Below are 56,850 nucleotides of genomic sequence, written 5' to 3'. Positions count from 1 at the left end.
CGTCGCGCGCACGATCGACTCCGACCGCAAGCACCTCACCGGGGTGCTGCGCGCCGCGGCCGACCACGAGGGCGCGTCGTTCGTCGAGATCTACCAGAACTGCCCGATCTTCAACGACGACGCCTTCGAGCCGCTGAAGGACCCGGCCGAACGCGACAACCGGCTGCTGCGGCTGGAGCACGGCGAACCGCTCCGTATCGGTCCCGACCGCGGTGTCGTGCTCGGCGACTACGGCGAGCTGGTCGTCGCCGATATCGCGGAGGTCGGCGAGGAGCGCCTGGTCCGCCATGACGCCCACCGCGCGGACCCCGGGTACGCCTTCGCGCTGTCCCGGCTGGACCAGCCGGCCTTCGCGCACGTGCCGATCGGCGTGTTCCGCGACGTCGAGCGGCCCAGCTACGACCGGTTGATGGCCGACCAGATCAGCGAGGCCCAGACCACGCAGGGACGGGGGGACCTGGCCTCGTTGCTGGCCGGGGGCGACACCTGGACGGTCGGCTGAGCTCCTCGCCGTCCCCTCCGGCGCGCGCCCGGTCCCGCCCCGGCGCGCGCCCGGTCCCGCCCCGGCGCGCGCCGGGGCCGTCCCTGGCCCCGTGACACCCCCACCGGCTAGGTTCGGGGTGAGGCGGGTCACAGCGCGCGGTGGCCCACGGTGGACGGGGAGGGCGCATGGGTGTCGGCGGAGCGGCGACGACGGCGAGCACGGTGGACGGGGTCGTGCGGAGAACGGCCACGAGGCTGCCGCGCCGCGTCGGGTTGCGTTTCCAGGACCGCGAGTGGACCTACGCCGAACTGGACGCCGGCGTGGACCGGGTGGCCGCCTGGCTGCTGGGGCTCGGCCTGTCCCGGGGCGACCGGGTGGCCACCTACGGGCACAACTCCGACGCCTACCTGCTGGCCTTCCTCGGCTGTGCCCGGGCCGGGCTGGTGCACGTGCCGGTCAATCAGGGCCTGACCGGCGACGAACTCGCCTACCTGCTCACCCAGTCCGGCAGCAGCGTGGTCCTGACCGATCCGAACCTCGCCGGCGAACTCGAGGAGATCCGCGCGCGGGTCCCCGTCCGCGACGTCCTCGCGCTGCGGGGCGCGCCGGAGTCGGTGCTGGAGGTCGCCCGCGACCCCGCCCTGCCGCGCACGGTGGACGTCGAGGTCGACGACACCGACCTCGTGCAGCTGCTGTACACCTCGGGGACCACCGCGCGCCCCAAGGGGGCGATGATGTCCCATCGCGCGTTGGTCCACGAGTACGCCTCAGCCGTCCAGGCGCTCGACATCGATCCGGACGACCGGCTGTTGCACGCCCTCCCGCTCTACCACTCCGCCCAGATGCACGTGTTCCTGCTGCCGGGGCTGGCCGTCGGCGCGGTCAACGAACTGGTCGAGGTGCCCGAGCCCGAGGACCTGCTGCGTCGGATCGAGGAGGACGGGATCACCTCCTTCTTCGCCGCTCCGACGGTGTGGGTCGCCCTGGCCAACGCCTCCGGTTTCGCCCACCGTGACCTGTCGGGGTTGCGCAAGGCCTACTACGGCGCGGCGATCATGCCGGTGCCGGTGCTGAGCCGGATTCGGGAGCGGTGGCCGGACATCGGCTTCTACAACTGCTTCGGGCAGAGCGAGATCGGTCCGCTGGCGACCGTCCTGCGGCCCGAGGAGCACGTGGAGGGGCGCCTGGAGTCGTGCGGCCGCCCGGTGCTGTTCGTCGAGGCGCGGATCGTGGACGAGGAGGGCCGCGACGTCCCCGAGGGGGAACCCGGCGAGATCGTGTACCGGTCGCCGCAGTTGTGCGACGGCTACTGGGACAAGCCCGAGGAGACGGCCGCGGCGTTTCGCGACGGCTGGTTCCGTTCCGGGGACATGGCCCGGCGCGACTCGGAGGGGTACTTCACGATCGTGGACCGGATCAAGGACGTCATCAACACCGGTGGGGTGCTCGTGGCCTCCCGGGAGGTCGAGGACGTCTTGTACCGGCATCCCGCGGTGAACGAGGTGGCGGTGATCGCGCTTCCCGACGACACCTGGGGCGAGGCGGTCACGGCGGTCGTGGTGGCGGGGCGGGCCGTGAGTGAGGAGGAGCTCATCGGGTTCGCGCGTGAGCGGCTCGCGGGTTTCAAAACGCCCAAGCGCGTCTATCTCGTCTCTGACCTGCCGCGCAACGCCAGCGGAAAGCTGCTCAAGCGGGTCCTGCGCGAGAGGTTCACCGCCACCTCCTAAAGCCCCTCTGTCCGGTCCAGGGTCCCCCTCGGTGGTCGCCGAGGGGGACCTTCGTTACTCCGGGATATGTCCTGGCCGACTTTTTTCGGCCGACTGAAAATAAAACAGCTGGTGACCTTATATCCCCTACAGGGCAAGTGTTCGCTTTAACCTTCTCTTAGGTTTTTCGAACGGTAACCTGCTGCGACTATGACCGCCTACGCCTCCCCCCATCCCCCGGAGACCCGGCCCCGTAGCGCACGGCGGGCCCAGCGCAGGTCCGAGCCGGCCCCCGCGGGCATCCTCCCCTCCCGCCGCCCGATGCTGGCCGCGGTCGCGGCGGCCGCCCTGGCCCCCTTCCTGACGCTGCTGGTGCTCGTCTCCACCCAGTGGGAGCCCCTGCTCTCGCTCGACCGCTCCCTCGCCACGGCGCTGTACGAACGCGTCCACCCCGATCCCCAGTTCGCGCACGCGCTGGAGATCTGGACCGAGATGTTCGGCACCTGGGCCATGCGCATCGTGTCGCTGCTGACCGCCCTGTGGCTGTTCGTCCGACGCGAGTTCAGCACCGCGGTGTGGGCCGGTACAGCGGTCTTCCTGGCCAACCTGTTCGGGTTGATCACCAAGCTCGGCGTGGACCGCGCCCGGCCGGAGTTCGCCGACCCCATCACCGTCGGGGTGGGCCCGTCCTTTCCGTCCGGTCACTCCCTGATGGCCGCCACGGGCATGGGCATCCTGCTGTTCGCCGCGCTGCCGCTGCTGCGCGGCGTCTGGCGGCACGTCGCCTGGACCATCGCGATCGGCATCGCGCTGAGCACCGCGCTGAGCCGGCCCATGCTCGGCGTCCACTGGTTCAGCGACATCTTCGCCGGTGTGAGCCTCGGCGTGTTCACCCTCGCCGCCACCATGCTGCTGTGGACCTTCCTCCCACCGGTGGCGCGCAGGTGGGACCGTTCATCCCGATCCCCGCGTTGAGGCAATAGCCTGCTGGCATGCGTATCGTCATCGCCGGAGGACACGGGAAGATCGCACTGCGCCTGGAGCGGCTGCTCGCCGCGCGCGGTGACACCCCCGTGGGCCTCATCCGCAACCCCGACCACGCCACCGACCTCCGCGAGGCCGGTGCCGAGCCCGTGGTGATCGACCTGGAGAAGGCCACCGTCACCGAACTGACCGAGAAGGTGATGGGGGCCGACGCGGTGGTCTTCGCGGCCGGCGCCGGACCGGGCAGCGGCGCCGCGCGCAAGGACACCGTCGACCGGGCCGCCGCCCGGCTGCTCGCCGACGCCGCCTCCCTGGCGGGGGTGCGCCGCTACCTCATGGTCTCGGCCATCGGCGTGGACGACGGCCCGGCCCCGGGCACCGACGAGGTGTGGGCCGCCTATGTCGAGGCCAAGCGCGCCGCAGACGCCGACCTGCGCGAGCGCAGCCTCGAACTGGACTGGACGATCCTGCGCCCGGGTCGCCTCACCGACGACCCGGGAACCGGACGGGTCCGGCTCGCGCCCAAGGTGGAGCGCGGGGACGTCACCCGGGACGATGTCGCGGCGGTGCTGGTGGCCCTCCTGGACGAGCCGGCCTCGATCGGCCGGACGCTGGAGCTGGTCGGCGGGGACACCCCCGTCGCCGAGGCCGTCGCGGCGGCCACGGCCTGAGCCGTCCTCGCCTTCCCGGTGGTCCACTGGGACCACAGAGGGCATCATGGAGGGCGACGGCCCGGCGGGTTCCTCCCCGGCGAGCGCCGGGGAGCGTAGCGCTCCACGGGTACGAGCCGCCGCACAGGGCAGATGGGTACGGTTACAGATGAGCGTCACGCAGGTCGTGAGAGACAGCACCGTCGTCGAGCACGCCAAGGTCGCCGCGCAGCAGAAGCGCAGAATGTTCGTCGTGCAACTGCGCGTCAACACCTATGACGACGCGGCCAGCAGTGTCCGGCCGGGTCTGACCCGCATCCTCGAAGGCATCGAGGAGGCCGGCTGGCGGTTGGAGCAGACCTCCTACAGCCAGGGGGAGAACGGCGAGCCCGCCCAGTTGTTCATCTTCCGGCCCGAGCCGCCCGAGCCCGAGCAGCCCAAGGAACCCGAAGCGGCCCAGGAGCAGCACTCGGGACAGCAGCAGGCCTACCAGCAGCCGACCGGGGCCCACCAGCAGGACCACTACGGCTACCAGTACCCGGCCGGCCAGTACGGCCAGCCGGGTTATGGCCAGCAGTACCCCGGATACGGCCAGCAAGGCTACGGCCAGCAGTACCCGGGTTACGGACAGCAGTATCCCCCGGGATACGGCCAGCAGCAGTGGTGACATCGCCCAACGCCGCTGGTCCCCGCCCCCGGGCGGGGACCAGCGGCGTCTCCGGGCCGGAAAATCCCTGGCCGCGGCGGAGGATCGCGCGTTAGGCTCCGCGAGGCCACCACAGCACCCGCAGCCTCGGAGGAGACGATCACCCCCACCGGTCCCGCCCCCGTCACCATCCGCCCCGCCGTCCTCGACGACGGCCCGGCACTGGCCCTTCTCGACCACCGAACCTGGTCGTGGACGGTCTCGCCGGTATCGCGCTGGCCCGCCGACGCGGAGTTCTTCACCGACCCCGGCGAGACGCGCGACGTCACGGTCGCCGAGGCGGACGGCCAGGTCGTCGGGTACGTGCGCGTCCGCCCGGCGATGCGCCTCGACTCGGCCGCGCACGTCCAGGAGGTCGCGGGTCTGGCCGTGGCGCCCGAGGCCCAGGGGCGGGGAGTCGGCCGCAGGCTCCTCGACGCGGCCCGGAGCGTCGCGGTCGAACGGGGCGCCCGCCGCCTCACCCTGCGCGTCCTGTCCACCAACGTCCGGGCCCGGGCGTTGTACGCGGCCGCCGGCTACCAGGTCGAGGGCGTCCTCAAAGAGCACTTCCTCCTCGACGGCCGCTACGTCGACGACGTCCTGATGGCCCTGGACCTGACCTGACCCCTAACCGGCGGCGGCCTCGGACGGCCCGCCACCGGCCCGTAGGAAGCGGCGCAGCAGCGCACCGAGCTCGGCGGGGCGTTCCACGTAGACCATGTGGCCGCAGTCCAGCACGGTCTCCTCCAGGTGCCCGCCCGAGCGCGCGCGGCAGTCGGCGAGAAACCCCGGCCGGACCAGGTCGGCGCGGCCCGCGACCACCAGGAGCGTGCGCAGCCCCGCCGGCGGTGTGACGTGCGGACGGACCATCTCCGCCCGCGCTGCCGCGACCGCCTCGGGGGCGAACCGCCAGCGCCAACGCCCGTCGTCCCCCTGGACGAGATGGTCGTCGACCTCGTCGTCGACGGCACCGGGCGTGGCATCGGGCCAGCTCGCCGCGCGGACCGCGCGCGCCTCGTCGGGATCGGCGAAGGAGGGCGCCGGTCCGGTCTCCCGCGTCGCCGTGGCCGCGGGCAGGCCGATGGCGGGGTCCAGCAGGACGAGAGCGCGGAGGCGGTCCGGCACGGCGTTGGCCACGTGCAGCGCCACCGCCGCGCCGAAGGAGTGGCCCACCAGGTCGACCGGTCCCGCGGGGAGCCCGTCCAGCAGCGCCGTGACGTCGGCGGCGTGCCGCTCCAGCGTCCACGGCCGCCGCCAGGTCGACCGGCCGTGACCGCGCAGGTCGGGCGCGTACACCCGGGCCTCGGGCAGCTGTTCGGCGGCGAAGCGCCGCCACCGGCCGCCATGGCCCTGGATCCCGTGCAGCATCACGGTGGGCGCGCCCGTCGGGGGCCCGAAGACGTGCACGTGGAGGGGGCTCTCGCTCATGCGGGAAGCATAGTCGGCCCGCTCTCGGGCGCCCCGCGCCGCCCGGGGTCGTGGCCGGCACCGCCGGGCCGCCCGTGCCGGGACCGTCGTGGCCGTGCGGGACGGCGCGCCCCGAGGCCCCGCGCTCCGTCCCTTCGCGTCCCCCGCGAAACCGCACAGGGCGCCCTTTCCCCGAGGCGGGACCCCGCCACCGCCCATGTCGCGGGGCGGCCGGCCCCCTCCGCCGCCCTCCCCACGACCGGCACGGAGGGGGAACGAATTCAGGGGAAGGTGACGAGGAGCTTGCCCGCGGCGGAAGGGGCCTCGGCGATCAGCCGGCGGATCTCCCGGAGGGGGCGGGCGCCCGACACGGCCGTGCGCAGTGATCCCGCGGCGATACCCCGGTAGGAACGGTCGAGCAGGGCCTGGATCTGCTCCCGGGAGGACGCGTGCACGATGTCGCGCAGCCGGAAGAGGTGGATCCGCCGCCCCGGGTGTTCCCGGAGGCTTCCCGCCGGAATCGGCCGGCCCGACAGCAGACCGTAGTGGACGAGTGCCCCCCCCGGCCGGATCGCTCCCAGCAGCGTCGCCGCGTGCTCGCCGCCCACGCAGTCGAACGCGACGTCGACACCGGCCCCTCCGCTCAGCCGCCTGACCTCCTCCCCCCAGCCGGGAACGGCGGTGGACACCACCGCCGACCAGTCGGCGGGGGAGGGGACCCGGCGCCCGGTGGCCCCGCTGGTCAACCCGATGACCTCGATTCCCCGGGCGTCCAAGAGGGCGCGCAGCTGCCCTCCGATCGCCGACGTGGCCCCGTTCACCGCCGCGACGCGGACCCCGGCGTGCGCGTGCTCGTCGACCATGAGCAGGGCCGAGAGCGGGTTGACGTAGGCGAAGCAGGCGTCCTCCGTGGTGACGTCGTCCGGCACCGCGAAGCACCAGCGCGCGGGGGCCACCTTGTACTCCTGCCAGTTCCCCGCCGTCCCCAGGGGCAGCACGCGCCGGCCCAGAAGCTCCCGGGGGGCGTCCTCCCCCACCTCGACCACCTCTCCCACCCCCTCGAACCCCGGCACGAAGGGGTAGCGGGTACGCGAGGCGTAGGCGCCCGAGATCGTGACGAGGTCGGAGGGGTTGACGGTCGACGCCAGCATGCGCAGGCGCACCGAGCCCCCTTCGTCCAACGCGCCGGGTTCGACCTCCACCACGTCGACGACGGACGGTGGGGGTCCGGGTTCACGCGCCAACGCTGCCAGCATCCTCGATCCCCTCGTTCACCGGATCCCGCGCGGACCCTCCGCGCGCCCCGGACAGCAGGTCATGATGCATCATCCACGACGGTGAAGAGGGTCGATACGCCAAGCCCGCCCGCGGTGGCCATCATGGCCACGGCCGTTCCCCCCTCCCCGGCGCTCCGCTGCCGCACCAGCTGGCTGTAGACCCGGGTGACCAGGACCGCCCCGCTCGCCCCGTAGGGGTGGCCGAGCGCGATCGCGCCGCCGTTCCGGTTGACGCGATCGGGGTCGATCCCCAGCAGGTCCAGGCAGGCCAGGGTCTGCGAGGCGAACGCCTCGTTGAACTCCACCACGTCCACCCGGTCCAGTTCCACTCCTGGCTGGCGCGCCAGCAGCCTGCGGGTGGAGGCGACCGCGCCCACCCCGAGCAGGTTCGGATCCACCCCCGCCGCGGCGCCGTCGACGAAGGCCAGCACGCGCCGGTGGCCGAGGGCCCGGGCCCGCTCCATGCTCGTGACCAGCACCATGGCGGCACCGTCGTTGAGCGGGCACGAGTTGCCCGCCGTGACCGTTCCCCCCTCCACGAAGGCGGGACGCAGGCGGGCGAGCCGTTCCGGGCTGGAGCGCGGACGCGGGCACTCGTCCCGCTCCACCCGGGGGCCGAACTCTCCGAGGGTGGTGATCTCGTCGGCGAAGAGCCCCTCCTCTTGTGCCTGGACGGCGAGCCTGTGGCTCCTGGCGGCGAAGGCGTCCTGCCGTTCACGGCTGACGCCGTAGACCCGGGCGACGTTCTCGGCGGCCTCCCCCATGCCCGGGTCGCCCACGGAGTCGGGCGAGAACCTGGCCTTGTCGTAGAAGACGGGCATCCCCGTCCGGCCCGATGGCCGCCGGACCCGCCAGGGCGCCGTACTGACGCTCTCCACGCCGCCGGCGAGCACCACCTCGGCCGCCCCCGCCTGCACCAGGCGGCACGCCTGGTTGATCGCCTCCAGCCCGGCCCCGCACTGCCGGTCGACGGTCACCGCGGGCACAGAGAAGGGGAGGCCGGCGGTGAGCGCTGCCACCCGGGCGACGTTTCCGCCCGGCCCCGCGGCGTTGCCGGCGACCACCTCGTCCACCTGGTCCGCGGCGACGCCACCGTCGCGCAGAACCGCCGCGATCACCCCGGCGAGCAGGAACTCGGCGCCGACGTCCCGGAAGCAGCCGCCCGCCCGGCCGATCGCGGTCCTCCTGGCCGCCACGATGACGGGGGTTGTGGCGGGGTCACGGGATCCGTTGGACTCGATCATCCCTACCGGCCTCGATCCACTCGGTGAGCGTTCTCTTGCTGATCTTTCCGCTGGAGGTCAACGGCCACTGGTCGACGCTGTAGAACTCCCTCGGCACCTTGTGCCGGGGCAGGTGCCGCTCGACGTGTCGTCGCAGCTCCTCCTCTGCGAGGTGCCCGGCCTCGGACCGGCGCAGGACCGCGACCAGCCGGGTGCCCAGGTGGGGGTCTGGCAGGCCCAGCACCTGGACCTCGGACAGGGGGCGCGCCTCGCGGAGGGCGCCCTCGACCTCGGCGGGGTAGACGTTGTGCCCTCCGGAGATGAGCATCTCGCCCTCGCGGCCGATGATGTGCAGTGCCCCGCCCCGGAGGTAGCCCTGGTCGCCGACCGTGCACCAGGCGCCGTCCCGCCGAAACCCCGTCCCGTCGCCGGGGCCGAGATACCCCTCGGAGACGAGGTCGCTGCGCACGAACACCGTTCCGCGCTCTCCCTCGCCCAGCTCCGCCCCGTCGGGGGAGCGGACGCTCACCTCGACGCCGGGAAACGGTTCCCCGACGTAGGAGGCGAAGTCGTGGAGGTCCGGGAGGGGGGCGGACAGATCGGTCGTCGCGGTGGAGACGAAGTTGAGTTCCGACGCGCCGTAGTACTCGACCAGGAGGGCGCGGGGGGCGACGCGCGCCAGCGACGCCATCACGGAGCGGTCGAGTTTGGCGCCGCTGCTCACCAGGGTGCGCAAGCCCTCCAACGCCCCCGGGGAGCCGGCCGCCACGGCGAGGGCGCGCAGCATGGTCGGAACCCCCAGGAACCTGGTCGCCCCCCGATCGGTGACACCGCTGACGCAGTCGCGGGCGCGGAACCTGCGGGCCGAGACCAGGGTGCCGCCCGAGTACAGCGACTCGGCCAGGCCATAAAGGCTCAGCCCGTGGGCGAGCGGTCCGGGGGCCAGTGTCGTCTCGCCCGGCCCGGCGCGGAGCAACCGGGCGCTCGCCGACAGGCTCCCCCGCCATGAGCGCCGAGTGCGGGCGAACGCCTTGGGCGCGCTGGTGGTCCCCGATGTGAAGCCGATGAGGAGGATCTGGTCGTCGTCGCGGTCCGCCAGTACCCGGCTCGCCGACGCCGCGTCCGTCCGCGAGGTCCACACGTCGAGGCGGTCGGTGCCCGGCGCCTCGACGCCCGCGGTCACGACCACGCGGCAGCGTCGGGCCTCGGCCAGGCCGGCCACGTCGGCCGAGTCGGTGACGAGGACGTCCGGCCCGAGCGTCGCCAGTACCGCGGCCGTCCGCCGCGACGGCCACGACGGGTCGAGTACGGCCGTCGCGCAGGTGGAGGCGGTGGCGCCGACGAAGGCCCGGACGAAGGACGTCGAGTTGCGCAGGGACAGCGCGACCACCCCTTGGGGCGGGCGGCCGGGCAGCAGCGCCCGCGTCCCTACGGAGAGGGCGTTGAGGCGGTGGGCGAACCCCAGCGCGCTGTCGGCGAGCTCGGCGAAGCCGACCGTCTCCCCGTCGATCTCGAAGGCGGGCCGCCCGGGCTGAGAGCGGGCGTGTCCGAGGATCTCCTCGATGATCGGCACGGCGCCTCAGGCCCCCAGGAGCCGGCGGTAACTGCGGTGGACGTTCACCGCGATCAGGGTCGCCACGACGACCTTGACGAGGTCGCCCGGCAGGAAGGCGAGCGAGCCGATCGCGGAGGTGGCGAGGGGCAGACCGGTGACCACGGCGGTCCAGGGAACACCGAAGAGGTAGATCACCAGCACACCACCGGTGAACACGCTGGCGCCGACCGCGAGGTAGCGCACCGCCTGGCGCTCGAACCTGATCGCCCAGTACTTCACCAGCAGGCCGATGACGATCGCCGCGGGGATCCAGCCGATCAGGTAGCCGCCGGTGGGGCCGAGCAGGACCCCCATGCCGCCCCGGCCGCCCGCCAGGATCGGCATCCCCGCGATGGACAGCACCACGACGACCGTGGCCGCCAGCCCGCCGCGCAGCGGGCCGAGCAGCGCGCCGGCGAGCATCACCCCGAGGGTCTGCACGGTGATCGGCACGGGAAGGATCCCGATGGCGATGGCGGGCACGAGGCCGAGGGCGGCGATCAGCGCCGCGAAGACCGCGGTGAGGACCGTGCTCTGCGTGGTGTCCGTTCTCTGCTGGGACATGGGAACCTCAGATCGGGTCGGAGCCGTTGGGAGCACGGAGGGCCCGCCGGGGGCCGTCCCGTTCTGTTCCTCGTTCGGCGGAGTCGTAGCATCGGGCGTCGATCGCCGAGGCGACCTCCGAGGCCGACTCCAGCGTCCTGACGATCAGGGGTACGAGCACGGCCATGGGGCTGTTGCCCAGGCCCCTGGCGTGCTGCGCCTCCCTGATCTCGAAGTACTTCGTGCGGATCTCGGGGATGAACCGCAGCGTCATCGACAGCGCGAGACTGACCTGCGCGGGGTTGAGTCCGACGTGGCGGAAGGGGCGCAGCAGGCGCTCGAACAGGTCCAGGGTCTCGCTGAAACCGGTGGTCAGGGTGACCGTGTAGGCCAGCACGCACAGGGTCAGCAGGCGCAGGGTCGCGGTGACCGCCTCGGAGGGCGACATGGCCAGGGCCATGGTCACGAAGACGACCGCGGCGATGATGAGCAGGCCGCTCATCGCACGCAGCAGCCGTGCCGCGCCCACCCGGGCGAATCCGGCGATCACCAGTGCGGCGGCGAGCGCGGCGAGCTGCGCTCCCGTGTCCCGCAGCAGGTAGACGCCGATGCCGGCCACGAAGAGGAAGGCGAACTTGTACCCGGCGGGGACGCGGGCGAGGGGGCCGTTCTTCGTGGAGCCGCCGATCATCGGCACAGGTCCTCGTAGAAGGAGATGGCCGAGGGCGGGTCGCCGTCGAAGACGAGCGCGCCCTCGTGCAAGACGATGGCCCTGTCGTAGCCGGTGATCAGGTCCAGGTCGTGGGTGACGACGATGGCCCGCTGGGTCAGCGCGTCGATCCGCTGCTGGAGCCGGCGCTTGTTCCTGAGGTCCAGCATCGTGGACGGTTCGTCGAAGACGATCGTCTCCGGTTCCATGACGAGCACGGAGGCCAGCGCGACCATCTGCTTCTCCCCGCCGCTGAGCGCGTAGGACTCGCGGTCGGCCAGGTGGGACAGTTCCAGCTCGGCGAGGGCCTTCTCGACCGCCACCGCGGTCTCGGCCCTGCCCAGCCCCAGGTTCTTCAGGCCGAACGCGATGTCCTCCGAGACCACCGGCATGACGATCTGGTTCTCGGGGTTCTGGAAGACGAAGCCGACCTTGCGCCGCACCTTCTTGGCGTGCTTGTCGGTCGGGTAGCCGTCCACGGTGACGGTTCCCCGGGTCGGCAGGACCAGGGCGTTGAGCAGGCGTACCAGGGTGCTCTTGCCCGAACCGTTGAGCCCGATCACCGCGATCCGGTGTTCGTCGAGGCTCAGGTCGACGTCCTTGAGGACCGTCTTGCCGTCACGCTCGACGGTGACCTCGGAAAGGCGGATCCGCGCGTTCGCGTCGCTCATCAGGCGTCCACGCGCAGGGAGTCGGCGACGTCCGGGGGCACCCTCAGGGCCGTCCTGTCCGGCGACACCCGCACCCAGGTGATGGTGATCTTGGCGGCGACGGCGGGCTCGCCGTCCCCTTCCGGTTCCCGCAGGACGGTGACGTCGAAGGTGAGCCGGGGACCGGCGACCCGGACGTCGCGGACGCGGCAGGCGACGGTGTCGCCGAATCTCAACGGCCGCCGGTATTCGACCGACAATTCCTTGACGAGGAATATCAGGTCGCCGACTCCCGGCCGGGTCCGCTCGGCCAGTCCCCGTTCGGCGAGGAAGTCGTTCACCGCGTTCTCGGCGTAGACGGCATAACGCGAATTGTGCACGTTGCCGTGCATGTCGACGTCGGAGAAAGGGACCCGCATCAGACGGCACACCACCGGGGAACGCGGTGGCGTCCGTTCCCCTCGGACAGGCGCCCCCTGGAGTCGGGACGTTCTCGGCACGGAACTTTCATACAGGGGAGACCTTCACCAAAGAGGGGCGGCGTTGTGATCGGATGTCCGGGAAGGCGTTCCCCGCACACCCCGGGAGGCGTGGACGTGTGACGGCTCGACAGGCAACGAGAGCATAATTCATCCGCCTGGATACCACCATGGCCCGTGGCCTGGGAATTCCGAAATGGATCTCTATCCGTTCGGATACCGCACCGCTGGATAATCCACCGGACGCGACCGGTTCCCTTTCCGCCGCCGACGGCGACGGGACCGTGAGCGGAAAAGGGCGGCATCCCCGCGCCAGGCGGACGGTTCCGGCCTCGCGCGTCCGGCCCGCTCGATCGCGGCGGACATCGACGTCAGGTCCTCGCCGACCGCGCACCCCGCGGTCCCCGCATTCGCGGCCGGCTCATCCCGCCCGGCCACTCCCCGCGGCCCGCCCCCTCACCGGGCCGCCGTACTCCCGCGGCTCATCACGCCGGTCACACGAGTGACACCATGACGCGGTTGCCGCAACCGGACCTCCCCGACCTCCGGCAACAAGACCTTCGCGTTCCCCACCGGGAACACGACGGCGTGGGCGGGAGACGAGCGGACGGCGACCCGTCACGGCCGTGGATGACACGAGAACGGCTCTTCCAGACCGCCATGGCCGATCGACCGCCGAAGCCACTCCCATCAACCGGGCGGAGCTGGATCACCTTGGGGAAACGGTCGGAGGCCGACGCAGTTCACGGGACGGTCTCACCCTCGTCCTACGGCCCACCGCCTCGCGCGCCCGGACCGTGGCCCTCGCCATGGAGATGAAGCGCGGTATCAGAGGATGTCCGCCGCGCTTGGGATAGACCAGATTAAGCGGGACACGCGGAGCGTCCGGAATCTCAAGGAAAGAAACGCAGGAGTTGATGTGCTGTTGCCCGACGAGTTCCGGGGCCACTCCCACCCCTTTGCCGGACGCTACCGCGACCAGCCATTCGTCGAAATTCCGGCAGGTAACGTCACCACAGTCGATACCGGCGAACGGGGGTCCCCGTCGCTCCGGTGCACACGCGCGCCGCGATCCCACCGCGAAGCGGCCGCTCCAGGTCCCCGGCACCGACCGCCCCTGCCAGGCTCCCCCGGTCTCAGGAACGGCTGCGGTCCGGCTCGATCCGGGCCGATGGACGCACCGCCTGGACGCGCGCGACGATCAGGGCCAGCACCAGCGTCGCGAACGCGACCCCAAGCGCCCAGCCGGGAAGCGCACCGGCGGCTGTCCCATGGTCCAGCAGCAGCCCTCCCAGGGCCGCGCCGGCCGCCGATCCCAGGTACATGGCGGCCATCTGGAACGCGATGATCGCCATGGCCTGCTGCTGACGGCCCTGGACGAGCAGATGTTGGAGGACGGGCACACTCGCCCACCCCGCGGCCCCCCACAAGGCGACCGCGACGATCCAGACGAGGACGTGGTCCAGGAACGCCAGGGCGCCCAGGGCCACGGTCAGGGCCACAACGACGACGGGGAACAGTCGCCGGGACCCCAGGGCGTCCACGGGACGGCCGATCAGGGCCGAGCCGGCCACACCTCCGATGCCCCACACCCACACCAGGGTGAACGCCATCGAGGCCAGACCGCGGTCGTCGGCCATGGGGACCAGGTAGGTGTACAGGCCCAGGCTCGCCACCCCGAGGAGGAAGGCCAGGATCACTCCCGCGGTGATCACGGGAGCCGTGAGCAGCCGCAGGTTCTCACCGACCTTCGCCACCAGAATGGTCGGGTAGGGTCCTCGCCGGGCCAGGACCGCGGCCATGCTGATGATCCCGATCGCCACGACCAGGCCCATCGTCCAACGCCACCCGGCCCACTGGCCGATGAGCATGCCGAGGGGCACCCCCGCCACGGTGCCCGTTGAAAGTCCGAAGGTCACCAGGGCCATGGCCCGGCCGCGCTCGTGTTCGGCCACCATGGCGGCGGCCGTGGCGGTCGCCACCGCGGTCAGGATCCCGGCGCCGACGCCGGCCAGCACCCGCGACCCGAGGAACACCATGATCTCGGGGGCCAGCGCGGTGATGAGGTTGCCGAGGTTGAACAGTCCCAGCGAGACGATCAGGGCGCGCTTGGTGGAGCCCGCGACGAGCGGGCCCGACAGCAGCGGGCCGGCAAAGGCGTAGGCCCCGGTGAAGGCGGTGACGCCCAGGCCGATGGCGGCCACCGACACCGCGAGCGAGTCCGCGACCTGGGGAAGGACACCGGCCAGTACGTAGGCGTCGATACCGAGCGAGATGGCCGCGGCGACCAGCGGCCAGAGTCGCAGGATCACTGCTCCACTCCCGATCCGCGCGTCTCGTCGTCGGACTCCTCGGCCCGTGCGGACTTGTAGCCGGACAGGACGGTGTCGATCAGCCCGGGAAAGCGGAGGTCCAGGTCCTCGGCCCGCAGGCTGATCATGCATTTACGTCCCTCGGCCCGCACGAAGGCGACGCCGGACTCACGCAGCAGGCTGGTGTGGTGGGTCAGGGTCGATCTGGGCAGATCGGGGCCGAGTTCGATGCTGTCCAGCTCTCCTTCCTCGGCGAGTTTGCGGACCATCTCCAAACGCAACGGCTCGCTCAGCGCGAACAGGACACGCGGCAGCGAGATCTCCCCGGTCTCAGGATGGACGTACGTGCGTACAGCGGCCATAGTCACCCCTCTCTCACAATTGTGCGACTATTGCCGCACGATCATAGTGCGAAAATATTCGCACAATCAATGGTTCCGCTCCCTGACGCGCCGGGCTGTGACCGGAGAAAGGCCGCGAGGGAGCCGAAGGAGGGGGAAGGGCCGGCCGGCGACCTGTCCACGGCCATGGCCGCGTTGCCCGTTGTGGACACATCAACCGAGGTCAGCGCTTCTTCGCCCACCCGAGCGGGCGCCCCTCCCGCCATCCGTCCTCCGCGGTCCGGATCGCTTCGGCCCGGACTGACCGACTTCGGCCACGGCCCCGTGGGCCAGGCACCGGGTCGTGGGGCGGACGTGGGGCTCCCCGGATCGAGGACCGCTCCCGGGCCGGTGGCCCATGAGGGAAGCGGGGCCCCGGCGCGTTGCGCGTCGAGGCCCCGGGAGGCCCGATCACCACGGCCGGCCTGATGGGACTGCGCCACCCCATCGGGCTGAGGCGCCAGCTCCGCCTTCCCCGGGACGACGCGGCCCCTCCTCACAGTTGGCGGCCCACACCCCGTGGAGTCACAGATCGAGCGTGATGTCGTAGGCGGCCAGCCAGGAGTTGAGCCCCAAGGCCATCTCCAGACCGGAACGGTCGTACTGGGCGCTCACCTCGCCGAGCGGGCTCGCCAGGAGGTTCTTCACCGCCACTTGGTCGAGCAGGGGCAGAACCGGCGACGAGGAATCGTCGAGCACCTCGGCGAGAGCCGTACGCAACCCCCGCTCGTAAGCCGGATCCTGGGTGGTGGGATAGGGGCTTTTGACCCGCTGCACGATCGACTCCGGCAACAGGTCCTTTGTGGCCGCGCGCAGGAGGCTCTTCTCCCGCCCGTCGAAGGACTTCATCTCCCAGGGCGCGTTGAACACGTACTCGACCAGGCGATGGTCGCAGAAGGGCACGCGCACTTCGAGCCCGACGGCCATGCTCATCCGGTCCTTGCGATCGAGCAACGTCTGCACGAACCGCGTCAGGTTGACATAGCTCATCTGCCGCATGCGGCGGTTGGTGCCGTCCTCCCCCGCGAGCACCGGCGTCTCGGAGATGGCCTGTGCGTAACTGTCCCTCAGGAACTCCGGCATCTCCAGCTTCCGTAGCAAGGCGGGATCGAAAAGCGACTTGCCGTCGAAGTACTTCCCCGTGGCGGACGTCAGCCAGGGGAAGGTCTCGGCCTCGACCGCCTCGGGGTCGAAGAACCAGCGGTACCCGCCAAAGACCTCGTCCGCCGACTCGCCGGACAGGGCCACCGTCGATTGTTCACGTACGGACTGGAACAGACGGTAGAGGGAGGGCCACATATCCCCCCAGTAGGCGGGCGGCAGGTCGAGGGCGCGGAGCACCCTGTCACGCAGGGAGGGGTCCGCCAGTTCGGCGCTGTCCATCACGATCTCGCTGTGGTCAGCGCCGATCCGGTCGACGAGATCACGGACGAACGGGGCGTCCGAGGAGCCTCTGACCGGGTCGGCGACGAACTCCACGCCGTGGTCGGCGAAGTCGACGGAGAAGGAGCGCACCGCCCCTTCGCCTCTCGCGCTCAGCTTCTGGGAGGCCAAAGCGGTGATGACGGAGGAATCGAGACCGCCCGAGAGCAGAGAGCACAGGGGGACGTCGGAAACGGTCTGACGCTCGACGATGTCGTCGAGCAGCGCTCGTACGGTCTCGATCGTCGTCTTCAGGTCGTCGGGGTGCTCCCGCGCTTCGAGGGCCCAGTATGTACGCCTGCTCAAGCCCTCTCGACGCACGCGCACCAACTGTCCCGGACGCACCTCGTACATCCCGGCGAAGACACCGCTCCCCGGCGTCTTCACCATTTCCAGGACCTCCCGGAGCCCTTCGGGGCCGACCCTGCGGGGCACAGCGGGGTGCGCGAGTATCGCCTTGGGTTCGGAGCCGAAGACGACGCCGTTCGCGGTCGGGAAGTAGTACAGCGGTTTGACGCCCATACGGTCGCGGATCAGCACGAGAGTCTGGGCCCGTTCGTCCCACACCGCGAAGGCGTACATGCCGTTGAGGTGGTCGACGACCCCTTCTCCCCATTCGAGGTAACCGCGCAGAACGACTTCCGTGTCACTGTGCGTTCTGAAGGTGTGTCCGCGTCCCTTGAGTTCGCGGCGCAGCTCCTGGAAGTTGTACACCTCTCCGCTGTAGGTGAGGCAGGCCAGGACCCTGCCCCCCTCCTCGGCCACCATGGGCTGCCGGCCGCCCTCCAAGTCGATGATGGAGAGCCTGCGGTGGCCGAGAGCGACGTGCTCACCCGTCCACATGCCCTCTGCATCGGGGCCTCGGCAGGCCATGGTCCTGGTGACGGCCTCAAGCGTGGCTGTGTCCCGGCGGACGTCACAGTTGAAATCCACCCATCCGGCGATTCCGCACATGGTCGGCTCCTTGGTCCGGTGTCATCGGAGTTCTGGGTCTGTGAAAGAGCGGAACGCAGGCGAGATATTCACCCGAGACGCTCCCAATCGACTTCTTCCAGGACGGTCCTGCCATTGGGAAAATAGCTGACGGGACCTGTCACATAGGCGCGGGCCTCCATTTCGTTCAGGAGGCGCTGCAGGGCGAAGGCGTCGCTTAATCCGGCGAAAGGAATGTTGGGATCTCGGCCACTGGCGACATATCGTGTGACGTCATCGACCATCCTGCCGAGCTTGACGACCGTCTCGGACCCCTTGGGGACGGCACGCAGTCCGGTATCCAGTTCGTGGACGACCACGTCTCCCGCACCGGTGCGCCGCCAGACTCGCAACCGGTCGGCATCCCACACAGGGGTGTCGTATACGGCGTTCGCGTAGAGCAGATCACCTGAGCGATCACGGAACACGAAATCGATCTCGCGCTTACGGGTGATGTTGACAAAACTGCTGTAGCCACTTACCACGCCGCTGCCGAGTCGGGCGGAAATCGCCACACTATCGAGCACGTCGTGACCCGATACAGAGAAATCCGACCGTACCCCGAGAACGGTTTCCAGGGACATCGGTGTCCCTGCTCCACAGATCCATTGGAGCAGATCGAGCGGATGTATGATCTCGCTCGACACCCCACTGGTGGGACGGTGATCGTTAATACGGTCCTTGCCCCAGGTGAAGTGGGCGCGGACAAGTGTCAATCCGTCCTCGCGGACGAGATCGCGGAGGAGCATGGTCGTTTCCGCGTAACGTTCCACCAGGTCCATACAGAACCCTGAGACCTTCCTGAGAGCGGACTCCACAGGAGTGAGGTCATCACCGGAGGTGACCAGCGGCTTCTCCGCCAACACGAAACCGTCGAATCCCGAGAGCGCCCGCAATACTTCCGCGTGCGCCAGATCGGGCACCGTGACCACGGCGACGTCCGGGCGGAAGTCCTCAAGCGCTTCGTCGATGAATCGGTAGTACGGGATGGGCACGTCCTGGCGGGTACGTCCGACGTAGGAGAACTCCACCGGAGTTCCCGTGTTCTCGAAAGCCTTTTTGAATCGCCGGCCCGCGTATCCGAGGCCGATGATGAGAACCTTTGCCACTCAACAACCTCTCACGTCCAGATAGAGCAGATCCTCACCGGTCGGCGCGAACCCCAGGGATCGGTACAGCGGAGCACCATCTCGCGTGGTCTGGAGGACGACGCTCTCGGCTCCGGCCTCGCGGAGCCAGCACAGCGCGTCGTCCATCACTCTTCTGCCGAGCCCCTGGCGGCGGGCCGACGGATCGACCACGACCGTCTGCACCCAGCCCACCCGCCCACTGGGGCAACGGGCGGTGGGAGCCCGATGGTCGACAACAGCGATCGCGCAGGCGAGGAGGCTCCCAGGGGAGCCGATGACGCTCACCCGCACCGTGGGCACGCTGCCGGCCGTCACCGGTTCAAGCCACTTCCGGTAGGCCTGCCTCCACACTTCTTCGTCTTCTGGAGTGCGCGCCGTGTACGGACCTTCGCCCGTACTGAGCAGATACGCGCGCAGCCGCACGAGTTCGTCGATGTCATCTGCTGTCGCATGCCGCGGCAGCGGGTATCCATTGCCCCTCACGGCGGTCACTTTAGGCATTACCGAGCAGAAGCAGAAATGCCACACGAAGCGCATCTATGCATGCGATAAATAAATGCAGTTCAAGCTTCGCCGCTTCTTCCCAGAGTTACGTTTCCCCACTTCCGGCAACGGCGCCGAGATCGCCGGGCCGTACGGACCCTCATGGACGCACACGCCACCTCATGGTTTCTCATCTTCAATCTTCGGCGCCCGATGGGGTTACAACAGAATCCGCGGAACCGCCGGAGAAGCAGGCACAGGGAAATGGCAGGTCCTCGTTGACCTGGATTCTTCGCCCGGCCTTCCGATGTTCATCGGAACTTACCCTCTCCCCTCCCGGGCCTCTGGGACCGTTCTCGACTCCCGTCGGCCGCCCACATCGGCGACCTCCAAGCTCCTCTCACCCCGCCTGCACGCACCAGAGAAATCCTCTCTTTCACCAGGAGTCGGTTCCGGCCACCGGAACACAGACCGGTTGCGTCTCACCGTCGGGACGGAAAAACGATCCGCACGCCCCCTTCGGAGGCATACGTTTTCCGCTCACTCACGCTGATTCACCCTCGGGTAAACCAACAGACCCGCACTGTTCGCACGCCTCCCCCAGCTCCTAAGAAAGACCTGCATGCCGTCGACCCGCTACAGCTGGAGTTATGCGGATAGTCCATGACCGCTCTCGGTTTGCATTTCCCAGGAGTCAACAGCTCACCTACATTCATTCCGGCAGAACGCGCGACGGAGATTGGAGTTACCGTGTTCGGCTATGTAGATTTCTTTTCCGAGGAGATAGCCAAGCTCAAGCGACAGGGCGGATACCGCACTTTCCTGGAGATCGAGCGCCAGGCGGGCCGCTTCCCCTCCGCCCGAACCTCTGACCTGGGCCGGGAACGGCACATCAGCGTGTGGTGCAGTAATGACTACCTGGGCATGGGACAGCACCCCGCGGTCCTGACTGCGATGAAACAGGCCATCGACGAGGCCGGCGCCGGCAGTGGTGGATCACGCAACATATCGGGCAACAACCGTTACCACGTGGAGCTGGAACGGGAACTGGCCGACCTCCACGGGATGGAGTCGGCCCTGGTCTTCCCTTCCGGCTATGCCGCGAACGACGCCGCGTTGACCGTCCTCGCGGGCCGACTGCCGAAGTGCGTGGTCTTCTCGGATGAGCTCAACCACGCTTCGATGATCGCCGGTATCCGGCACAGCAAGGCGGAGAAACATGTCTTCCGGCACAATGACGTCGACCACCTGGAAGAACTGCTCGCCGGAACCGATCCCGCGCTTCCCAAGCTGATAGCGCTGGAGAGCATCTACTCCATGGAAAGCGACGTCGCTCCGCTGGCGCGGGTGGCCGAACTCGCGGAACGGTACGGCGCCTTCACCTATCTCGACGAGGTGCACGCCGTGGGGATGTACGGTCCACGGGGAGCGGGCAAGGCCGCCGAGCAGGGACTCGCCGGGCGTTTCGACGTCATCCAGGGAACCCTGGCGAAGGCGTTCGGCACCGCCGGTGGATACATCGCGGGACCCGATTCCGTCATCGACGCCGTTCGCAGTTTCGCCTCCGCCTTCATCTTCACCACCTCTCTCCCGCCGGCCGTCGCCGCGGGGGCACTGGCCGCGGTCCGGCATCTCAAGCGCTCCGACCACGAACGCAGATCGCTCCAGGAGCGCGCGGCCCTCCTACAGGGGTTGCTGCGGGAGCGGGCGATCCCGGTCGTGTCGGAGGCCGCGCACATCATCCCCGTCCTGGTGGGGGATTCGCTCAAGTGCCGCCAGGTGGCCGCCGAGTTGCTGGACCGACACGGGTTCTACGTCCAGCCGATCAACGCACCGAGTGTTCCCGTCGGAACCGAACGACTGCGGGTGACCCCCACGCCCCTGCACAGCGACCGTGAGGTGCTCGCGTTCGCCGACGCCTTGGACTCTGCCTGGGAGAACGCGGGCCTTCCGCGCGCCCTCGCCCAGGCCGCGCTTTAAGCACTGGCCCGGCCCTGTCTTCCCCAAGGGAGGTATCCCACCATGAGCAAGGACGTCGTCGTTGTAGCGGACCCGCTGCCCGAATCCGTGTTGGAGCCGTTGGGCGACTTCGAGGTTCGGTTCTGTGAGGGCAGTAACCCCTCCGCGCTGAAAAACGCGCTCCCCGACGCCAGCGCCCTCCTCGTCCGGAGCGGAACGCAGGTGGACCGCGGTGTTCTCGCCGCCGCCCCGAATCTGCGGATCATCGCCCGGGCGGGAGTCGGAGTGGACAACATCGACGTGGAGGCGGCGACGCGGGCGGGGGTCCTCGTCGCCAACGCGCCTCGGTCCAATGTGCTGAGCGTCGCCGAGCTCACCATCGGACTGATCCTCACCGGGCTGCGTCACGTTGTTCCCCGCGAACGCGGCCCTGCGGGCCGGCCAGTGGAACCGGAGCCGGTATCAGGGACGGGAGCTCGCCGGAAGCACGGTGGGGCTCATCGGGCTCGGACATGTCGGCACGCTCGTCGCGGAGCGCCTGCAGCCCTTCAATGTCAGCCTTCTCGCCTACGACCCCTTCGTATCGTCCGCGCACGCCGCCAGCGTTGGGGCGCACCTGACCGATCTGGACAGCCTCATGGCGCGCAGTGACATCGTCTCGGTCCACGTTCCCAGAACCCCGGAGACGAGAGGTCTGATCGGAGGACGCGAACTCCAGTTGGCGAAGCCCTCCCTGTTGCTGGTGAACACCGCGAGGGGCGGAATCATCGATGAGGGCGCCCTGAACACCGCTTTGAAGGAAGGCAGTATCGCGGGCGCCGCACTCGACGTGTTCGAGATCGAACCAGCCGTCGGCAACCCGCTGCTCAACCACGAGTCCGTCCTGGCGACGCCTCATTTGGGGGCCAGCACCCGTGAGGCGCAAGAGAGGGCGGGCCGAGAAGCCGTGGCCGCCGTCGTCCAGGCGCTGACGAACCAGCCGGTGCCCTCCGCGATCAATCCGTCCCTACGCCCCGGGTAGCCGTCCGGGGGCGGCGCGCCAGATCGAGGGGGCCGTGGCGGGCCGCGTCGACCGGGTACGTCCCCACGCTTGCCCGATCGCTCCACCGGTGCTCGACCCGGGTGGCCCCCAGCAGAAGGGCGTGAACCCGAGGGGCTGTGGTCGGGCTCCGTGAAACCCGCGGGGCCTCGCCCCCGTCACCGCCCGCAAGATCTCGCGGGCACGGTCCGGACCGGCCGGACGTGTCCCTCCTGGGCTGCTCCCCGACAGTGGGAGCGGTTCCGGCGAGCACGGTTCCCGCCGCCGGGGCGCCCGCCTCGCAGAGCCCACTGACGGGGACGGCCGAGTGATCACTCGGCCGTCCCCGTGCGCACCCGTCGACCGTCCTACTCGGCCGCGCGCCGCGAAGCGGCGTCGCCGGTGGCCGCGACCCCGATGGGGCAGCTCTGTCCCGTGCCGCCGACCCCGCAGTAGCCGTTGGGGTTCTTGGCGTCGGACAGGTACTGCTGGTGGTAGTCCTCGGCGAAGTAGAACGGGCCCGCCGCGGTGATCTCGGTGGTGATGGATCCGTACCCGGCGCGGGTCAGGACCGGCTGGAAGGCGTCACGGCTGGATTCGGCCGCCTCGCGCTGCTCCTCGGAGTGGTAGAAGATCGCCGACCGGTACTGGGTGCCCACATCGTTGCCCTGGCGCATGCCCTGGGTGGGGTCGTGGCCCTCCCAGAAGACCTTGAGCAGGTCGGCGTAGGAGATACGGGCCGGGTCGAACACGACGCGCACCGCCTCGGTGTGGCCGGTCAGCCCGCTGCACACCTCCTCGTAGGTGGGGTTGGGCGTGAAACCGCCCTGGTAGCCCACCGCCGTGGTGATGATGCCGTGGTCGGCACCGATCCGCCAGAAGGTGCGCTCGACCCCCCAGAAGCAGCCCATGCCGAACTCGGCGATCTGCGCGCCGGGCGGGTAGGGCGGGGCGAGCGGGGTGCCGAGCACCTCGTGACGGCCGGGGACCGGCATCGGGGTGTCCCGTCCGGGGAGCGCGTCCGCGGCGGTGACCATCGTCGTCTTCCTGAAGCCGAACATGTCTCCAGGCTATCCACGGCGCACCGGGGTTCCCAGTCCGTCCCCCGGGGGTGGGGACAGGTCCACCCCCGATCCGGTGGCTGGCCGTCGTGTCCTCCGCCCGCCTCCCGTCTACCTTCGTGACCAGGGGGAATCCGTGGAGACGGCCCAGGGCCGGGAAGGGGGAGACATGGGATGGCGCGTGCGGAGCACGATGCCGGCCGTCCTCGTCACGGCCGTCGTCCTCGCGTCGGTCACCGCGGGCCCCGCCGCGGCACTCGCCGACCTGCCGCAACGGCCGCGACCGCTCACGGCCGCGGAGGTGGGCGGGTTCCTGGACACCCGCGTGCCGCGCCTGCTCGCCGAGCACGACGTTCCGGGGGCCGCCGTCGTGGTGGTCACCCGCGAGGGCCAGCTCCTCACCCGCGGCTACGGTCAGGCGGACGTCTCGGCGGGTACGCCGGTCGATCCGGAACGGACCGCGTTCCCCCTGGACTCGGTGGTCAAATCGGTCACCGCGACGGCCGTCATGCAGCTGGTGGAACGCGGGCGGCTCGACCTGGACGCCGACGTCAACGACGTCCTCACCGAACTCCACGTCCCCGACACCCATCCCGGCCGGCCGGTGACGCCGCACCACCTGCTCACCCACACCGCGGGTTTCGAGGACACGCTCACGGGGGCGATGCCCGCGGACCCCTCCGGCGAGGTCCCGCTCCCCGACTACCTGCGCTCGCGTCTGCCCGCTCGAACCCACCCGCCCGGCGAGGTCGCGGCCTACTCCAACTACGGTTACGCGCTGGCCGGCCACCTCGTCGAGGCGGCGTCGGGGCTGTCCTACGAGGACTACGTCGCCCGGCACGTGTTCGCCCCGCTGGGGATGGCGCAGGCGGAGGTCGGCCGCCCCGCCGAGGTGGCGGACCGGCTCGACCTGGCCCGCTCCTACGCCCCCGGCCCCGGCGGCTGGGTGGAGGTCGGCCGCGGGGGCGACAACGTGGTGCCGGCCGGTGGCGGTTACGCGACCGTGGAGGCGGTGGGCCGGCTGTTGCGGGCCCACCTGGGCGACGGGGAGCTCGACGGTCGGCGCGTCCTGTCCGAGACGAGCGCGCGGGCGATGCGGGAGGCCCGGTTCACCCACCATCCCGCCCTCCCCGGCGTCGGATACGGGTTCGAGCAGCTGCGCGGCGGCACCGAGCCGATGGTCGGGCACCGCGGCGACGGGCCGGGGTCGCACGGGCTGTTCGCCCTGTTCCCCGAGAGCGGCGTGGGCCTCTACGCGGTGCAGAACGGGGACGGTGCCGCGGAGGGGGACCGTACCGTCCGCGACGTCGTGGTCGCGGAGTTCGCCGAACGCTTCCTGCCCGGACGGCCGCCGGGAGACGCCCCCGGGCCCGCCGGCGACACGACCGGCGTGGCCGGGGTCTATGTGACCGCGCGGATCGGCGAGGGCAGGGTGGCGCGGGCGGCCGGCCTGCTGGACCACCGCGTGGTGGCCGCCGGGACGGGCGGAGGGCTCGTGGTGGACGGCGTGGCCTGGCGTCCGGCCGGCGGGGACGTCTTCCGTTCCCGGGAGAGCGGTGAGCTGCTGACCCTGGTGCGTGACGGCTCCGGCGCGGTGATCGGTCTGGGGTACGGGGCGGCCCCCTCGACCACCTACCTGAGGGTGCCCTGGCAGGTGGCTCCGCCGACGCTTCTCGTCGCGGCGGCCGCCGGGCTGCTGGCGCTCGCCAGCGTGGCGCTGTGGCCCCTCCACGCCCTGCGGGGAAGGGGGCGCGACCGTCGTGGGAGCGGGGACGGCCGGGCGGCGACGCTCACCGCGGTGTCCGCGGCCCTCACGGCGCTGGCGGGGGTGCTGTCCGTCGCCCTCCTGGGCGCCTTTCCCGCGGGTTGGAGCCTGGTGACGCGGCTGGTCATGTCGGGCTCGCCGCTGCCCGCGCTCCCGTTGACGGCGGTGGCGGTGCTGGGGTGGGTGATGGCCGCGTTCGCGGTCACGGCCTGGTGGCGGAGGCGGTGGTCGCGGCTCCAGCGGTTCCACTACGCCCTTATGGCCGTGGGAGCCCTGCTGGTGGCGCTGGTGGGCTGGGAGGCCGGACTGGTGTGGCGTCCTCTGGGCTGATCCGGATGGGGCGGCCGCATCCTGCCCCGCTAAACAGAACAGTTAAGTTTTTTTCATTATTCACTTGTGAATAATTCCAATACTCTGAAACACGTGTCCGAGATAAACCGTGGTGCCCTGTTTGGTGTTGGCGCCTACCTCCTGTGGGGGCTTGTCCCCCTCTACTGGCAGTTACTCGTCCCGTCCTCCTCGCTGGAGATCCTCGCCCACCGGATGGTGTGGTCATTGGCGGTGGTCCTGGCGATCCTGTTGGTACGGCGGCACTGGAGGTGGATGGCCGAGGTCGTCCGCAGCCCGCGACGGTTGGCGCTGATCGCCTGCGCCGCGTTCATGATCTCCATCAACTGGGGTCTGTTCATCTTCACCGTGAACTCCGGGCACACCCTTCAGGCCGCACTCGGCTACTTCATCAACCCCCTGGTCAGCATCGCCCTGGGGGTCCTGGTGTTCTCCGAACGGCTCCGCCGCGCCCAATGGGCCGCCGTGGCCCTGGGAGTGGTCGCCGTCGTCGTGCTCGCCTTCGATTACGGGCAGCCGCCCTGGCTGGCCCTGGGGATGGCGTTCTCCTTCGCCGCCTACGGCCTGGTGAAGAAGTTCGTGCGGCTGGACGGTCTGGAGAGCCTCACGATGGAGACGCTGGTGCTCTTCCTGCCCGCGCTGGGCTACGTCCTGGCCCTCCAGTTCACCGGCGACGCCGCGTTCGGCCACGTCTCCGTCGCGCACACCGCGCTGATGGTGGGGTCGGGCCTGGTCACCGCGGTCCCGCTGCTGCTGTTCGGGTTCGCCGCCTTCCGCATCCCCTTGAGCATGGTCGGTCTGCTCCAGTTCATCGCCCCGGTGCTGCAGTTCCTGTTGGGCTGGCTGGTGTTCGGGGAGGAGATGCCCGCCGGACGCTGGATCGGGTTCGCGATCGTGTGGGCCGCGCTGGTGGTGTTCGCGGTCGACATGGTGCGGACCACACGGCGCGCCTCCCGCGGGCGCGCGGCCGTCGCGGCTGAGGGACGGCCCGAGCGTGCCGCGACGGGGCGGGGCTGAACGCGGCGGTCACGAGGGGGGCGGGGGGACATCGCCGCGCCGGGGGTCGCCTCGGTCGAGGTCTCCCGGCCCCAGGTCGTCCCAGCCCCGGTCGGTGCGGGGCCCCGGCTTCCCGGTGGCCTGCTCCCGCTCCTCGCCGTGCAGCCCCTCCGTGCCGCTGGCCCCACCCCGAGGCTCGTCGTCCTCCATGTCGACCAGTGTGTCCCCCTGGAACTCCCCCTCGTGGGTCCCGGCGACGGTGTACTCCTCGTAGATGAGGATTCCGTCCTCGCCGACGTCGACCTCCTCGGCGCCCTGGGCGACGTCGACGCGCGCGTCCTCGGGGATCATGTACCCCTCGGGCACCTCGTCGGGGTCCCCGTCGGGCGCGGGGTCGAGCGTGTCCCGCTCGTCCGGGCGCTGACCGGGGACGGCGGGACGGATTCCGTAGTGCCGGTAGACGAGGTGCTCCTGCTCGGCGGAGATGTGCCGATCGGCACCGAACTCGGGGGCGGTCGTGATGGTCTCCCTGTCGAAGGGGACCTGGACGTCCTCCCCCGCCATGCGGGCGACGCCGATGGGGACCAGGGACTCGTGCCGGCCGAGCGGCCCCGTGCGCACGGCCGCCCAGACGGGCGTGTCGGTCTCGTCGTCGAAGTAGACCTGGCCGATCCGGCCCACGCTGTCACCGTTCTCGTCCAGCAGCCTGTGGCCGGTCAGGTGCTGTGTCCGCGGTCTCGCTGTCACGGTGCTTTCCTCTCCCAGGGGCGGGGTGTCGGTCGGCGGTCCCAGGGCCCGTGACCTTCTTCCAGAACCGCACGAGACTGGCAGTACCCGACCTTTCTCCGCGAAATAGCCCTTATTAGGGGAGCGATACCGAGAAAGGGGCACGGCGTGACCCCCACACCGCCGAGAACACGGAACGCGGCCGGAGGAGCACGCTCCGCCGGCCGCGTCCACGGGAAGGACGGTGATCAGCCGCTGCGCTCCACGACGTAGTCGCACAGCGCCTCGAACGCCCTGCGCGCCGGGACATCCGGCAACGTCGCCAGCTCGGCGCGGGCCTTGTCCGCCCACGCCCGAAGGTCCGCGTAGGCCATCTCCATCGCCGGGTGGGCCCGCAGGAGCTCCAGCGCCTCGGCGGTCTCCGCGTCGTCGAGCGGGCGGCCCAGCAGCGAACGCAACCGCGCGTGCTCGGGCTCGGAGCCGCGCAGCGCGTGGAACATCGGCAGGGTCAGCACGCCCTCGTGCAGGTCGGTCCCCGGCGTCTTGCCCGACTCGCCCGGGTGGCTGGCGACGTCGAGGATGTCGTCGGAGAGCTGGAAGGCCATGCCCAGCGCGTCACAGGCCCGCGTGATCGTCTCCACGATCTGCGGGTCGGCCTTGCCGAAGGTCGCGCCGAACTGGGCGGAGGAGGCGATCAGCGACGCGGTCTTGTCGGCGATGACCTGGAGGTAGTGCTGGAGCGGGTCGACGCCCTCGGCCGGTCCGGACGTCTCCAGGATCTGCCCCTGCACCAGCCGGCCGAACGTCCTGGCCTGCAACCGCACCGCGTCGGCCCCCAGGTCGGCCAGCATCTCCGAGGCGCGGGCGAAGACGTAGTCGCCGACGAGGATCGCGATCTTGTTGCCCCAGCGCTGGTTGGCGCTGACCTCGCCGCGGCGCATCGTCGCCTCGTCCATCACGTCGTCGTGGTAGAGCGTCGCGACATGGGTGAGCTCGACCACGGCGGCGGCCGGGACCAGCTCGGGGGCCTTCGGGTTACCGAAGTACGCCGCCAGCAACACCAGGGTGGCCCGGAACCGCTTGCCCCCTGCCGACAACAGATGTGACGCGGCCTCCGTGAGCAACGGATCGCTGGCGGTGACGGTCTCGTGCAGCACTTCCTCGACACGGTCGAGAGCCGCCTGAACCTCCCGAGCAAGGGCCTCGTCGATACTCGGCAGAGCGAGGAAACCGCTCGGGACAGCACCGCTCACCTGAAAGCTCCACACGTCAGCAGGGCGCGCGATATCCCCTTAACGGGCATACCGCGCGCTCTCGGGATGAACAAAACCGTCTAGCCAAGTTATCGGACCCGGATTGAACAGCCAAAGCCACGCACCGCGCGGCCCCGCTCACCGGGCGAACATGTCCGTGGGCGCCTCCCCCGCGACCTCCGCCTCGGCCGGCTGGGGCAGCATGGTGTCCAGGACCGGTCCCGGGTAGACGCCCAGGAACACGGTCGCGGCCACCCCGACCGCGATCACGACCCCGGTGGGGCCGCCCGGCCTGAGCACCCGGGGTCCCTCCTCCGCGGGCTCGGCGAAGAACATCAGCACGATGATGCGGACGTAGAAGAACGCGGTGACCGCGCTGCTGAGCACGCCGATGACGACCAGCGGGGTGGCGCCGGCGGCGACGGCCGCCTCGAACACCGCGAACTTCCCGATGAAGCCGCTGGTCAGCGGAATGCCGGCGAACGCCAGCAGGAAGAGGCCCAGCGCGCCGGCCAACACCGGGGAGGTCCGGCCGAGCCCCGCCCACTGGGTCAGGTCGCCCGCCTCGCCGCCGCCCTCGCGCGAGCGCACCAGCGTGACGACGGCGAACGCCCCGACCGTGGTGAACCCGTAGGCGGCCAGGTAGAACATCGCACCGGCCAGCCCCTCGGGGCTCGCCGCGATCACCGCGGTGAGGATGAAACCGGCGTGCACGACGGAGGAGTAGGCGAGCAGCCGCTTGATGTCGCGCTGGGTCACCGCGATGACCGCCGCGGCCACCATCGTCAGGATCGCCACCACCCACATCATGGGTCGCCACTCCCAGACGGAACCGCCGAAGGGGACGTAGAACACCCGCAGCAGCGCCCCGAAGGCGGCCACCAGCGTGCAGGAGGCCATGAGCGCGGTGATCGGGGTGGGGGCTCCCTGGTAGACGTCGGGCTTCCAGTTGTGGAACGGCACCGCGCCCACCTTGAACAGCAGGCCCACACCTGCCAGGGCGATCCCCGCCAACAGCAGCGGTTCGCCGTTGGCGATGACGCCCGCGCCACCGCCGGCGACGGCCTCGGCGACGTCGGCGAAGTTCACCGAGCCCGCGTACCCGTAGACCAGGGCGATCCCGAACAGGAAGAACGCCGAGGAGAACGCGCCCAGGAGGAAGTACTTGACCGCCGCCTCCTGCGAGAACAGCCGCCGCCGACGCGCCAGGCCGCACAACAGGTACAGGGGCAGGCTCATGACCTCCAGCGCGATGAACATCGTGAGGAAGTCGTTGGCCGCGGGGAAGAGCAGCATGCCCAGCAGCGCGAACAGCACCAGCGGGTAGACCTCGGTGTGCTGCGAACCCGCGAGGACGTGTTCACGCTCCTCCTCGCTACCGGGCACCGCCGCGGCCTGCGCGGCGAAGGAGCTCTCCTCCTGACCGTGCTCGGCGATCAGCAGCAGGCTGGCGAGGGCGAGCACGAGGATCGTGCCCTGGAGGAACAGCGTGGGCCGGTCGACCGCGACCGTGGCGAAGGCCACCACGATCCCGGCCCCGTCGGCCGGCAGGGCCCCCACCAGCGAAACCGTCAGCACGAACGCGAGGAGCACCGCGCCCAGCGCCAGGACGAGCTGGGTGACCCTGCGACGGGCGCGGGGCACGAACGCCTCGGCGAGCACCCCGAGCACGCCCGCGGCGAAGATCACGAGCATCGGTGAGAGCAGCCCGTAGTCGATGTCGGGCGGCCCCTGAGTGATGACGGGCGCCGCGAGCGTGGTCTCCAGCGCCGAGTAAGCCGCGTGGTTCACTCGCCCGCTCCTTCCTGCCCGCCGGCGACCTGGTCGAGCGCCGGAGCGGGATCGGTGACGTCAATCTGCTGCATGGTCTGCTCGACAGCCGGGTTGATGACGTCGAGCAGCGGCTGGGGGTAGAGGCCGAACAGCACGATCAGCGCGATGAGCGGGCCGACGGCCCACAGTTCGCGCCCCGACAGGTCGCGCGGGGCCGGCCTGTCCTGGGGAAGCGGTCCGGTCATGGTGCGCTGGTACATCCACAGGATGTACAGGGCGGCCAGGACCACGCCGACGCTGGCGATGACGGCGGGAACCGGGTAGGCCGTGAACGTGCCGACGAACACCAGGAACTCGCTGACGAACGGCGACAGTCCCGGAAGCGCCAGGCTGGACAGGCCCGCCACCAGGAACGTTCCGGCCAGGACCGGGGCGGCCTTCTGCACCCCCCCGTAGTCGGCGATCTCGGCGGACCCACGCCGGGCGATGAGGAAGCCCACGATCAGGAACAGCGCGCCCGTCGAGAAGCCGTGGTTGACCATGTACAGCGCGGCGCCGGACTGCCCCTGGGAGGTCATCGCGAAGATCCCCAGCGTGATGAACCCGAAGTGCGACACCGAGGTGTAGGCGATGAGCCGCAGCATGTCGCTCTGGCCGATGGCGACCACCGCGCCGTAGACGATGCTCACCAGGCTCAAGACGATGACGGGCCACACGAACCAGGTCGCCGCGCCGGGGAAGAGCTCCAGGCAGTAGCGCAGCATGCCGTAGGTGCCGACCTTGTCCAGCACCCCGACCAGCAGCACCGCGGTCCCCGGCCGCGACGATCCGGCCGCCGAGGGCAGCCACGTGTGCACCGGCCACATCGGGGCCTTGATCGCGAAGGCCACGAAGAAGCCGAGGAACAGCCACTTCGCGGTGGCCGGGTCGATCCCCGCGAGCAGGCCCTCGGGGCCGGCCAGTTCCGACCACAGGAACGTGCCCTGGCCGGCGCCGGAGCTCAGCGCGTACACGCCAATCACCGACACCAGCATCAGCAGGCCGCCGAAGAGGCTGTAGAGCAGGAACTTCACCGCGGCGGCACGGCGCTGCGCGCCGCGCCCGTAACGCCCGATCATGAAGTAGACCGGGATGAGCATCGCCTCGAAGAGGACGTAGAACAGGAAGACGTCGGTGGCCGCGAAGACCCCGATCATCATCGCCTCAAGGACCAGGATCAGGGCGAAGTAGCCCTTCCCGCGGTCCTCGGCGTCGTCGTTCTCGTTCCACGCCGCCAGGACCACCAGGGGTACGAGCAGCGCGGACAGCAGGATCAGCACCAGCGCGATGCCGTCCACGCCGAGCGCGTAGTGCACCCCGAAGCGGGGGATCCACGGGTACACCTCGGTGAACTGCAACCGGGCGCCCGACGGGTCGAAGCGCGACGCCATGGCGAGGAGCAGGACCAGCGTGGCGAGCGTGACACCGAGCGTCACCCGCTTGGCCGTCTCGGCCCGGTCGCGTGGGAGCAGCGCCACGCCCAGCCCACCGAGGGCGGGTAGGGCGATGGCCAGGGTCAGCCAGGGAATCGTCATCGGGTTCCTCGCGTGCTGGGTCGGAACGTGCGCTGGATCGCCGGCGCGCAGGCCGGGGCCGGCCCGTCCCCCCGAAGACGGCTTCGGGGGACGGTGACGGCGGTGTGCTGTCTAGGCAACGCCCACCCCCAGCATCGTGGCGACCACCACGGCCGCGCCGAACACCATGGTCAGCGCGTAGGAGCGGGCGAACCCGGTCTGCGTCTGGCGCAGCCCCTGCGAGCTCTGGCGCACTCCCTCGGCGACCCCCCTGACCACCCCGTCGACGGCCGTGTCGTCGAAGGCGACGGCGGCGGCGGTGAGCCGCTGGCCGGGGCGCATGAAGAGGGCCTCGTTGAGGGCGTTGCCGTAGAGCTCGTTGCGGGCCGCCACCGTGATCGGGTTGCCCGCGGGAGCGGTACGCGGCACCTCGGCGCGGCCGTAACGCGCCCAGGCGAACGCCACGCCGGCGACCATGAGCGCCAGCGCGGTCAGGCTGGGCCAGCTGGTCAACATGTGGGCGAGGCTGAACTCGTGGTGTTCCGGCGCCCCGACGACCGGCTCCAGGAAGTGGGCGAACCGGTAGCCGAACACCAGGATCGCGCCGAGGAAGACCGAGCCGAGGGCCAAGACGATCATCGGAACGGTCATCGACTTCGGGGACTCGTGCGGGTGGACCCCGTCGTCCCAACGCGCGGTGCCGAAGAAGGTCATGAACATGACCCGGGACATGTAGAACGCGGTGAGCCCCGCGCCGATCAGGGTCGCCCAGCCGAGGATCTGCCCGGTGACGCCGCCGAAGGCGAACGCCGCCTCGATGATGCCCTCCTTGGTCCACCAGCCGGACAGGAACGGGAAGCCGATGATCGCCAGGTAGCCCAGGCCGAAGGTGGCGAAGGTGATCGGCATGGCCTTGCGCAGCGCGCCGTACCTGCGCATGTCCACCTGGTCGTTCATACCGTGCATGACCGACCCGGCGCCGAGGAACAGCCCCGCCTTGAAGAAGCCGTGGGTGACCAGGTGCGCGATGGCGGCGGCGTAACCGATGGGGCCGAGCCCTGCGGCCAGCGTCATGTAGCCGATCTGGCTCATGGTGGAGCCGGCCAGGGCCTTCTTGATGTCGTCCTTGGCGCAGCCGATGATCGCGCCGGCGAGCAGGGTGGCCGCGCCGACGGCGGCGACGACGAGCTGGGCGTAGGGCGCCGCCTCGAAGATCGGGCCGGAGCGGACGATGAGGTAGACGCCGGCGGTGACCATCGTCGCCGCGTGGATGAGCGCCGACACCGGGGTCGGGCCCTCCATCGCGTCGAGGAGCCAGGCCTGCAACGGGAGCTGCGCGGACTTCCCGCACGCGCCGAGCAGGAGCAGCAGCCCGATCGCGGTGATCACGCCGCGACCGGCGTCACCGGCCGCCTCGGCCACCGGCGCGAAGGAGAGGGTGCCAAACGTCGCGAACATCAGCATGATCGCGATGAGCAGCCCCATGTCGCCGACACGGTTGATGAGGAACGCCTTCTTGGCCGCGACGGCCGCCGACGGCTTGTGCTGCCAGAAACCGATGAGCAGGTAGGAGGCCAGGCCCACCCCCTCCCAGCCGAGGAACAGCAGCGCGTAGTTGTCCGCGAGCACCAGCACCAGCATCGCCGCGACGAACAGGTTGAGGTAGGCGAAGAACCGCCGCCTGTTCTCGTCGTGCGCCATGTAGCCCACGGAGTAGATGTGGATGAGCGATCCGACGCCGGTGATGAGCAGCGCGAACGTGATCGACAGCGGGTCGATGAGCAGGTTCACGTCGACCGTGAACGCGCCGACCGAGAACCACTCGTAGACGTGTGCCGAACGGCTGCGCTCCTGTGGCGCCAGGCCCAGCAGCTGGACGAGGGCGAGTACCGCCCACGCGAAGCCGGCCAGCGACATCGCGATGGCGAGCCAGTGCCCCCAGCCGTTGGTCCGCCTGCCGCCCAGCAGCAGGATCGCGGCGCCCGCGAGCGGGAACGCGATCAGGAGCCAGGCGTTGGCGAGGATCGCTCCCTCGGCCGCGGCGGTGACCGCGTGCGGCTCGGCGGCGAGAATTTCCGTCACGTCGCCCTGCCCCTCTAGTGCTTGAGCAGGTTGGCGTCATCGACCGACGCCGACCTGCGGGTTCGGAAGATCTGCATGATGATCGCCAGCCCGACGACGACCTCGGCCGCGGCGACCACCATCACGAAGAAGGCGATGACCTGGCCCTCGATACCGCCGTGGATGCGCGCGAACGCCACGAAGGCGAGGTTGCAGGCGTTGAGCATCAACTCCACGCACATGAAGACGATGATCGCGTTGCGCCGCACCAGCACCCCGGCCGCGCCGATGGCGAACAGGACCGCGGCGAGCAGGATGTAGTTCATCGGGTCCATGACCGCTCGGCCTCCTGCCCGTTCTCGTGGTTCTCGTCCGTGCTCCCGTCGCCGTCGGTCTCCTCGCGGGAGACCTCCGCGGCGCCCTCGGGCGGCTCCGGGGCGACGGGACGTCGCGGCGCCGGACCGGTGGTGAGCCGGATGTCCTCGGGCACCTTGGACTGGTCACGCGGGTCGCGCGCGGCCAGGACCGGGTTGAGGGACAGCTGCGAGACCGAGCCGTCCGGCAGCAGGGCCGGCATGTCGATCGCGTTGTGCCGGGCGTAGGTCCCCGGCCCGGGCAGCGGCGTGGGGTGGTCCCCACGGATGCGCTCGCGCGCCATTTCACGCTGGGTGCGGCGGCGCTTGAGGCGCTGGGTGTGGGCCAGCACCAGGGCGCCGAGCACCGCGGTGATGAGGAGTGCGCCGGTCGCCTCGAAGGCGATCACGTAGCGGTAGATGATCTCGCCGGCGATCCAGGGGATGCTGCCCCCCGCGGCGGTCACGCCCGCGTCGAGGCCGACCGGCTCGGCGACCGTGATGCGGGCCAGCCCGCCGCCCAGGGCGCCGAGGAAGCACAGCACGATCACTGCGGTGAGCAGGCGCTGTCCCTGGATCGTCTCGACGAGGGAGTCCGCCGAGCTCACGCCGACGAGCATGAGCACGAACAGGAAGAGCATCAGCACGGCGCCGGTGTAGACGACGATCTGGACGACCATCAAAAACGGCGCCTGGTTGATGCCGTAGAAGATGGCCAGCCCGATCATGACCACGGCCATCATCAGGGCGGAGTGGACGGCCTTGCGGCTGAACACGACCCCCAGGGCGGCCAGGATCACGATGGCGCCGATCACCCAGAACGCGGTTCCCTCCGCGCCCGACACCGGTCCGGCGGCGAGTGTCGTCGTCTCCTGTAGGAGTCGGGGAGTCACCGTGCGGCCTCGCTGTCCTTATCCGCGGAGGCGCCGGACACGGCGGCCTCGGGCTGCTCGCGGCCCATCCGGTAGTACTCCTCCTCGGTGTCGCCGAGCCGCATCGGGTGCGGCGGGGCCTCCATCCCGGGGAGCAACGGGGCGAGCAGCTGCTCCTTGGTGTAGATGAGGCTCTCGCGGTCGTCGTCGGCGAGCTCGTACTCGTTGGTCATGGTCAGCGCGCGGGTGGGGCAGGCCTCGATGCACAGCCCGCACAGGATGCAGCGCAGGTAGTTGATCTGGTAGACGCGGCCATAGCGCTCCCCCGGGGAGTACCGCTCCTCCTCGGTGTTGTCACCGCCCTCGACGTAGATGGCGTCGGCCGGGCACGCCCAGGCGCACAGTTCGCACCCGATGCACTTCTCCAGGCCGTCGGGCCAGCGGTTGAGCTGGTGACGGCCGTGGAAACGCGGCATCGTGGGCGCCTTGACCTCGGGGTACTCGACCGTGGGCACCTTCTTGAACATGGTCGTGAAGGTGACGCCGAACCCCTTGACGGGATCGAGCCAATCAAGCACCGGTAACCTCCTCGCGCTTGCCGGACGGCGCCGGCGGGGCCGTCCGGGGTTCCTCCGCTGGCACGCTGCTGCCGTAGTGCGGGGCGTGGGCGGGCGGCACGGGGAAGCCCCCGTACGCCGGGTCCTCGTGCACGGCCCGCGCGTCGCGGGCGCGTTCCTCGGCCTCGGCGGCCTGCCGACGCTCGGCGGAACGGCTCATCGCGAGCAGGGCGGCGAGGACCGCCAGGAAGAACACCACGATGACGGCGGACGTGACCAGCGGCGGGTAGCCCTCGTTGCGCAGCACCCGGATCGTCGCGACGGCGGTGATCCAGACGAGCTGCACCGGGATGAGCAGCTTCCAGCCGAGCTGCATGAGCTGGTCGTAGCGGACGCGGGGCAGCGAACCGCGCAGCCAGATGAACAGGAACATGACGGCGGCGAACTTCGCCAGCCACCACAGCACCGGCCACCAGCCCTCGTTGGCGCCCGGCCAGAAGGTGGTGATCGGCGGGGGCGCGAGGTAGCCGCCCAGGAACAGGGTGACCGACATCGCCGCGACGGTGACCATGTTGACGTACTCGGCGAGGAAGAACATCGTGAACTTCATCGAGGAGTACTCGGTCATGAACCCGCCGACCAGCTCCCCCTCGCCCTCGGCGAGGTCGAAGGGCAGCCGGTTGGTCTCGCCGACCATCGTGATCAGGTAGATCACGAACGACGGGAACAGGATGATCGCGAACCAGATCGGTTGCTGCGCCTCGACGATCCCCGAGGTGCTCAACGTCCCCGAGTAGATGAACACCGCGATGAACGACAGGCCCATCGCGATCTCGTAGCTGATGACCTGGGCCGACGCGCGCAGTCCGCCGAGCAGTGGGTAGGGCGAGCGGGACGCCCAGCCCGCCAGCACGATCCCGTAGACGCCGATCGAGGCGGTGGCCAGGACCAGCAGCACCGCGACCGGGAGGTCGGTGAGCTGGAGGCGGGTCTGGACCCCGAACATCGACACCTCGGGGCCGACCGGGATGACCGAGAAGGCGAGGAACGCCGGGATCGCCGCGACCATCGGCGCCGCGATGTAGACGACCTTGTCGACGCTGCGCGGGATGAGGTCTTCCTTGAGGGAGAGCTTCACACCGTCGGCGAGGGACTGCAACAGGCCCCACGGCCCCAGGCGGTTGGGGCCGTGACGCTGCTGCATGCGCCCCATGACCTTGCGGTCCGCCATGATCATCATGAGGACGCAGAGCATGAGGAAGACGAAGATCACGAGCGCCTTGATCAGGATGATCCACCACGGATCAGTCCCGAAGCCCTCGAACCCCGGCTCCGCGGCCAACCGGACCGCCTCTGCGTGCACGGATGGATGGGTCGTCACAGTCGGCTCCCAGCACTCGTCACCGCGCCGGCGGGCGCGGTGTCGTCCACGGCCAGCGACACGACCGTGCCGTTGCCCGCGCCGAGCTCGCGGCGCGCGGCGCAGTCGCGGGCGGTGGCCGGCAACCACACGACACGGTCCGGCATCTCGGTCACCACGGCGGGGACGCTCACCGAGCCACCGGGGCCGGTGACCCGGAGCCGGCCTCCGTCGGCCAGTCCGATCTCGGCCGCGGTGGCCGCGGACAGCCGCGCGATCGAGGGACGCGCGGTACCGGCGAGGTGGGGCTCCCCGTCCTCCATCCGGCCGGCCCCGAGGAGACGGCTCCAGGTGGCCAGCACGGCCTGTCCCGCCTCGGGCGCGGCCTGCGCCGCGGGCCGGGTGACCGGGTCGGGGACGCGGTCGCCGGCCCAGGCCCCCAGGCGGTCCAGCTCGCGCCGGGCGGCCGTGGCGTCGGGCAGTCCGAGGTGGACGTCCATCTCGTCGGCGATCGCCGAGAGCACGCGCAGGTCCGAGAGCGCGCCGGGGACCTTCAGCGCCGCGCCGAACGGACGGCCGCGGCCTTCCCAGTTGACGAAGGTCCCGGACTTCTCGGCGACCGCCGCCACGGGCAGCACCACGTCGGCGCGGTCGGTGACGTCGCTGACCCGCAGCTCCAGGCTGACGATGAACGGGACCCGGCCCAGCGCGGCGCGGACGCCGTCGGGGTCGGGCAGGTCGTCGGGGTCGACGCCCGCGATGAGCAGCGCGTCGAGTTCGCCGGCCGCCGCCGCGGCGATGATGCCCGCGGTGTCACGGCCCTCGAGGGCGGGCAGGTCGCCGACCGACCACACCCGGGCCACCTCGGCGCGGGCCGTCGCGTCGGAGACCGGCCGTCCCACCGGCAGCAGGTTGGGGAGCGCGCCGGCCTCGATCGCGCCGCGCTCGCCGGCCCGCCGCGGGATCCAGGCGAGCCGGGCGCCGGTACGGTCGGCCAGCCGCGCGGCCGAGGACAGCGCCCCCGGCGACTCGGCCAGCCGCTCGCCGACGAGGATGACCGCCCCGGGTTCGCGCAGCGCCTCGATCGCCTCGGCGCAGACCGTCCCCAGTTCGTCCAGGGCGCGGGCCTCCTCCCCCGGCCGGGCCGGCAGGAGCCTGCCGTCGAGCTTGGCCAGCCCCCGGTCGGCGTGGGAGGCGACGGAGTAGACGCGCAGCCGGTTCTTGCGGACGGCCTTGCGCAGCCGCAGGAACACGATCGGCGACTCGTCCTCGGGTTCGAAGCCGGCGAGCAGGACGGCGGGCGCCTTCTCCAGATCCGCGTAGGAGACCCCGATCCCCGTGCCCGCGACCCGCGCGGCGAGGAAGTCGGCCTCCTCGGCGCTGTGCGCCCGGGCCCGCAGGTCGATGTCGTTGGTGTGCAACGCGACACGGGCGAACTTGCTGTAGGCGTAGGCGTCCTCCAGCGTGAGCCGCCCGCCGACGAGGACGCCGACCCGTCCCGTGGCCGCGGCGCGGGCCAGTCCCCGGGCCGCGACGCTCAGCGCCTCGGGCCACGAGGCGACCTCCAGCGCGCGGCTGTCCTCGTCGCGCACCAACGGCCGGGTCAACCGGTCGGGGCGCGTGGCGTAGGTGAACGCCCAGCGTCCCTTGTCGCAGTTCCACTCCTCGTTGACCTGCGGCTCGTCACCGGCGAGCCGCCGGGTGACCTTGCCCCGGCGGTGGTCGGTGCGCAGCCCGCAGCCCGAGGCGCAGTGCTCGCACACGCTGGGCGTGGAGACCAGGTCGAAGGGGCGCGAACGGAAGCGGTAGGCCGCGCCGGTCAGCGCGCCGACCGGGCAGATCTGCACCGTGTTGCCGGAGAAGTAGGACTGGAACGGCTGCCCCTCGGCGATCCCGACCTGTTCCTTGGCGCCGCGTTCCAGCAGCTCGATGAACGGGTCGCCGGCGATCTGGGCGGAGAACCGGGTGCAACGGGCGCACTGGATGCAGCGCTCCCGGTCCAGCAGCACCTGGCTGGACAGCGGGATCGGCTTGGGGAAGGTCCGCTTGGTCTCGGTGAAGCGGGTCTCGCCCTGGCCGGTGGACATGGCCTGGTTCTGCAGGGGGCACTCACCGCCCTTGTCGCAGACCGGGCAGTCCAGCGGGTGGTTGATCAGCAGGAATTCCATGATCCCGCGCTGGGCCTTCTCGGCCACCGGCGAGGTGAGCTGCGTCTTGACGACCATGCCCGGCATGACGGTGGTCGTGCACGACGCCTGCGGTTTGGGCATTCCCCGCCCGTTGCCCGCGTCGGGGATCTCGACCAGGCACTGGCGGCACGCGCCGACCGGGTCGAGCAGCGGGTGGTCGCAGAACCGGGGGATCTGGATGCCCAGCAGCTCGGCCGCGCGGATGATCAGGGTGCCCTTGGGCACCTGGATCTCGAAGCCGTCGATGGTGACGGTGACGAGGTCCTCCGGGGGGACTGCGGGCGTCCCGCCCGAAGTCGTGTTCGTGGTGACGGTCACCGTTCCTCCTCGCGTTCCCGTCGTGTCCGGTGGGTGTCGGTCGTGGTCCGGTCGGGTCTCACCGGCCTCCTCCCCACACCGTCGACTTGGCGTGGTCGAACGGGCAGCCACCGTGTTCCAGGTGGTCGAGGTACTCCTGGCGGAAGTACTTGATGGACGACGTCACGGGGCTGGTCGCGCCGTCCCCCAGCGCGCAGAAGGAGCGGCCGAGGAGGTTGTCGCAGATGTCCAGCAGCCGGTCGAGGTCGGCCTCGGTGCCCCGGCCGTCCTCCAGCCGCTCCAGGACCTGCACCATCCAGTAGTTGCCCTCGCGGCACGGCGTGCACTTCCCGCACGACTCGTGGGCGTAGAAGGAGATCCACCTGCCGACCGCGCGCACGACGCACGTCGTCTCGTCGAAGATCTGCAACGCGCGGGTGCCCAGCATCGACCCCGCGGCGCCCACCGATTCGAAGTCCAGCGGCGTGTCCAGGTGGTCCGCCGTGAAGATCGGGGTGGAGGACCCGCCGGGGGTCCAGAACTTCAGCTCGTGGCCGGCGCGGATCCCGCCGGCCATGTCCAGCAGCTCGCGCAGCGTCACCCCGAGCGGCGCCTCGTACTGGCCGGGCCGGGTGACGTGCCCCGACAGGGAGAAGAAGCCGAAACCGGCCGACTTCTCGGTGCCCATCGAGGTGAACCACTCGGCGCCGTTGGCCACGATGCTCGGCACGCTGGCGATCGACTCGACGTTGTTGACGACCGTGGGCGAGGCGTACAGGCCGGCCACGGCGGGGAAGGGCGGCTTGAGCCGGGGCTGGCCGCGGTACCCCTCCAGCGAGTCGAGCAGCGCGGTCTCCTCGCCGCAGATGTAGGCGCCCGCGCCCGCGTGGACGACCACGTCGAGGTCGAACCCGCTGCCGAGGACGTCCCGGCCGAGCAGCCCCGCCTCATAGGCCTCGGCCACCGCGTGCCGCAGCCGCCGGATGACGTGCAGGACCTCGCCGCGCACGTAGACGAAGGCGGTGTTGCTGCGGATCGCGTAGGAGGCGATCGCGATGCCCTCGACGAGCGCGTGCGGGTTGGCGAGCAGCAGTGGGATGTCCTTGCAGGTGCCCGGTTCGGACTCGTCGGCGTTGACGACGAGGTAGCGCGGGTTGGGGTTGTCCTTGGGCAGGAACCCCCACTTCATCCCGGTCGGGAAGCCGGCCCCGCCCCGGCCGCGCAGGCCGGAGGACTTGACCAGCTCCACGATGGCGTCGGGCTCCATCGTCAGCGCCTTGCGCAGGGCCTGGTATCCACCGGTCTCGCGGTAGGCCGCGAGGGTGAAGGAATCGGGTCGGTCCCAGTTGCGGGAGAGGACCGGCGTCAGCGTCGTCACTTCGCGTCCCCTTCGACGTCGTCGGCCCGTTCGGCCGCCGGGCGGGCCGGGTCGGGCGCTGTCCAGCCGTTGCGACGGGCCACGTCGAGGCCGGCCAGCGACGGCGCGCCGGCCTGCGCCCCCTGGGTGGCCAGGCCGTCGGAGAATCCGGCGAGCACCCGGGACGCCTGCTTCCAGGTGCACAGGCGGTCGGGTCCCCGGGTGGGCTTGACGTCACGGCCCAGGCGCAGGTCGTCGACGAGGCTCTTGGCGCTGTCGGGCGTCTGGTTGTCGAAGAACTCCCAGTTGACCATCACGACCGGCGCGAAGTCGCAGGCCGCGTTGCACTCGACGTGCTCCAGCGAGACCTTGCCGTCCTCGGTGGTCTCGTCGTTGCCGATGCCCAGGTGTTCCTTGAGGGCCGCGAAGATCTCGTCGCCGCCCATCACCGCGCACAGCGTGTTCGTGCACACGCCGACGTGGTACTCGCCGGTCGGACGGCGCTTGTACATCGTGTAGAAGGTGGCCACGGCGGTCACCTCGGCGGTGGTGATGCCGAGCTGCTCGGCGCAGAAGGCGATGCCGTCCGCGCTGACGTACCCCTCCTCGGCCTGCACCAGGTGCAGGAGGGGCAGCAACGCGGAACGCTCCCGCGGGTAGCGGGCGATGATCTCCTTGGCGTCGACTTCCAGCCGGGCCCGGGTCGTCTCGTCGCTGAACACGCTCATCAGCGGTCCACGCCTCCCATCACAGGGTCGATGCTGGCCACCGCCGCGATGACGTCGGCCACCGTGCCGCCTTCGCACATCGCCGCCACCGCCTGGAGGTGGGTGAACGAGGGGTCGCGGAAGTGCACCCGGTAGGGGCGCGGCCCGCCGTCGCTGACCGCGTGGCAGCCGAGTTCGCCCTTGGCGCTCTCGACCGCCGCGTAGGCCTGGCCCGGCGGCACCCGGAAGCCCTCGGTGACGAGCTTGAAGTGGTGGATGAGCGCCTCCATCGAGCCGCCCATGATGTGGGCGATGTGGTCGGGGGAGTTGCCCAGGCCGTCGGCGCCGAGCGCGAGTTGGGCCGGCCAGCCGATCTTGGCGTCCTCGATCATCACCGGGCCCGGCTTGAGCCGGTCCAGGCACTGTTCGATGATGCGCAGGCTCTGCTCCAGCTCCGCCACGCGCACCCGGTAGCGCGCGTAGACGTCGCCGCCGTCGGAGACCGGGATGTCGAACTCGTAGTTCTCATAGCCGCAGTACGGCTTGGCCTTGCGCAGGTCCCAGCCCAGCCCCGAGGCGCGCAGCAGGGGTCCGGTGACGCCCAGGGCCATGCATCCGGCGAGGTCGAGGTAGGCGACGTCGCGGGTGCGCTTGAGGTAGATGGGGTTGGCGTCGAGCAGCCGGCGCATGTCCCGGATGCGCTTGGGCATCTCGGTGAGCAGTTCCTTGATCTTGCCGACGGCTCCGGGCGGCAGGTCCTGGGCGACCCCTCCGGGGCGGATGTAGGCGTGGTTCATCCGCAGGCCGGTGATCATCTCGAAGATGTCGAGGATCATCTCGCGCTCGCGGAACCCGTTGGTCATGATCGTGGTCGCGCCGAGCTCCATGCCGAACGTGGCCATCGCGACGAAGTGCGAGGACATCCGGTTGAGCTCCATCATCAGGACCCGGATGACGTCGGCGCGCTCGGGAACCCGCTCGGTGATGCCGAGCAGCTTCTCCACGGCCAGGCAGTAGGCCACCTCGTTGAAGATCGGCGTGAGGTAGTCCATGCGGGTCACGAACGTGGTGCCCTGCGTCCACGTTCGGAACTCCATGTTCTTCTCGATGCCGGTGTGCAGGTAGCCGATGCCGACCCGGGCCTCGGTGACGGTCTCGCCGTCCAGGGTCAGGATGAGCCTCAAGACGCCGTGCGTCGAAGGGTGCTGCGGCCCCATGTTGACGACGAGGCGTTCGGCGGCTCCCTCACGCGCCGCCGAGACGACCTGGTCCCAGTCGCCGCCCGAGGCGTCCACGTAGGTGTCGGTGGTGGTGGTCATGCGTACGACCTCCGCTCGTCCGGCGGGGGGATCTTGGCGCCCCGGTACTCCACCGGGATCCCGCCCAGGGGGTAGTCCTTGCGCTGCGGGTGCCCCTCCCAGTCGTCGGGCATCTGGATCCGGGTCAGGGCCGGATGCCCCTCGAAGACGATGCCGAAGAAGTCCCAGGCCTCGCGCTCGTGCCAGTCGTTGGTGGGGTAGACGTCGACGATCGAGGGAACACGCGGGTCGGCGTCGGGGCAGGTGACCTCCAGCCGGATCTCCCGGTTGTGGGTGATCGAGCGGAAGTGGTAGACCGCGTGCAGCTCGCGCCCCTCGTCGGAGGGGTAGTGGACGCCGGAGACCCCCAGACACAGCTCGAAGCGCAGCGCGGGGTCGTCGCGCAGCCGGCGGGCGACGTCGCGCAGCCGGTCGCGGCGGATGTGGAGGGTCAGCTCCCCCCGGTCGACGACGACCCTCTCCACCGCGTCGGCGAACCCGGCCCCTTCGGCGCCCAGCCCGTGCCGCAGGGCGGTGACGATCTCGTCGTACCCCTCGGTGCGCGGGTCGTCGGGGTCGGTGTAGGGCGGTTCGGTGCCCATCGGAGGGGCGCCGCGGACCCGCAGCCCCCCATAGCCCGATGTGTCACCGGATGTCCGGCTTCCGAACATGCCGGTGCGGACCACCGGGGAACTGAGACGTTGCTCACCTGCCCGAATAGGGGCGTTCTCCCCTTCCGGGGGGTTAGTCTGTCCTTTGTGATCTTGGGGGCTCATGGGGTCACCCCCTCGGTCCGCTGAACCAGAGGAAGAGTGCGCAGCTTACGCTGCTCGATCTCCTCGATCTCACGTTCACGGTGCGCGCCGAGCTTGGTGTTTTGGACCTTGTCGTGCAGTTTCAGCACGGCGTCCAGCAACATCTCCGGTCGCGGCGGGCACCCCGGGAGGTAGATGTCCACAGGCACGATGTGATCGACGCCCTGCACGATGGCGTAGTTGTTGAACATGCCACCGCTGGAGGCGCAGACGCCCATGGCGATCACCCACTTCGGCTCGGCCATCTGGTCGTAGATCTGCCGGAGCACGGGGGCCATCTTCTGGCTGACCCGGCCCGCGACGATCATCAGATCGGCCTGACGCGGCGTGGCGGAGAACCTCTCCATGCCGAACCGCGCGATGTCGAAGCGTGGTCCGCCGGCCGACATCATCTCGATGGCGCAGCAGGCCAGTCCGAACGTCGCCGGCCACATGGACGACTTGCGCACGAAGCCGACGACCTGTTCGACCGTCGTCAGCAGGAAGCCGCTCGGCAGCTTCTCCTCGAGACCCATCCCGCGAACCCCCTTTCCCGGTTGTCCGTTCCGCTGGAATGACCGCACGGCGGACGTGCGGTGATCTTGGGTGGGCGGGGCATCCGCGTCAGCCCCATTCGAGACCGCCGCGGCGCCACTCGTAGGCGTAGGCGATCGAGACGTTGACGAGGAAGAGCAGCATCGCGACGAGGCCGAACATGCCGAGCGCGTCGAGGTGGATCGCCCAGGGCACGAGGAAGATCACCTCGATGTCGAAGACGATGAACAGCATCGCGGTCAGGTAGTACTTGATCGTGAAGCGGCCACCGCCCACCGGCTGTGGCGTCGGGTCGATCCCGCACTCGTAGGCCTGGAGCTTGGCCCGGTTGTAGCGTTTGGGCCCGGCGATCGCTCCGACCACCATGGACAGGACCACGAACCCGGCGCCGATCCCGCCGAGCACGAAGATGGGTGCGTACAGCTCCATCGCTAGCCGTTCCCCTTCTCGTCACGGGGCGCGCGGAAGGCGGGGGTCGATTCGCCTCCCGCGCCCGTGGACATGGTGATGTTCCCGCATGTGATTTCTTTCACTTGCGGTGGTGGCCTTTGCGTCGCGGTTGCCATGAGGCAGGCCCTTCGGGGTCGTCCGGGCCGGCTCAGGCCGCCGGGGCCATCTTGGACAGACCGTTGATCACCCGGTCCATCGCGTCCCCTTGGCTCGGCTCGGTCAGGTTGGCCAGCAGCTTCAGCGTGAACCGCATCAGCAGGGGCCGGGGCAGCCCGTACTTGGTCGCGTACTTCATGATGTCCGGGTTGCCGATCATCTTCACGAAGTAGCGTCCGAGGGTGTAGTAGCCGCCGTAGGTGTCGCGGAGCGTGCGCGGGTAGGCGAGGAGGGTGCGTTCCCGCGCCTGCTGGGTGGGGCGGCTCATCGCCTGGACGATGACGTCGGCGGCGATGTGCCCGGCCTCCATGGCATAAGCGATGCCCTCGCCGTTGAACGGGTTGACCATGCCGCCGGCGTCGCCCACGAGGAGCAGGCCGCGGGAGTAGTGGGGGGTGCGGTTGAAGCCCATGGGCAGCGCGGCACCGCGGATGCCCCCCTGCTGGTTCTCCTCCGTGAACCCCCACTCGGCGGGCATGCTCTGCGTCCAGCGGCGCAGGAGCTTGCGGTAGTCGACGTCTTGGAAGGAGGCCGTGGAGTTGAGGATGCCCAGGCCGACGTTGCTCGTGCCGTCGCCCACGCCGAAGACCCAGCCGTAGCCGGGAAGCAGCACCTCACGCCCGCCGCTGGAGTCCCACAGCTCCAGCCAGGACTCCAGGTAGTCGTCGTCATGGCGGGGGCTGGTGAAGTAGGTCCGCACCGCGACCCCCATCGGACGGTCGTCGCGCTTGCGGATGCCCATCGCGACCGACAGCCGCGAGGAGTTGCCGTCGGCGGCGACGACCAACGGGGCCCGGTAGGTCACCCGCTCGCCCTCGGCGTTCTTCGCGCGCACGCCCACGATGCGGTTGCTGCGCGCGTCGATGATCGGCTCGGTGACGTTGGTGCGCTCCAGCAGCCGCGCGCCGGCCTTGACCGCGTTCTCGGCGAGGATCTGGTCGAAGTCGAAGCGGGTGCGGACCAGCCCGTAGTCGGGGTACTCGGCAAGCTCCGGCCAGGGCAGTTCCAGCCGCACCCCGCCGCCGATGATGCGCAGTCCGCGGTTGCGGATCCAGCCCTCGTCGTCGAAGGAGATGCCCATCGCCGTGAGCTGCTTGACCGCGCGGGGGGTCAGACCGTCGCCACAGACCTTCTCGCGGGGGAAGGCGGTCTTCTCCAGGACCAGAACGTCGAGGCCGGCCTGGGCCAGGTAGTAGGCGACGGTGGAACCGGCCGGACCCGCGCCGACGACGATGACGTCGGCCTCGTGCTCGGGGCGTTCCTTGACGGCAGACGGTGTGGTCGGTGCTGTCTCGCTCACGAGTGGTCCTGACTGGTCGGCGCGGCTCTGCGCAGGCGGGGCGGGGACCCGCTGGTGTGGCTGCTTGCTACTTCGAAAAGGTTCGTACGCTTGTGAAGGGCTTCACAAACCCTTTTGCCCGCAGTCTAGACCTTTCCCGAGCCACGAGCGACCCCCGGGGGGCATTCATCTTGTCCGCGCCCTTTCCGGGCGCGACGGCCTTTCACGCTGTCACTGGAGTTGACGGGGAATACAACTGTCTGTTTTGTCGCCTTATACGGCAAGAGGGGACTTTCGTACTCAAATATGGAGACGAGACACCCGAATACGCGGCTTAGGCCAGCCGGCGTCCCCGATGCAGCGCCACCGCCCCCAGCGTGAGATTGCGCCAGGCGACGTCCGACCACCCCGCCGCCTGCATGCGCCGCGCCAGCACCGGCTGGTTCGGCCAGTCGGCGATGGACTCGGAGAGGTAGGCGTAGGCGCCCGGGTTCCCGGTGAAACAGCGCGCGACGAGCGGCAACGCCACCTTCAATCCCGCGCCGTAGATCCGGTCCAGCGGCCGCACGGGGATATGGCTGAACTCGCAGATGACGATCCGGCCTCCGACCTTGGTGACCCGCAGCAGCTCTCGCAGCGCCCGGTCGACGTCGTTGACGTTGCGCAGCCCGAACGAGATCGTGACGGCGTCGAAGGTCTCGTCGGCGAAGGGCAGCCGCAGCGCGTCACCGGCGACGACCGTGACCCCCCGCCGCGAGGCCCCTCCCCGCCGCCGTGCACCCACCTGGAGCATGCCCAGGGAGAAGTCACAGGCGATGACCCTGGCGCCCTTGACGGTGAAGGACTCCGACGAGGTCCCCGTACCGGCCGCGAGGTCGAGCACGAGCTCGCCGCTGTAGGCCTCGACGGCGTTGACGACGGCGCGCCGCCAGATCCGGTCCTGGCCCAGCGAGAGCACGTCGTTCATCAGGTCGTAGCGGCCGGCGATGTCATCGAACATGGCGGCGACGTCACGGGGTTGCTTGTCGAGTTCGGCACGGGTCATGGGAATCAGCCTAGAACGTGTCGAACCCGGAACGGGCGAACCCCCGCCTCCACCGCGTTTGCCCTCCTCACCCACACGCCACACCGACTACGCTTGGTGACCATTCGAACCTCGTCGGTAACGCGAGGTGATCCCGCGACGGCCCGATCTCCTGGAGTACGCCCGTGCCCCACAGCCACCGCACTCTCGTGACCGCAGCGCTGTCGGCGCTCGCCCTGACCTCCACCGCCCTGTACGCCTCCCCCGCCCTGGCGGGACTCGCCCACGACTCCGTCGTCAGCGAGCGTCCCGTGGCCTGGACCCCGCATGTCCTGGACGGCAGCGTGAAGGCGATCGCCCAGGTCGGTGACGTCATCGTCGTCGGCGGCGACTTCACCCGCGTGATGGCGCCCAACCGCACCGGCGAGACCGAGCGCGCCGGGCTGTTCGCCTTCCGCCCCGGTACGGGGGAGCTCCTGACCGAGTTCCGGCCCGAGGTGAACGGCACGGTCATCTCCCTGGTGCCCTCCCCCGACGGCGGGGTCTTCGTCGGTGGCGACTTCACCACGGTCAACGGGGAACCGCAACAGGGCGTCACCAAGCTGTCGGTCCCCGACGGCAAACGCGTCACCGGCTTCACCGCCTCGCTGGAGGGGGGCTCGGCCTACCGCCTGGCCCAGCACGGCGGACGGCTCTACGTCGGCGGCTCCTTCACCGCGGTCAACGGCCAGGCGCGCACCGGCCTGGCCCGGCTCGACGGCGTCACCGGGAAGCTCGATCCCCATCTCGCGCTGACGCTCAGCGAACCGCGCTCGGGAAGGCTGCGCGTGCAGGAGCTCGCGGTGAGCCCGGACGGCCGCAGGCTGGTCATCGGGGGCACGTTCACCGTGGTGGACGGGGAGCGCAGGTACCAGATCGCCATGATCGACACCGGATCGAGTCCGGCCCGGCTGAGCGCGTGGTCGACCGAGGCCTACTCCAAGCCCTGCGACTACGAGGAGATCAACACCTACATCCGGCAGATGGACTTCGCCCCCGACGGCTCCTACTTCGCCGTCGTCACCCGCGGCGGTCCGGAGAAGAAGCCCGGGCTGTGCAAGACGGTCGCGCGCTGGGAGAACGAGGACCGCGCGGGCGCCGAGCCCACCTGGGTCAACTACACCGGCGGCGACTCGATCCACTCCGTGGCGGTCACCGGCTCGGCCGTCTACGTGGGAGGACACCAACGCTGGATGGACAACCCCGAGGGGGACAAGGACGCCGGTCCCGGCGCGGTGGAACGGTCGGGGATCGCCGCGGTGGACCCGGTCAGCGGCAAGGCCCTGGCCTGGAACCCCGGCCGGACCCGGGGTTATGGGGTCGAGGCGCTGACCCCCACTCCTGACGGCCTCTACGTCGGCAGCGACACCGACCGGCTCGCCGGCGAGTACCACGCCCGGCTGGGCATGTTCCCGATCGCCTAGGACGCGCGGGTCAGCCCCGGCGCTCGTCCCTCTCCTCGCCCCCGGCCGCTCCTGCGGCCGGGGGCGCCGCGTTCTCCTCGACGGGGGTGACGCCCTCGGCCCGGTCGGCGGCCTCGCGGCCGGCCACCTGGAACTCGTCCTCCTTCGCGGCACCGGCCTCCAGCTGCGCCCCCATCCCGCGCATCCGGGTCATCCAGCCGGCGACGACCTCCGACATGGCGTCGCGCTGGGCGTTGAGCAGGATGTAGCTGACCAGCCCACTGAGGAGGAAGGCCAGCGCGATCGCCAGGAACCCGCGGGCGCCGAGCAGGTAGAGCAGGCCGAACGCGACCGCGAACAGGAGGAGCCGGGACGCGGTGTAGGCGATGACGCTGCGCATGGGTTCTGCCTCACAACGGACGAGACGACGTTTCGGACGGGGCGGCCGGATCCGGACGTCTCCACGGGCCGATGTCCCATGGACACGCCGGAGGGCATCCGCCCTCTTCACAGGGTAAGGGGGGTTCTCCCCGAGACCCGACCGACCCACCCGTGACGAGTTCGAGCTGTTCGGAGCGCGGAACCCGGCCCGGGGAACGGACGTTGGACCTCTGTGAGACAGCCCCGGACAACCACCCGAATATGAAGGTCACGTTCCGATCACATTCAGGCGTCCCCTGTCCCCTCCTTCCCATTTTTACGAAAACTAGGGAGGAATCGGACTAACTCGTGCACACTAGGGGATCAACCGCCCGCCCATATCCCAGGCGGGCCCGAAGGGGGATTGTGAAGGTGGAAAGAGGAAGCGAACGCTTGCTGACCCCCGGAGAGGTGGCTTCCCTCTTCAGGGTGGATCCGAAAACGGTGACCCGTTGGGCCGCCTCCGGCAGGATCAGCAGTATCCGAACACCCGGCGGCCATCGCCGCTTCCGGGAATCCGAGGTGCGCGCGCTGCTGCACGGGGAGAACGGCGAATCCCCACGCTGACCCGGCCGCGACCATCAGGTCCAATGTGTTGCCTCGACGCCGAACACCACACCGATATCAGCGGATAGGCTGGAAACATGGTGTGGCTCGGTGCCCTTATCACGCTGCTCTCGATTGTGCTCTGGGTGTACGCGTTCTTCGACGCGCTCACCAGCCCTGCCGAGGAAGTGCGTCACCTGCCGAAGTTGCTGTGGCTGGCCATCATCCTGCTCTTCATGGTCGTCGGCCCCCTGCTGTGGCTCTTCCTCGGCCGTCCCCGGGTAGCGGCTCCCACGGTGGCCCAGGGGCCCGTGCACCAGGTCTCCGCCGACGACCTGGACCCCTCGGACTTCCAGCGTCCCTCCGGCCGCGCCCAGCCGCTCGGTCCTGACGACGACCCGGACTTCCTGCGCCGCCTGAACAAACGCATCAACCCCGAGGACTGACGACATGACGAGGGGCCCGTCCCACTGGGACGGGCCCCTCGTCTGGTCTCCCCTGGTCGGTGAACGCCGCCTAGGCGTAGGAGTGCAACCCGCTGAACAGGTAGTTCACCCCGAAGAAGTTGAAGAGCAGGCAGGCGAAGCCCACCAGGCCGATGACCGTGGCCTTCGTCCCGCGCCAGCCCGCGGTGGCCCGGGCGTGCAGGTAGGCCGCGTAGACGACCCAGGTGATGAACGACCACACCTCCTTGGGGTCCCACCCCCAGAACCGGCCCCACGCCTCGTCGGCCCAGATGGCACCGGCGATGATGCCGAACGTCCACAGCGGGAACGCGAGTACGACGAAGCGGTGCGAGACCCGGTCCAGCAGCTCCGAGCTGGGCAGCTTGGCGGCGATCCCGGCGACCGTCTCGCCCCGCGCCCGCTTGGCCTCGGTCCGCTGCGCCAACAGGTAGGTGATCGCCGCCGCACCCGACACCATGAAGGCGCCCGTCGCCAGGATCGCCGCGGAGACGTGGATGGCGATCCAGTAGGAGTCCAGGGCCGGGATGACCGGGCCGGCCTCACTGTAGAGCCACTTCGCCGCGATCCCCAGCAGCAGCAGGACCGGCACCAGCACGAACGTGCCCAGGTAACGGGCCTTGTAGCGAATGGCGCCGAACAGGAACGCCGCCACGGAGCACAGGCAGACCGCCACCACGAACTCGAACATGTTGCCCCAGGGCCAGCGGTCCGCCGCGAGGCCGCGGGTGACGATCTGGCCGAGGTTGAGCAGGAAGCCCAGCACGGTGACCCCGAGCGCGACGTTGCCCAGGATGTGCTGGGAGGCGCTGGTCTCGGGGTTGGGGGCGCGGAGGTTGACCTCCATGCCGTCCTCGTCGGCGCCCGAAGCCCCGACCCCGACCAGACGCTCGGCCTTGATCGCCTTGCGTCGCCCATACGCCGCCTCGACGGCGAACAGGAACAGGGCGATGGCGTAGGTGACGATCATCGCGATGATGAGGGCGTCGCTGACCGACGCCATGCCCTCGTCGACCGCCGGTTCGGCGGCGAGCACGGTGTTCACCGGCTACTCCTTCTCGGTGCTCGTGTCGTCGGAAGCGGGACGCTCCCGCAGTCTGTCCCGGAGCCGCAGGCTGATCCCGTGCAGCTCGGTGATGGCGCCGGCCCCTTCGGTCTTGCCCAGGCCACCGACCTCGACCACGGTGCGGCCGTCGGCGTCGGGCCTGGCCCGCACCCAGGCGCGGCGGGGGTGGACGAACAGCGTGCACAGCAGCCCCAGCACCGCCGCGACGGCGGCGACCAACGCCGGCACACGCGCCGGGTCGCTGTTGACCTGGACGCTGATGTACTCGCGGTAGCCGGTGAAGGTGATGTTCCCGGCTCCCTCGGGCAGCTCCCAGGTCTCGCCCGGGGAGAGCTGCGGGGAGTCCCCGAGCTCCTCCATCCGTTCGGTGTAGAGCTGGTAGACCGACTGGGAGTCGCCGCTGTCCAGCCCCAGGTCGCCCTTGAAGGCGCGCAGCGTGACCACCGGGTTGCGGGCCCCGGGGAAGTCGGAGGTCAGCTCGCCGGTGGCCGTCTCGGCCGCCGAGGGCAGGAACACCGCGGTGAAGCCGAGCTGCTCCGCTCCCGTGTCGGGCACCTTCACCACACCGTCGGAGACGAAATTGCCCTCCTGGCGGTCCAGGAACGGCACCGCCTGGTCGAAGACGACCTCGCCGTCGGGGTTGGTCACCGTGAACTCCGGCGCGTAGCCGTGGCCGAGCAGGTAGACCTGGGCGCCGTCCACCGACAGGGGGTGGTTGACCTCCAGGGTGTGGGTGCGCTCGGGGGCGTCGGGAGCCTCCCGGTAGGTCACGTCGGCGACATAGGAGGCCGCCTGACCGGTGAGGTCGCCCTCCTCGATGAACTCGGCCTGGAAATCGTCCAGCCTCAGCCAGAACGGCTGGAGGTCGCCGGGTTCCACCGACGTCCCCGGTTCGTAGGCGTCGTAGGAGGTCACCGTGTTGGCGAACCCGTCCCCCTCGATGATCAGCATGTTGCCGCGGTAACCGAAGAGCGAACCGGCGCCCAGGGCGATCAGCAGGCCGAGCAGGGCGAGGTGGAAGACGACATTGCCGGTCTCGCGCAGGTAGCCCTTCTCGGCCGCCACGGAATCGTCCCTGGTGTCGATCCGGTACCCCTTGAGCGCGGCGCGCGCCTCGGCGAGCACCGTCTGCGGGGACGCCGCGGTGGTGAAGCTCGCCGAGTAGGGCAGGCGGTCGAAGTTGTGCGGGGTCCGCGGCGGGCGCGCCCGCATCGCGCGGTAGTGCGCGGCGGCCCTCGGCAGGACGCAGCCCGTCAACGAGACGAACAACAGCAGGTAGATCGCGGCGTACCAGGGCGAGGAGTAGACGTCGAACAGGTAGAACCGGTCGAGCCACGGCGCGAGGTCGGGGTTGTCCAGGAAGTAGTTGCGGACCTGTTCGTCGCTGACCGAGCGCTGCGGCAGGACCGAACCGGGGATGGCGCCGATCGCCAACAGGAAGAGGAGGATCAGCGCGGTCCGCATCGAGGTGAGGATGCGCCAGGCCCAGCGCGCCCACCCCAGGGCGGAGAGCCGGGGCGGACTGTTGGTCCCCGTTTTTCCGGTGCTGTCGGCCGCGCCGGCCGGCTTCAAGGAAGTCACTGCTAAATCACCGTCGTGAAGTTGGCGGTCCAGCCCTGCATGATGGCGTTGACGTCGGTCCACAGACCGGACACCAGGAGCAGGCCCACGACCACGAGCAACGCGCCGCCGACCGCGGTGATGACGCGGTAGTGGCGCTTGACCCAGTCGAACGCGCCGAGGGCGCGTCGGTACATGAGGGCCGCCGCGACAAACGGCAGACCCAGGCCCAGGCAGTAGGCCAGCGACAGCAGCGCGCCCCGGTCGACACTGCCCTCGACGAACGCCAGCGACTGCACGGCGGCCAGCGTCGGGCCGATGCACGGCGTCCAGCCGAGTCCGAACAGCACGCCCAGGAGAGGCGCCCCGGCCACCCCCGCCGCCGGCAACCGGTGGAACCGGAACTCCCGGTTCAGTCCCGGCACAACGCCCATGAAGGCCAGTCCCAGCACGATCGTCATGGCGCCCAGGACGCGGGTGATGACATCGGAGTAGTCCAGCAGCAGACCGCCGACGCCTCCGAAGAAGACCCCCACCGCCACGAACACCGCGGTGAAGCCGGCGACGAACAGCAGGCTGCCGGCGAGCATGGTCCACCGTCGAGCCGCCAGCGCGTCATCGACGGTCTCGACCCGCGCGGCGTCACCGGAGGCCGCCGCCGCGACCTGCGCCCGGCGCCGTGTGGCGATGTCCGCGCCGGTCATACCGGTGACGTAGGAGAGGTAGCCCGGCACCAACGGCAGGACGCACGGGGACAGGAACGACACCAATCCGGCCGCGGCCGCCAGCGGAACCGCCAGCAGCAGCGAACCCTGCACGATCGTTTCGGCGATCATGCGGATCCGGCGTCCTCCCGGGCGCCCTCGTCCAGGACCGGCTCGACGAGCCCGGTCAGGTCACGGTAGTTGGTGGCGCCGATGACACGGGCGGCGATGCGGCCCTCGCGGTCGATGACCAGCGTGCTGGGGATCGCCTGGGGCGGAACGGTGTCGCGGAACGCCTGGGGGACCTCGCCGGCCTGGTCGTACAGGCTGGGGTAGGTGACCTCCTGGTTGCGTTCGAACGCCTCGGCGGAGGTCCGGTTGTCCTTGATGTTGACCCCGAGGAACTCCAGGCCGGCGTCCTTGTACTCGCCGTAGACCTCCTCCAGGACGGGCGTCTCGGCGCGGCAGGGAGCGCACCAGCTCGCCCAGAAGTTGACGACGACGACGTCTCCCTCGTAATCGTCGAGGGAGATGGGGTCGCCACCGATCGTCTCCCCCTCGACAGCGGGCGCGGGGGTGCGGTCCTCGGGCGCGAACGCGGTCGTGGACCCGTCGCCCTCGACGTAGCGGTCGTTGGAGCTTCCGGAGTCGGTGGCGGCCTGTCCGGCGCAACCGGTGAGCGCGATGACCGCCGCGAGGGCGGCGACCGAACGCCGGAACGCCGGGCGCGTGCGGGCACCGGGCTCATTACAGGGCATCGTCAAAACCTCGAAAGAGGAGGTGAAACAGGCATCGTTCAATAACGACACAGTGTAGTAGATGCCCTGCGCGAGAGGACTTCGGCCCGGTCCGGGCAGGTCCCAGGCCCCGAGGCCCGCACCCCGGGGTGGGAGAGGCGGGCGTGCCGGGGGAGACACGCCCGCGGATTCCGATATCCGGTGCCGACGCGAAGGCCGGCCGTTCCCCGGTGCCGGTGGGCGGGGTGCACCGCTCCGGGGAGTCCCGGATGCCGCTGCTAACCGGCCTCGACGAACGCCTCTCGGAGGTAGTCGTGGACAGCTCGTTCAGGCACCCGGTAGGAACGTCCCACCCGGATGGCGGGGAGAACCCCCGAGTGGACCATTCGGTAGACAGTCATCTTGGAGACCCGCATGATCGTCGCGACCTCGGCCACGGTCAGGAACCTGACCTCGTCCAAAGGAGCCTTGCCACCGTTCATGTTCCGCCGCCCTCTTTCCCGGACGTGGGCGTACTCGTCCCTGCCCTGTCGCCACCGTGGCGGGTGCGAAGCGATGATCCACTCCGTCCCATCACCACGCCGGTGTGTCGTTCCGTAACTACTGCCACGTCCGGTTTCAGCGTAAATCCGGGGTCACGGCATTGAAAGGTTGGCTTTGCTGTCCCTGCAGCTACATGTGGGGAAGGGTGCCCCTGAGGTTTAGGAGATGGGTATAAAACGGCCCGCCCTCAGGCGAGTCCGGCCCGCGACAGGACGTAGTCGGACAACGGACGGTAGTCGTCGGTGAGATATCCGTCGTCCAACGGCACCGTGGTGTGCAGTTTGCCCTCGTGCTCGCCGAGGAACAGTGCCGGATCGTTGGAATCGGCGAATCCCACCACGTTGATGCCGGCCTGCGCCGCCGCCCCCGCGAAACCGTGGTCGGCGATGACCAGCTGCGGCCACGGCTCACTCCGCGCCGTGAGGTCGGCCAGGATGGCCTGCATCGCGAAGGGGTGGTGGCTGTGCCGGGGCTGTTGCCCGTCGGTGACCAACGCGACGTCCTCCCGCCAGGTGAGGACACGCGTCTTCGGCGGATGCTCGCCCTCGATCTCGTAGGAGTAGCCCGCCGCGGCCGTCACCACCTGGCATCCGTTGGCCGTCAAGACGCGCTTCCACCCCTGGTAGGTCTCCAGCAGGTTGCGCGGATGCCCGGTGGCCAGCAGGATCCGCTCCCGGTTGCGCGCCGCCTCGGCCATGCGCTCGGCCACCGCCTCCAGCGCGTCGACGGTGCGGTCGGGGTCGATCGTGTCGATGCCCCACAGGTAGTTCTCGTCGGCGACCACGCCGCAGCGCTTCGACATCAGGGCGAGGACCTCACCGAAGGACCATTCGTGCGCGAACGAGAGGCCGAACTGGTGGTACGGATCGCCCTCGACGAGCCTGTGGTAGTGCTTGAGGTTGTTCTGCCGGGGCGTGTCCACCTGCCCCGCGATCCCCGTCCGCACCAGGTGGTCGATCAGTTCCGCTCGTGAGGGCGGCGTCACCATGTCCCCTTTCGGATCGCGTGCCCGCCGCTACCGGCCTCCGCGGGCTATTGAGGCATCCTCATACCCGTTCCCCGCCGGGTTCAACTGCTCCGGCGGGCCGGATCACAGGTTCGGGTCGATGCCATGGCAGGGGAAGACCGCCCGGCGGGTCTCCTGGATCGCCTGGTCGACCGGGTCGGCGGGGTCGAATCCCTCCTCGAAGGGCACGTGGCCGGGATCGCGTCCGTCGGTCATCCGCAATGGTGCGGTCTCGCCGGTGCGGCGCTGGACGAACTCCCGCCACTCCTGCGGCGTCTGCGTGTCGGGGTCCAGCGACGCCCCGGTGACCTCGGCGAGCAGGTGCGTCCAGGCCCGTGGCACGACCTGCACCAATTCGTAGCCGCCGCCCCCGAGGACCACCCAACGGCCTCCCGCGGTCTCCTTGGCCAACCGGTGCAGCTCGGCGTAGGCCAGCCGTTGCCCGTCCAGGCTCATCGTGAGATTGGCGAGCGGGTCGAGGGTGTGGGTGTCGCATCCGTGCTGGGTGACGAGGACCTCCGGCTGGAACTCGCGCAACAGTGGGGGGACGACGGCGTGGAAGGCCCGCAGCCACCGCTCGTCGCCGGTGCCGGCCGGCAGGGCGACGTTGACCGCGTACCCCTCGGCGCGCGGTCCCCCGATCTCGCCCGGGCGGCCGGTGCCGGGGAACAGCGTCAACGGTGACTCGTGCAGGCTGATCGTCAGGACCCGCGGATCGTCGTAGAACACCTTCTGCACACCGTCGCCGTGGTGCACGTCCACGTCGACGTAGGCGACACGTTTGGCACCCTGCTCCAGCAGCCAGGCGATCGCCAGCGCCGCGTCGTTGTAGACGCAAAAACCCCAGGCGTGCTTGGGCATCGCGTGGTGCAGCCCACCGGCGATGTTGACCGCGTGCTGCGCCTCGCCCGCCCACACCGCGCGCGCCGCCGCGACCGAGGCCCCCGAGATCAGCGCGGCGGCATCGTGCATGTTGGGAAAGACCGGGTTGTCGGCGGTGCCGAGGTAGTAGGGGTCGTCCGGTTGCAAGGTGACGCCGGCCCGCTTGACCGCCTCGATGTAGTGGCGATCGTGCACGAGCTCCAGCAACTTGTCGTCCGCGGGTTCGACGCCGGTGAAGGAGACCCCCGGCGCGTCGAAGACGCCGAGTTCGCGGGCCAGTGCCATCGTCAGTTCGACGCGGACCGGCGCGAGCGGATGCTGCGGCCCGAAGTTGTAGGCCGTCAGCCCCTCGTCCCACGCCACGCGCAGCGAACAGGACATGCACCCTCCCGGCGGAAAACGTGTCGATGTGTGCGTTCCACCACACACTAACGAAATCGGGGACGTCCATCTTCCGCCGGGTCGTCAGGTACGGGGGTGTCGGGGGACCGAGGAGCCGCCTCGGCCGGGGTTCAGCCCTCGGAGAGTTCGCGGCTGCGGTCGCGGGCGGCCTCGATGGCGTCGGTGAACGCGGTGCGCACGCCGTGGCGTTCGAGTTCGCGGACCGCGGCGGCGGTGGTCCCACCCGG

54 protein-coding genes and 1 pseudogene (2 of these 55 cut by a window edge) are annotated in these 56,850 nt (G+C 70.2%); 14 read left to right on the top strand and 41 right to left on the bottom strand.

Annotated features, from left to right (window positions below; all coding sequences use genetic code 11):
* The 6 genes from ACYVHU_RS16600 to ACYVHU_RS16575 form a co-directional block, all read left to right on the top strand.
* Positions 1-502, top strand: partial view of a 2-oxoacid:ferredoxin oxidoreductase subunit beta gene (locus ACYVHU_RS16600; RefSeq protein WP_394330073.1) — the 3' portion only. 485 nt of this gene lie to the left of the window's left edge; the window shows 502 of its 987 coding nt (coding positions 486-987); its start codon lies off the left edge, out of view; it ends in the stop codon at positions 500-502.
* A 167-nt stretch (positions 503-669) separates the two neighbouring features.
* Positions 670-2,211 (top strand): fatty acyl-CoA synthetase, encoded by a 1,542-nt coding sequence (locus ACYVHU_RS16595; protein WP_432937117.1) that lies wholly within the window; start codon positions 670-672, stop codon positions 2,209-2,211.
* 189 nt (positions 2,212-2,400) lie between these two features.
* On the top strand, positions 2,401-3,165 hold the full coding sequence (locus tag ACYVHU_RS16590) for a phosphatase PAP2 family protein (RefSeq protein WP_432937120.1): 765 nt from the start codon (positions 2,401-2,403) through the stop codon (positions 3,163-3,165).
* 17 nt (positions 3,166-3,182) lie between these two features.
* Entirely contained in the window at positions 3,183-3,845 is a 663-nt protein-coding gene (locus tag ACYVHU_RS16585) for an SDR family oxidoreductase (RefSeq protein WP_078763222.1), read from the top strand.
* Positions 3,846-3,993: 148 nt separating this feature from the next.
* Positions 3,994-4,491: a hypothetical protein gene (locus ACYVHU_RS16580; protein WP_078763221.1), complete on the top strand. Its 498-nt coding sequence runs from the start codon at positions 3,994-3,996 to the stop codon at positions 4,489-4,491.
* A 15-nt stretch (positions 4,492-4,506) separates the two neighbouring features.
* On the top strand, positions 4,507-5,133 hold the full coding sequence (locus ACYVHU_RS16575; protein WP_498948991.1) for a GNAT family N-acetyltransferase: 627 nt from the start codon (positions 4,507-4,509) through the stop codon (positions 5,131-5,133).
* Positions 5,134-5,136: 3 nt separating this feature from the next.
* Here ACYVHU_RS16575 and ACYVHU_RS16570 read toward each other — a convergent pair whose 3' ends face one another.
* The 13 genes from ACYVHU_RS16570 to ACYVHU_RS16510 all read right to left on the bottom strand — a co-directional run bounded on the left by ACYVHU_RS16570 (position 5,137) and on the right by ACYVHU_RS16510 (position 19,108).
* On the bottom strand, positions 5,137-5,937 hold the full coding sequence (locus tag ACYVHU_RS16570) for an alpha/beta fold hydrolase (protein WP_078763219.1): 801 nt from the start codon (positions 5,935-5,937) through the stop codon (positions 5,137-5,139).
* 260 nt (positions 5,938-6,197) lie between these two features.
* Positions 6,198-7,172 (bottom strand): zinc-dependent alcohol dehydrogenase family protein, encoded by a 975-nt coding sequence (locus tag ACYVHU_RS16565; RefSeq protein WP_498948955.1) that lies wholly within the window; start codon positions 7,170-7,172, stop codon positions 6,198-6,200.
* A 59-nt stretch (positions 7,173-7,231) separates the two neighbouring features.
* Entirely contained in the window at positions 7,232-8,437 is a 1,206-nt protein-coding gene (locus tag ACYVHU_RS16560) for a thiolase family protein (protein ID WP_078763217.1), read from the bottom strand.
* Positions 8,412-9,989, bottom strand: coding sequence for a class I adenylate-forming enzyme family protein (locus ACYVHU_RS16555; RefSeq protein ID WP_498948954.1), 1,578 nt, complete (start codon positions 9,987-9,989; stop codon positions 8,412-8,414). Before ACYVHU_RS16555 ends, ACYVHU_RS16560 begins: the two co-directional genes overlap by 26 nt.
* A 6-nt stretch (positions 9,990-9,995) precedes the next feature.
* Entirely contained in the window at positions 9,996-10,574 is a 579-nt protein-coding gene (locus ACYVHU_RS16550) for a biotin transporter BioY (protein WP_078763215.1), read from the bottom strand.
* A gap of 7 nt (positions 10,575-10,581) precedes the next feature.
* The gene (locus ACYVHU_RS16545; protein WP_498948952.1) at positions 10,582-11,244 is read right to left on the bottom strand and encodes an energy-coupling factor transporter transmembrane component T family protein; all 663 of its coding nucleotides are present in this window, start codon (positions 11,242-11,244) and stop codon (positions 10,582-10,584) included.
* Positions 11,241-11,933 carry an energy-coupling factor ABC transporter ATP-binding protein gene (locus ACYVHU_RS16540; protein ID WP_498948951.1) on the bottom strand — a complete coding sequence of 231 codons (693 nt, stop codon included), beginning with the start codon at positions 11,931-11,933 and terminating at the stop codon, positions 11,241-11,243. The genes ACYVHU_RS16545 and ACYVHU_RS16540 overlap by 4 nt, the downstream gene beginning before the upstream one ends.
* Entirely contained in the window at positions 11,933-12,331 is a 399-nt protein-coding gene (locus ACYVHU_RS16535) for an acyl-CoA thioesterase (RefSeq protein WP_498948950.1), read from the bottom strand. Before ACYVHU_RS16535 ends, ACYVHU_RS16540 begins: the two co-directional genes overlap by 1 nt.
* Before the next feature lie 1,196 nt (positions 12,332-13,527).
* Positions 13,528-14,703, bottom strand: coding sequence for an MFS transporter (locus ACYVHU_RS16530; RefSeq protein ID WP_078763209.1), 1,176 nt, complete (start codon positions 14,701-14,703; stop codon positions 13,528-13,530).
* Entirely contained in the window at positions 14,700-15,065 is a 366-nt protein-coding gene (locus ACYVHU_RS16525) for an ArsR/SmtB family transcription factor (RefSeq protein WP_078763208.1), read from the bottom strand. The genes ACYVHU_RS16530 and ACYVHU_RS16525 overlap by 4 nt, the downstream gene beginning before the upstream one ends.
* 543 nt (positions 15,066-15,608) lie before the next feature.
* Positions 15,609-17,459 carry an asparagine synthase (glutamine-hydrolyzing) gene (asnB, locus tag ACYVHU_RS16520; RefSeq protein WP_078763207.1) on the bottom strand — a complete coding sequence of 617 codons (1,851 nt, stop codon included), beginning with the start codon at positions 17,457-17,459 and terminating at the stop codon, positions 15,609-15,611.
* A gap of 68 nt (positions 17,460-17,527) precedes the next feature.
* Entirely contained in the window at positions 17,528-18,586 is a 1,059-nt protein-coding gene (locus ACYVHU_RS16515; protein ID WP_432937146.1) for a Gfo/Idh/MocA family protein, read from the bottom strand.
* Positions 18,587-19,108 (bottom strand): GNAT family N-acetyltransferase, encoded by a 522-nt coding sequence (locus ACYVHU_RS16510; RefSeq protein WP_498948990.1) that lies wholly within the window; start codon positions 19,106-19,108, stop codon positions 18,587-18,589.
* Between the two features lie 732 nt (positions 19,109-19,840).
* On the opposite strand from ACYVHU_RS16510, the gene hemA reads away from it, so the two are divergent.
* The 3 genes and pseudogenes from hemA to ACYVHU_RS16495 all read left to right on the top strand — a co-directional run bounded on the left by hemA (position 19,841) and on the right by ACYVHU_RS16495 (position 22,070).
* Positions 19,841-21,070 (top strand): 5-aminolevulinate synthase, encoded by a 1,230-nt coding sequence (gene hemA / locus ACYVHU_RS16505; protein WP_200813714.1) that lies wholly within the window; start codon positions 19,841-19,843, stop codon positions 21,068-21,070.
* 42 nt (positions 21,071-21,112) lie between these two features.
* Positions 21,113-21,502: pseudogene (locus ACYVHU_RS16500) on the top strand (Rossmann-fold NAD(P)-binding domain-containing protein); the annotation flags it as partial.
* Positions 21,459-22,070 carry a Rossmann-fold NAD(P)-binding domain-containing protein gene (locus tag ACYVHU_RS16495; RefSeq protein ID WP_498948948.1) on the top strand — a complete coding sequence of 204 codons (612 nt, stop codon included), beginning with the start codon at positions 21,459-21,461 and terminating at the stop codon, positions 22,068-22,070. The pseudogene ACYVHU_RS16500 and the gene ACYVHU_RS16495, both read left to right, overlap by 44 nt.
* 365 nt (positions 22,071-22,435) lie before the next feature.
* Here ACYVHU_RS16495 and msrA read toward each other — a convergent pair whose 3' ends face one another.
* Positions 22,436-23,128: a peptide-methionine (S)-S-oxide reductase MsrA gene (gene msrA, locus ACYVHU_RS16490; protein ID WP_078763202.1), complete on the bottom strand. Its 693-nt coding sequence runs from the start codon at positions 23,126-23,128 to the stop codon at positions 22,436-22,438.
* Positions 23,129-23,297: 169 nt separating this feature from the next.
* On the opposite strand from msrA, the gene ACYVHU_RS16485 reads away from it, so the two are divergent.
* On the top strand, positions 23,298-25,223 hold the full coding sequence (locus ACYVHU_RS16485; protein WP_498948946.1) for a serine hydrolase domain-containing protein: 1,926 nt from the start codon (positions 23,298-23,300) through the stop codon (positions 25,221-25,223).
* 93 nt (positions 25,224-25,316) lie between these two features.
* Positions 25,317-26,258: an EamA family transporter RarD gene (gene rarD, locus ACYVHU_RS16480; RefSeq protein WP_078763200.1), complete on the top strand. Its 942-nt coding sequence runs from the start codon at positions 25,317-25,319 to the stop codon at positions 26,256-26,258.
* 9 nt (positions 26,259-26,267) lie between these two features.
* On the opposite strand, the gene ACYVHU_RS16475 is transcribed toward rarD, so the two are convergent.
* The 18 genes from ACYVHU_RS16475 to ACYVHU_RS16390 form a co-directional block, all read right to left on the bottom strand.
* Positions 26,268-26,984 (bottom strand): PRC-barrel domain-containing protein, encoded by a 717-nt coding sequence (locus ACYVHU_RS16475; protein WP_498948945.1) that lies wholly within the window; start codon positions 26,982-26,984, stop codon positions 26,268-26,270.
* Positions 26,985-27,211: 227 nt separating this feature from the next.
* Positions 27,212-28,216 (bottom strand): polyprenyl synthetase family protein, encoded by a 1,005-nt coding sequence (locus tag ACYVHU_RS16470; protein WP_078763198.1) that lies wholly within the window; start codon positions 28,214-28,216, stop codon positions 27,212-27,214.
* A gap of 138 nt (positions 28,217-28,354) precedes the next feature.
* Complete coding sequence (nuoN, locus tag ACYVHU_RS16465) at positions 28,355-30,007, bottom strand: NADH-quinone oxidoreductase subunit NuoN (RefSeq protein WP_268805520.1); 1,653 nt, start codon at positions 30,005-30,007, stop codon at positions 28,355-28,357.
* The gene (locus ACYVHU_RS16460; RefSeq protein ID WP_078763197.1) at positions 30,004-31,563 is read right to left on the bottom strand and encodes an NADH-quinone oxidoreductase subunit M; all 1,560 of its coding nucleotides are present in this window, start codon (positions 31,561-31,563) and stop codon (positions 30,004-30,006) included. Before ACYVHU_RS16460 ends, nuoN begins: the two co-directional genes overlap by 4 nt.
* 111 nt (positions 31,564-31,674) lie before the next feature.
* A complete protein-coding gene (gene nuoL, locus ACYVHU_RS16455; RefSeq protein WP_200813713.1) occupies positions 31,675-33,624 on the bottom strand; it encodes an NADH-quinone oxidoreductase subunit L in 1,950 nt (649 codons plus the stop codon).
* 14 nt (positions 33,625-33,638) lie between these two features.
* Entirely contained in the window at positions 33,639-33,938 is a 300-nt protein-coding gene (gene nuoK / locus ACYVHU_RS16450) for an NADH-quinone oxidoreductase subunit NuoK (protein ID WP_078763196.1), read from the bottom strand.
* A complete protein-coding gene (locus ACYVHU_RS16445; protein WP_498948944.1) occupies positions 33,926-34,849 on the bottom strand; it encodes an NADH-quinone oxidoreductase subunit J in 924 nt (307 codons plus the stop codon). The genes nuoK and ACYVHU_RS16445 overlap by 13 nt, the downstream gene beginning before the upstream one ends.
* Positions 34,846-35,406 (bottom strand): NADH-quinone oxidoreductase subunit NuoI, encoded by a 561-nt coding sequence (gene nuoI, locus ACYVHU_RS16440; protein ID WP_078763194.1) that lies wholly within the window; start codon positions 35,404-35,406, stop codon positions 34,846-34,848. The genes ACYVHU_RS16445 and nuoI overlap by 4 nt, the downstream gene beginning before the upstream one ends.
* Positions 35,399-36,748 (bottom strand): NADH-quinone oxidoreductase subunit NuoH, encoded by a 1,350-nt coding sequence (nuoH, locus tag ACYVHU_RS16435; RefSeq protein ID WP_078763313.1) that lies wholly within the window; start codon positions 36,746-36,748, stop codon positions 35,399-35,401. The genes nuoI and nuoH overlap by 8 nt, the downstream gene beginning before the upstream one ends.
* A 14-nt stretch (positions 36,749-36,762) precedes the next feature.
* Positions 36,763-39,252 (bottom strand): NADH-quinone oxidoreductase subunit G, encoded by a 2,490-nt coding sequence (locus ACYVHU_RS16430; protein ID WP_078763193.1) that lies wholly within the window; start codon positions 39,250-39,252, stop codon positions 36,763-36,765.
* A gap of 58 nt (positions 39,253-39,310) precedes the next feature.
* Positions 39,311-40,609: an NADH-quinone oxidoreductase subunit NuoF gene (nuoF, locus tag ACYVHU_RS16425; RefSeq protein ID WP_078763192.1), complete on the bottom strand. Its 1,299-nt coding sequence runs from the start codon at positions 40,607-40,609 to the stop codon at positions 39,311-39,313.
* Positions 40,606-41,316, bottom strand: coding sequence for an NADH-quinone oxidoreductase subunit NuoE (gene nuoE, locus ACYVHU_RS16420; RefSeq protein ID WP_078763191.1), 711 nt, complete (start codon positions 41,314-41,316; stop codon positions 40,606-40,608). The genes nuoF and nuoE overlap by 4 nt, the downstream gene beginning before the upstream one ends.
* Positions 41,316-42,614, bottom strand: a complete 1,299-nt coding sequence (locus ACYVHU_RS16415) for an NADH-quinone oxidoreductase subunit D (protein ID WP_432937167.1) — start codon at positions 42,612-42,614, stop codon at positions 41,316-41,318. The genes nuoE and ACYVHU_RS16415 overlap by 1 nt, the downstream gene beginning before the upstream one ends.
* Positions 42,611-43,369 (bottom strand): NADH-quinone oxidoreductase subunit C, encoded by a 759-nt coding sequence (locus ACYVHU_RS16410; protein ID WP_078763189.1) that lies wholly within the window; start codon positions 43,367-43,369, stop codon positions 42,611-42,613. The genes ACYVHU_RS16415 and ACYVHU_RS16410 overlap by 4 nt, the downstream gene beginning before the upstream one ends.
* Positions 43,366-43,923, bottom strand: coding sequence for a NuoB/complex I 20 kDa subunit family protein (locus ACYVHU_RS16405; RefSeq protein ID WP_078763188.1), 558 nt, complete (start codon positions 43,921-43,923; stop codon positions 43,366-43,368). Before ACYVHU_RS16405 ends, ACYVHU_RS16410 begins: the two co-directional genes overlap by 4 nt.
* Before the next feature lie 88 nt (positions 43,924-44,011).
* Positions 44,012-44,371 (bottom strand): NADH-quinone oxidoreductase subunit A, encoded by a 360-nt coding sequence (locus ACYVHU_RS16400; protein WP_078763187.1) that lies wholly within the window; start codon positions 44,369-44,371, stop codon positions 44,012-44,014.
* A 169-nt stretch (positions 44,372-44,540) separates the two neighbouring features.
* Positions 44,541-45,848: a geranylgeranyl reductase family protein gene (locus ACYVHU_RS16395; protein ID WP_078763186.1), complete on the bottom strand. Its 1,308-nt coding sequence runs from the start codon at positions 45,846-45,848 to the stop codon at positions 44,541-44,543.
* A gap of 313 nt (positions 45,849-46,161) precedes the next feature.
* The gene (locus tag ACYVHU_RS16390; protein WP_078763185.1) at positions 46,162-46,872 is read right to left on the bottom strand and encodes a demethylmenaquinone methyltransferase; all 711 of its coding nucleotides are present in this window, start codon (positions 46,870-46,872) and stop codon (positions 46,162-46,164) included.
* A gap of 188 nt (positions 46,873-47,060) precedes the next feature.
* On the opposite strand from ACYVHU_RS16390, the gene ACYVHU_RS16385 reads away from it, so the two are divergent.
* On the top strand, positions 47,061-48,314 hold the full coding sequence (locus tag ACYVHU_RS16385; RefSeq protein WP_498948942.1) for a delta-60 repeat domain-containing protein: 1,254 nt from the start codon (positions 47,061-47,063) through the stop codon (positions 48,312-48,314).
* Positions 48,315-48,324: 10 nt separating this feature from the next.
* On the opposite strand, the gene ACYVHU_RS16380 is transcribed toward ACYVHU_RS16385, so the two are convergent.
* Positions 48,325-48,693, bottom strand: coding sequence for a DUF4229 domain-containing protein (locus ACYVHU_RS16380; protein WP_498948940.1), 369 nt, complete (start codon positions 48,691-48,693; stop codon positions 48,325-48,327).
* Positions 48,694-49,079: 386 nt separating this feature from the next.
* Here ACYVHU_RS16380 and ACYVHU_RS16375 point away from each other — a divergent pair, with 386 nt between their 5' ends.
* Complete coding sequence (locus tag ACYVHU_RS16375; RefSeq protein ID WP_078763182.1) at positions 49,080-49,280, top strand: BldC family transcriptional regulator; 201 nt, start codon at positions 49,080-49,082, stop codon at positions 49,278-49,280.
* A 77-nt stretch (positions 49,281-49,357) separates the two neighbouring features.
* Positions 49,358-49,705, top strand: a complete 348-nt coding sequence (locus tag ACYVHU_RS16370) for a PLD nuclease N-terminal domain-containing protein (RefSeq protein WP_078763181.1) — start codon at positions 49,358-49,360, stop codon at positions 49,703-49,705.
* A gap of 70 nt (positions 49,706-49,775) precedes the next feature.
* Here ACYVHU_RS16370 and ccsB read toward each other — a convergent pair whose 3' ends face one another.
* From ccsB to proC, 8 genes are all read right to left on the bottom strand, one after another.
* Positions 49,776-50,726: a c-type cytochrome biogenesis protein CcsB gene (ccsB, locus tag ACYVHU_RS16365; protein WP_498948988.1), complete on the bottom strand. Its 951-nt coding sequence runs from the start codon at positions 50,724-50,726 to the stop codon at positions 49,776-49,778.
* Positions 50,727-50,771: 45 nt separating this feature from the next.
* Positions 50,772-52,361 carry a cytochrome c biogenesis protein ResB gene (resB, locus tag ACYVHU_RS16360; RefSeq protein ID WP_498948986.1) on the bottom strand — a complete coding sequence of 530 codons (1,590 nt, stop codon included), beginning with the start codon at positions 52,359-52,361 and terminating at the stop codon, positions 50,772-50,774.
* Between the two features lie 11 nt (positions 52,362-52,372).
* On the bottom strand, positions 52,373-53,185 hold the full coding sequence (locus tag ACYVHU_RS16355) for a cytochrome c biogenesis CcdA family protein (RefSeq protein ID WP_498948938.1): 813 nt from the start codon (positions 53,183-53,185) through the stop codon (positions 52,373-52,375).
* Positions 53,182-53,811: a TlpA family protein disulfide reductase gene (locus ACYVHU_RS16350; RefSeq protein WP_078763179.1), complete on the bottom strand. Its 630-nt coding sequence runs from the start codon at positions 53,809-53,811 to the stop codon at positions 53,182-53,184. Before ACYVHU_RS16350 ends, ACYVHU_RS16355 begins: the two co-directional genes overlap by 4 nt.
* A gap of 257 nt (positions 53,812-54,068) precedes the next feature.
* On the bottom strand, positions 54,069-54,272 hold the full coding sequence (locus tag ACYVHU_RS16345) for a helix-turn-helix domain-containing protein (protein WP_078763178.1): 204 nt from the start codon (positions 54,270-54,272) through the stop codon (positions 54,069-54,071).
* A gap of 248 nt (positions 54,273-54,520) precedes the next feature.
* Positions 54,521-55,318, bottom strand: a complete 798-nt coding sequence (locus ACYVHU_RS16340; protein ID WP_498948984.1) for a phosphatase — start codon at positions 55,316-55,318, stop codon at positions 54,521-54,523.
* A 105-nt stretch (positions 55,319-55,423) separates the two neighbouring features.
* Complete coding sequence (locus ACYVHU_RS16335) at positions 55,424-56,602, bottom strand: acetoin utilization protein AcuC (RefSeq protein ID WP_498948936.1); 1,179 nt, start codon at positions 56,600-56,602, stop codon at positions 55,424-55,426.
* Between the two features lie 131 nt (positions 56,603-56,733).
* A protein-coding gene (proC, locus tag ACYVHU_RS16330) for a pyrroline-5-carboxylate reductase (protein ID WP_078763176.1) crosses the window boundary here: on the bottom strand, positions 56,734-56,850 show its end. It continues 678 nt past the right edge of the window; only the last 117 of its 795 coding nucleotides appear in the window; the start codon falls outside the window, past its right edge; its stop codon occupies positions 56,734-56,736.

Source organism: Marinactinospora endophytica (genome assembly GCF_054780875.1).
The sequence above is the reverse complement of the archived record's forward strand: the minus strand, read 5'-3'. Positions and strand labels throughout refer to the sequence as shown.

Excerpts from the sequence above, each read along its gene's own strand:
- ACYVHU_RS16510 (WP_498948990.1), bottom strand. The coding sequence starts at position 19,108 with ATGCCTAAAGTGACCGCCGTGAGGGGCAATGGATACCCGCTGCCGCGG.
- ACYVHU_RS16580 (WP_078763221.1), top strand. The coding sequence starts at position 3,994 with ATGAGCGTCACGCAGGTCGTGAGAGACAGCACCGTCGTCGAGCACGCC.
- ACYVHU_RS16540 (WP_498948951.1), bottom strand. The coding sequence starts at position 11,933 with ATGAGCGACGCGAACGCGCGGATCCGCCTTTCCGAGGTCACCGTCGAG.
- asnB (WP_078763207.1), bottom strand. The coding sequence starts at position 17,459 with ATGTGCGGAATCGCCGGATGGGTGGATTTCAACTGTGACGTCCGCCGG.
- nuoE (WP_078763191.1), bottom strand. The coding sequence starts at position 41,316 with ATGAGCGTGTTCAGCGACGAGACGACCCGGGCCCGGCTGGAAGTCGAC.
- ACYVHU_RS16545 (WP_498948952.1), bottom strand. The coding sequence starts at position 11,244 with ATGATCGGCGGCTCCACGAAGAACGGCCCCCTCGCCCGCGTCCCCGCC.
- ACYVHU_RS16335 (WP_498948936.1), bottom strand. The coding sequence starts at position 56,602 with ATGTCCTGTTCGCTGCGCGTGGCGTGGGACGAGGGGCTGACGGCCTAC.
- ACYVHU_RS16370 (WP_078763181.1), top strand. The coding sequence starts at position 49,358 with ATGGTGTGGCTCGGTGCCCTTATCACGCTGCTCTCGATTGTGCTCTGG.
- ccsB (WP_498948988.1), bottom strand. The coding sequence starts at position 50,726 with ATGGCGTCGGTCAGCGACGCCCTCATCATCGCGATGATCGTCACCTAC.
- ACYVHU_RS16560 (WP_078763217.1), bottom strand. The coding sequence starts at position 8,437 with ATGATCGAGTCCAACGGATCCCGTGACCCCGCCACAACCCCCGTCATC.
- ACYVHU_RS16595 (WP_432937117.1), top strand. The coding sequence starts at position 670 with ATGGGTGTCGGCGGAGCGGCGACGACGGCGAGCACGGTGGACGGGGTC.
- nuoK (WP_078763196.1), bottom strand. The coding sequence starts at position 33,938 with ATGGACCCGATGAACTACATCCTGCTCGCCGCGGTCCTGTTCGCCATC.
- ACYVHU_RS16390 (WP_078763185.1), bottom strand. The coding sequence starts at position 46,872 with ATGACCCGTGCCGAACTCGACAAGCAACCCCGTGACGTCGCCGCCATG.
- ACYVHU_RS16550 (WP_078763215.1), bottom strand. The coding sequence starts at position 10,574 with ATGTCCCAGCAGAGAACGGACACCACGCAGAGCACGGTCCTCACCGCG.
- ACYVHU_RS16415 (WP_432937167.1), bottom strand. The coding sequence starts at position 42,614 with ATGACCACCACCACCGACACCTACGTGGACGCCTCGGGCGGCGACTGG.
- ACYVHU_RS16405 (WP_078763188.1), bottom strand. The coding sequence starts at position 43,923 with ATGGGTCTCGAGGAGAAGCTGCCGAGCGGCTTCCTGCTGACGACGGTC.
- ACYVHU_RS16410 (WP_078763189.1), bottom strand. The coding sequence starts at position 43,369 with ATGAGCCCCCAAGATCACAAAGGACAGACTAACCCCCCGGAAGGGGAG.
- ACYVHU_RS16345 (WP_078763178.1), bottom strand. The coding sequence starts at position 54,272 with ATGAACGGTGGCAAGGCTCCTTTGGACGAGGTCAGGTTCCTGACCGTG.
- ACYVHU_RS16460 (WP_078763197.1), bottom strand. The coding sequence starts at position 31,563 with ATGACGATTCCCTGGCTGACCCTGGCCATCGCCCTACCCGCCCTCGGT.
- ACYVHU_RS16485 (WP_498948946.1), top strand. The coding sequence starts at position 23,298 with ATGGGATGGCGCGTGCGGAGCACGATGCCGGCCGTCCTCGTCACGGCC.
- ACYVHU_RS16380 (WP_498948940.1), bottom strand. The coding sequence starts at position 48,693 with ATGCGCAGCGTCATCGCCTACACCGCGTCCCGGCTCCTCCTGTTCGCG.
- ACYVHU_RS16535 (WP_498948950.1), bottom strand. The coding sequence starts at position 12,331 with ATGCGGGTCCCTTTCTCCGACGTCGACATGCACGGCAACGTGCACAAT.
- ACYVHU_RS16570 (WP_078763219.1), bottom strand. The coding sequence starts at position 5,937 with ATGAGCGAGAGCCCCCTCCACGTGCACGTCTTCGGGCCCCCGACGGGC.
- ACYVHU_RS16565 (WP_498948955.1), bottom strand. The coding sequence starts at position 7,172 with ATGCTGGCAGCGTTGGCGCGTGAACCCGGACCCCCACCGTCCGTCGTC.
- ACYVHU_RS16350 (WP_078763179.1), bottom strand. The coding sequence starts at position 53,811 with ATGCCCTGTAATGAGCCCGGTGCCCGCACGCGCCCGGCGTTCCGGCGT.
- ACYVHU_RS16590 (WP_432937120.1), top strand. The coding sequence starts at position 2,401 with ATGACCGCCTACGCCTCCCCCCATCCCCCGGAGACCCGGCCCCGTAGC.
- ACYVHU_RS16585 (WP_078763222.1), top strand. The coding sequence starts at position 3,183 with ATGCGTATCGTCATCGCCGGAGGACACGGGAAGATCGCACTGCGCCTG.
- msrA (WP_078763202.1), bottom strand. The coding sequence starts at position 23,128 with ATGTTCGGCTTCAGGAAGACGACGATGGTCACCGCCGCGGACGCGCTC.
- ACYVHU_RS16355 (WP_498948938.1), bottom strand. The coding sequence starts at position 53,185 with ATGATCGCCGAAACGATCGTGCAGGGTTCGCTGCTGCTGGCGGTTCCG.
- ACYVHU_RS16525 (WP_078763208.1), bottom strand. The coding sequence starts at position 15,065 with ATGGCCGCTGTACGCACGTACGTCCATCCTGAGACCGGGGAGATCTCG.
- ACYVHU_RS16400 (WP_078763187.1), bottom strand. The coding sequence starts at position 44,371 with ATGGAGCTGTACGCACCCATCTTCGTGCTCGGCGGGATCGGCGCCGGG.